The 56,993-nt window shown below is 68.6% G+C and carries 49 protein-coding genes (1 of these 49 running past the window's edge); 25 read left to right on the forward strand and 24 right to left on the reverse strand.

All coding sequences use genetic code 11. The annotated features are described in order from the left end of the window. Positions 1–308 precede the first annotated feature (308 nt). The 4 genes from D9R12_RS10615 to D9R12_RS10630 form a co-directional block, all read right to left on the reverse strand. Positions 309–674 carry a DUF423 domain-containing protein gene (locus D9R12_RS10615; RefSeq protein WP_122230381.1) on the reverse strand — a complete coding sequence of 122 codons (366 nt, stop codon included), beginning with the start codon at positions 672–674 and terminating at the stop codon, positions 309–311. Positions 675–797: 123 nt separating this feature from the next. After that, positions 798–2,003, reverse strand: a complete 1,206-nt coding sequence (locus D9R12_RS10620) for a polyketide cyclase (protein ID WP_014160051.1) — start codon at positions 2,001–2,003, stop codon at positions 798–800. Positions 2,004–2,376: 373 nt separating this feature from the next. Continuing rightward, positions 2,377–3,018 (reverse strand): response regulator, encoded by a 642-nt coding sequence (locus D9R12_RS10625; protein WP_014160050.1) that lies wholly within the window; start codon positions 3,016–3,018, stop codon positions 2,377–2,379. Next, positions 3,015–4,247: a sensor histidine kinase gene (locus tag D9R12_RS10630; RefSeq protein WP_122230383.1), complete on the reverse strand. Its 1,233-nt coding sequence runs from the start codon at positions 4,245–4,247 to the stop codon at positions 3,015–3,017. Before D9R12_RS10630 ends, D9R12_RS10625 begins: the two co-directional genes overlap by 4 nt. Before the next feature lie 158 nt (positions 4,248–4,405). Here D9R12_RS10630 and D9R12_RS10635 point away from each other — a divergent pair, with 158 nt between their 5' ends. The 7 genes from D9R12_RS10635 to D9R12_RS10665 all read left to right on the forward strand — a co-directional run bounded on the left by D9R12_RS10635 (position 4,406) and on the right by D9R12_RS10665 (position 10,359). Continuing rightward, a complete protein-coding gene (locus D9R12_RS10635) occupies positions 4,406–5,002 on the forward strand; it encodes a GNAT family N-acetyltransferase (protein ID WP_014160048.1) in 597 nt (198 codons plus the stop codon). Then, positions 4,999–5,751 carry a septum site-determining protein MinC gene (gene minC, locus D9R12_RS10640; protein WP_014160047.1) on the forward strand — a complete coding sequence of 251 codons (753 nt, stop codon included), beginning with the start codon at positions 4,999–5,001 and terminating at the stop codon, positions 5,749–5,751. The genes D9R12_RS10635 and minC overlap by 4 nt, the downstream gene beginning before the upstream one ends. Positions 5,752–5,841: 90 nt before the next feature. After that, positions 5,842–6,651: a septum site-determining protein MinD gene (gene minD / locus D9R12_RS10645; protein WP_014160046.1), complete on the forward strand. Its 810-nt coding sequence runs from the start codon at positions 5,842–5,844 to the stop codon at positions 6,649–6,651. 2 nt (positions 6,652–6,653) lie between these two features. Beyond that, positions 6,654–6,908 (forward strand): cell division topological specificity factor MinE, encoded by a 255-nt coding sequence (gene minE / locus D9R12_RS10650; RefSeq protein WP_122230385.1) that lies wholly within the window; start codon positions 6,654–6,656, stop codon positions 6,906–6,908. 56 nt (positions 6,909–6,964) lie between these two features. Continuing rightward, complete coding sequence (locus tag D9R12_RS10655) at positions 6,965–7,489, forward strand: hypothetical protein (RefSeq protein WP_014160044.1); 525 nt, start codon at positions 6,965–6,967, stop codon at positions 7,487–7,489. A 44-nt stretch (positions 7,490–7,533) separates the two neighbouring features. Then, positions 7,534–8,202: a YrbL family protein gene (locus tag D9R12_RS10660; RefSeq protein ID WP_122230387.1), complete on the forward strand. Its 669-nt coding sequence runs from the start codon at positions 7,534–7,536 to the stop codon at positions 8,200–8,202. 75 nt (positions 8,203–8,277) lie between these two features. Then, complete coding sequence (locus D9R12_RS10665) at positions 8,278–10,359, forward strand: M2 family metallopeptidase (protein ID WP_122230389.1); 2,082 nt, start codon at positions 8,278–8,280, stop codon at positions 10,357–10,359. A gap of 125 nt (positions 10,360–10,484) precedes the next feature. On the opposite strand, the gene D9R12_RS10670 is transcribed toward D9R12_RS10665, so the two are convergent. Then, on the reverse strand, positions 10,485–11,498 hold the full coding sequence (locus D9R12_RS10670; RefSeq protein ID WP_122230391.1) for an LLM class flavin-dependent oxidoreductase: 1,014 nt from the start codon (positions 11,496–11,498) through the stop codon (positions 10,485–10,487). A gap of 214 nt (positions 11,499–11,712) precedes the next feature. Here D9R12_RS10670 and D9R12_RS10675 point away from each other — a divergent pair, with 214 nt between their 5' ends. Further along, positions 11,713–12,789, forward strand: a complete 1,077-nt coding sequence (locus D9R12_RS10675; protein WP_170159233.1) for a GGDEF domain-containing protein — start codon at positions 11,713–11,715, stop codon at positions 12,787–12,789. Positions 12,790–12,794: 5 nt separating this feature from the next. On the opposite strand, the gene D9R12_RS10680 is transcribed toward D9R12_RS10675, so the two are convergent. Next, the gene (locus tag D9R12_RS10680) at positions 12,795–13,535 is read right to left on the reverse strand and encodes a sulfurtransferase (protein WP_122230395.1); all 741 of its coding nucleotides are present in this window, start codon (positions 13,533–13,535) and stop codon (positions 12,795–12,797) included. 168 nt (positions 13,536–13,703) lie between these two features. Between D9R12_RS10680 and D9R12_RS10685 the strand changes: the two genes are divergently transcribed. Further along, positions 13,704–14,195, forward strand: a complete 492-nt coding sequence (locus D9R12_RS10685) for an SRPBCC family protein (protein WP_083833593.1) — start codon at positions 13,704–13,706, stop codon at positions 14,193–14,195. A 28-nt stretch (positions 14,196–14,223) separates the two neighbouring features. On the opposite strand, the gene D9R12_RS10690 is transcribed toward D9R12_RS10685, so the two are convergent. Then, entirely contained in the window at positions 14,224–14,589 is a 366-nt protein-coding gene (locus tag D9R12_RS10690) for a DUF6164 family protein (protein ID WP_122230396.1), read from the reverse strand. 74 nt (positions 14,590–14,663) lie between these two features. Between D9R12_RS10690 and D9R12_RS10695 the strand changes: the two genes are divergently transcribed. Then, entirely contained in the window at positions 14,664–15,101 is a 438-nt protein-coding gene (locus D9R12_RS10695) for an FKBP-type peptidyl-prolyl cis-trans isomerase (RefSeq protein WP_014160036.1), read from the forward strand. 257 nt (positions 15,102–15,358) lie between these two features. Next, on the forward strand, positions 15,359–16,600 hold the full coding sequence (locus D9R12_RS10700; RefSeq protein ID WP_122230399.1) for a TIGR03862 family flavoprotein: 1,242 nt from the start codon (positions 15,359–15,361) through the stop codon (positions 16,598–16,600). Between the two features lie 280 nt (positions 16,601–16,880). Here the strand turns inward: D9R12_RS10700 and D9R12_RS10705 are convergent, their stop codons facing one another. Together D9R12_RS10705 and D9R12_RS15590 are read right to left on the reverse strand one after the other, a co-directional pair. Next, complete coding sequence (locus D9R12_RS10705; RefSeq protein ID WP_122230401.1) at positions 16,881–17,495, reverse strand: HD domain-containing protein; 615 nt, start codon at positions 17,493–17,495, stop codon at positions 16,881–16,883. Positions 17,496–17,631: 136 nt separating this feature from the next. Further along, positions 17,632–18,369 (reverse strand): hypothetical protein, encoded by a 738-nt coding sequence (locus D9R12_RS15590; RefSeq protein ID WP_147475077.1) that lies wholly within the window; start codon positions 18,367–18,369, stop codon positions 17,632–17,634. Positions 18,370–18,411: 42 nt separating this feature from the next. Here D9R12_RS15590 and D9R12_RS15595 point away from each other — a divergent pair, with 42 nt between their 5' ends. Further along, the gene (locus D9R12_RS15595; protein ID WP_147475078.1) at positions 18,412–19,197 is read left to right on the forward strand and encodes a hypothetical protein; all 786 of its coding nucleotides are present in this window, start codon (positions 18,412–18,414) and stop codon (positions 19,195–19,197) included. A 9-nt stretch (positions 19,198–19,206) separates the two neighbouring features. Here the strand turns inward: D9R12_RS15595 and D9R12_RS15805 are convergent, their stop codons facing one another. From D9R12_RS15805 to thrA, 4 genes are all read right to left on the reverse strand, one after another. Next, positions 19,207–19,371: a hypothetical protein gene (locus D9R12_RS15805; RefSeq protein WP_170159232.1), complete on the reverse strand. Its 165-nt coding sequence runs from the start codon at positions 19,369–19,371 to the stop codon at positions 19,207–19,209. A 206-nt stretch (positions 19,372–19,577) separates the two neighbouring features. Further along, the gene (gene thrC, locus D9R12_RS10715; protein WP_122230405.1) at positions 19,578–20,876 is read right to left on the reverse strand and encodes a threonine synthase; all 1,299 of its coding nucleotides are present in this window, start codon (positions 20,874–20,876) and stop codon (positions 19,578–19,580) included. 180 nt (positions 20,877–21,056) lie between these two features. Beyond that, positions 21,057–21,977, reverse strand: a complete 921-nt coding sequence (locus tag D9R12_RS10720; protein WP_122230407.1) for a homoserine kinase — start codon at positions 21,975–21,977, stop codon at positions 21,057–21,059. After that, a complete protein-coding gene (gene thrA / locus D9R12_RS10725) occupies positions 21,974–24,457 on the reverse strand; it encodes a bifunctional aspartate kinase/homoserine dehydrogenase I (RefSeq protein ID WP_122230409.1) in 2,484 nt (827 codons plus the stop codon). Before thrA ends, D9R12_RS10720 begins: the two co-directional genes overlap by 4 nt. A gap of 576 nt (positions 24,458–25,033) precedes the next feature. Between thrA and D9R12_RS10730 the strand changes: the two genes are divergently transcribed. The 4 genes from D9R12_RS10730 to D9R12_RS10745 all read left to right on the forward strand — a co-directional run bounded on the left by D9R12_RS10730 (position 25,034) and on the right by D9R12_RS10745 (position 28,587). Then, entirely contained in the window at positions 25,034–25,708 is a 675-nt protein-coding gene (locus D9R12_RS10730; RefSeq protein WP_122230633.1) for a DUF502 domain-containing protein, read from the forward strand. Then, a complete protein-coding gene (locus D9R12_RS10735; protein ID WP_122230411.1) occupies positions 25,705–26,484 on the forward strand; it encodes a queuosine precursor transporter in 780 nt (259 codons plus the stop codon). Before D9R12_RS10730 ends, D9R12_RS10735 begins: the two co-directional genes overlap by 4 nt. Positions 26,485–26,570: 86 nt before the next feature. Further along, a complete protein-coding gene (locus D9R12_RS10740; RefSeq protein ID WP_122230413.1) occupies positions 26,571–27,338 on the forward strand; it encodes a murein L,D-transpeptidase catalytic domain family protein in 768 nt (255 codons plus the stop codon). 196 nt (positions 27,339–27,534) lie between these two features. Next, complete coding sequence (locus D9R12_RS10745) at positions 27,535–28,587, forward strand: L,D-transpeptidase (RefSeq protein WP_122230415.1); 1,053 nt, start codon at positions 27,535–27,537, stop codon at positions 28,585–28,587. A 48-nt stretch (positions 28,588–28,635) separates the two neighbouring features. Here the strand turns inward: D9R12_RS10745 and D9R12_RS10750 are convergent, their stop codons facing one another. Continuing rightward, entirely contained in the window at positions 28,636–30,234 is a 1,599-nt protein-coding gene (locus D9R12_RS10750) for a phytoene desaturase family protein (RefSeq protein WP_122230417.1), read from the reverse strand. A gap of 166 nt (positions 30,235–30,400) precedes the next feature. Between D9R12_RS10750 and D9R12_RS10755 the strand changes: the two genes are divergently transcribed. The 3 genes from D9R12_RS10755 to D9R12_RS10765 all read left to right on the forward strand — a co-directional run bounded on the left by D9R12_RS10755 (position 30,401) and on the right by D9R12_RS10765 (position 36,457). Further along, on the forward strand, positions 30,401–32,014 hold the full coding sequence (locus tag D9R12_RS10755) for a CHASE2 domain-containing protein (RefSeq protein ID WP_170159234.1): 1,614 nt from the start codon (positions 30,401–30,403) through the stop codon (positions 32,012–32,014). Positions 32,015–32,147: 133 nt separating this feature from the next. Continuing rightward, complete coding sequence (locus D9R12_RS10760) at positions 32,148–34,256, forward strand: M13 family metallopeptidase (RefSeq protein ID WP_122230421.1); 2,109 nt, start codon at positions 32,148–32,150, stop codon at positions 34,254–34,256. A gap of 176 nt (positions 34,257–34,432) precedes the next feature. Then, complete coding sequence (locus D9R12_RS10765) at positions 34,433–36,457, forward strand: M13 family metallopeptidase (RefSeq protein WP_122230423.1); 2,025 nt, start codon at positions 34,433–34,435, stop codon at positions 36,455–36,457. Positions 36,458–36,628: 171 nt separating this feature from the next. Here D9R12_RS10765 and D9R12_RS10770 read toward each other — a convergent pair whose 3' ends face one another. Continuing rightward, positions 36,629–37,321 carry a rhomboid family intramembrane serine protease gene (locus D9R12_RS10770; protein WP_122230425.1) on the reverse strand — a complete coding sequence of 231 codons (693 nt, stop codon included), beginning with the start codon at positions 37,319–37,321 and terminating at the stop codon, positions 36,629–36,631. Positions 37,322–38,066: 745 nt separating this feature from the next. On the opposite strand from D9R12_RS10770, the gene D9R12_RS10780 reads away from it, so the two are divergent. Genes D9R12_RS10780 through D9R12_RS10790 form a run of 3 tightly spaced genes read left to right on the forward strand, consistent with a single transcriptional unit; the run spans position 38,067 to position 42,777 of the window. After that, on the forward strand, positions 38,067–39,989 hold the full coding sequence (locus D9R12_RS10780; protein WP_014160015.1) for a PrkA family serine protein kinase: 1,923 nt from the start codon (positions 38,067–38,069) through the stop codon (positions 39,987–39,989). A 32-nt stretch (positions 39,990–40,021) separates the two neighbouring features. Continuing rightward, positions 40,022–41,245: a YeaH/YhbH family protein gene (locus tag D9R12_RS10785; protein WP_122230635.1), complete on the forward strand. Its 1,224-nt coding sequence runs from the start codon at positions 40,022–40,024 to the stop codon at positions 41,243–41,245. Beyond that, a complete protein-coding gene (locus tag D9R12_RS10790; protein WP_122230427.1) occupies positions 41,242–42,777 on the forward strand; it encodes a SpoVR family protein in 1,536 nt (511 codons plus the stop codon). The genes D9R12_RS10785 and D9R12_RS10790 overlap by 4 nt, the downstream gene beginning before the upstream one ends. Positions 42,778–43,023: 246 nt before the next feature. On the opposite strand, the gene D9R12_RS10795 is transcribed toward D9R12_RS10790, so the two are convergent. Genes D9R12_RS10795 through D9R12_RS10805 form a run of 3 tightly spaced genes read right to left on the reverse strand, consistent with a single transcriptional unit; the run spans position 43,024 to position 45,475 of the window. Further along, the gene (locus tag D9R12_RS10795) at positions 43,024–43,371 is read right to left on the reverse strand and encodes an MGMT family protein (protein ID WP_014160012.1); all 348 of its coding nucleotides are present in this window, start codon (positions 43,369–43,371) and stop codon (positions 43,024–43,026) included. A gap of 47 nt (positions 43,372–43,418) precedes the next feature. Further along, positions 43,419–44,843, reverse strand: coding sequence for an XVIPCD domain-containing protein (locus D9R12_RS10800; protein WP_244671810.1), 1,425 nt, complete (start codon positions 44,841–44,843; stop codon positions 43,419–43,421). Then, positions 44,840–45,475 (reverse strand): hypothetical protein, encoded by a 636-nt coding sequence (locus tag D9R12_RS10805; RefSeq protein WP_122230431.1) that lies wholly within the window; start codon positions 45,473–45,475, stop codon positions 44,840–44,842. The genes D9R12_RS10800 and D9R12_RS10805 overlap by 4 nt, the downstream gene beginning before the upstream one ends. Positions 45,476–46,099: 624 nt before the next feature. Here D9R12_RS10805 and D9R12_RS10810 point away from each other — a divergent pair. Next, entirely contained in the window at positions 46,100–47,416 is a 1,317-nt protein-coding gene (locus tag D9R12_RS10810; RefSeq protein WP_014160009.1) for a hemolysin family protein, read from the forward strand. Then, entirely contained in the window at positions 47,397–48,041 is a 645-nt protein-coding gene (locus D9R12_RS10815) for an exopolysaccharide biosynthesis protein (RefSeq protein WP_043290410.1), read from the forward strand. Before D9R12_RS10810 ends, D9R12_RS10815 begins: the two co-directional genes overlap by 20 nt. 142 nt (positions 48,042–48,183) lie before the next feature. Here the strand turns inward: D9R12_RS10815 and D9R12_RS10820 are convergent, their stop codons facing one another. The 3 genes from D9R12_RS10820 to D9R12_RS10830 form a co-directional block, all read right to left on the reverse strand. Further along, the gene (locus D9R12_RS10820; RefSeq protein ID WP_122230433.1) at positions 48,184–50,304 is read right to left on the reverse strand and encodes a putative bifunctional diguanylate cyclase/phosphodiesterase; all 2,121 of its coding nucleotides are present in this window, start codon (positions 50,302–50,304) and stop codon (positions 48,184–48,186) included. Further along, the gene (locus D9R12_RS10825) at positions 50,301–51,230 is read right to left on the reverse strand and encodes a phosphate/phosphite/phosphonate ABC transporter substrate-binding protein (protein WP_425479096.1); all 930 of its coding nucleotides are present in this window, start codon (positions 51,228–51,230) and stop codon (positions 50,301–50,303) included. Before D9R12_RS10825 ends, D9R12_RS10820 begins: the two co-directional genes overlap by 4 nt. A 64-nt stretch (positions 51,231–51,294) precedes the next feature. Further along, complete coding sequence (locus D9R12_RS10830; RefSeq protein ID WP_210538820.1) at positions 51,295–52,059, reverse strand: RNA methyltransferase; 765 nt, start codon at positions 52,057–52,059, stop codon at positions 51,295–51,297. A 136-nt stretch (positions 52,060–52,195) separates the two neighbouring features. On the opposite strand from D9R12_RS10830, the gene D9R12_RS10835 reads away from it, so the two are divergent. After that, positions 52,196–53,032, forward strand: coding sequence for an inositol monophosphatase family protein (locus D9R12_RS10835; protein WP_122230435.1), 837 nt, complete (start codon positions 52,196–52,198; stop codon positions 53,030–53,032). Between the two features lie 129 nt (positions 53,033–53,161). Here D9R12_RS10835 and murD read toward each other — a convergent pair whose 3' ends face one another. The 3 genes in view from murD to D9R12_RS10855 are tightly spaced (each overlapping or abutting the next) and all read right to left on the reverse strand, a layout consistent with a single transcriptional unit that may run on beyond the window. Next, a complete protein-coding gene (gene murD / locus D9R12_RS10840; protein ID WP_122230437.1) occupies positions 53,162–54,550 on the reverse strand; it encodes a UDP-N-acetylmuramoyl-L-alanine--D-glutamate ligase in 1,389 nt (462 codons plus the stop codon). After that, positions 54,531–56,021 carry a MurL-like N-terminal domain-containing gene (locus tag D9R12_RS10845; protein ID WP_014160002.1) on the reverse strand — a complete coding sequence of 497 codons (1,491 nt, stop codon included), beginning with the start codon at positions 56,019–56,021 and terminating at the stop codon, positions 54,531–54,533. The genes murD and D9R12_RS10845 overlap by 20 nt, the downstream gene beginning before the upstream one ends. Further along, on the reverse strand, positions 56,014–56,993 hold the 3' portion of the coding sequence (locus D9R12_RS10855; RefSeq protein WP_122230439.1) for a bifunctional aspartate kinase/diaminopimelate decarboxylase. The gene runs 1,618 nt beyond the window's last position; the window shows 980 of its 2,598 coding nt (coding positions 1,619–2,598); its start codon lies off the right edge, out of view; the stop codon is at positions 56,014–56,016. The genes D9R12_RS10845 and D9R12_RS10855 overlap by 8 nt, the downstream gene beginning before the upstream one ends.

The following is a 56,993-nucleotide window of genomic DNA, read 5'->3' on the forward strand; positions in this document are numbered from 1 at the left end:
ACTGATCGCCGCCATCGACGAGTACCTCGCGCATCACAACACCAAACCCAAGCCGTTCATCTGGACCAGAAGCGCCCGCGACATCCTGCAGAAGGTGATCCGCGCCAATCAGCGCTTAAGTTCCAAACAGAATGGAACACTACACTAGGAGCCTGTCGGACTTTGGCCGTCCGGGCTGCAAATTCGGCTGTGCGGCCCATATTTCCGTCGCTTCTTGCCCCATAGAACCACTATGCGGCGGCGAATCGCCGAAAATCTGTCCTCGCGCAGCCGAATTTTCGCCTCGACCGCCAAAGCCCGACAGACTCCTAGCGGCGCAGCGTGTCGACGGCCCAGAGCAGCCAGGCCAGCATCATCGCCACGCCCCCGGCCGGCGCCAATGCGCTGGAGGCACCGGCCAGGTGATGCAAGGCAATGCTGCCGGAGAACGCCAGCGTCCCCACCAGCAGCAGGCGCAGGGCCCATTGGCCCAGCGCACGCCGTGCGCGTGGGGCCAGCGCCGCCAGCGCGATCCCGTGACCGAAGGCGTACAGGCAGGCACTCTGCAGGGCCGCCTGGACCTTGGGATCAGGTACCCCGTGCGCGGCGTAGGCGGCCAGCCCGATCGCCACGGCGCACAGTACCGCCCCGATCGCGGCCAGCGGAGAAACAGTAGAGGTTCGGCGCTCGATCATGCACAGGTGCCTGCTCTGGAGGCCCGGCGCTTCGCGGGGGGCCTGGAACGAAAACGCCGCGCCTTCGACGGTGCGAAGGCGCGGCGCGGATGATCAACTGCGCGTCGCGTTGCGCGTGGCCGGTCAGTACTTGATGGCCCAGTAGAGGGTGTAGGTGGCGCTTGCGTCGGTGAATGGCTTGTCCACGCCACTGTTCCAGGTTTCATACGGACGGTCCTGCATCGCGTGGCCATTGGTCATCGCCCAGGCACGCAGGCCGTTGCGAGCCGCTTCCAGCTCGGACATGTAGCCGGTGTACCTGGCGGTGGCGGCCTGCTGGGGCTCGGTGCGCTGGTAGGTAACCGGGGTGCCGGCGACCTTGACCTGCAGTTCGGGCGCATCGGTGGCCGTGGCCTGCTCCGGTGCCGGCGCAGGTTCGGCTGCAGTGGCGGCCTTGTCACCGGTCTTGCTGGCCTCATCCGCCCCGGCGGCCCCGGTCTTGGGACCGCTGCCCTTCTTGCGCACCGGCTGGGCCAGATCGAAGGTGTAGGTCTGCGAAGCCAGCTCGGTGGTGATCAGACGGAACGGACCGGCCGGCTCCAGGTCGTTGGACTCCATCACCCGCTTGATCCACTCCTGGTTGGACAGGATCGACTTCTTGATCGCATCGTTGCTGCGCTCGACACTGCCGGCGCTGACCACCAGCAGGTTCTCAGCAGGCACCTGGGCGATCTTCAGGTCGGTCAGCTTGCTGCCTTCGACGCGGTAGTCGAAGTTGGGGATGGTGGCCAGGTTGGTGCTCAGCTTGGCCAGGCTGGCGTCCAGCGAGTCGCCGATCTGGCTCTTGATGTACATGCCCAGGAAGCGGCCGTAGATGTTCCAGCCGTAGTCCACGTCATAGGTCTGGGTGATGCGCACGTTGCGGCCGCCCTTGCCGGTCGGGGTCAGGGTGATGACGCTGACCTTGTTGCGGCCCGGGGCGCCGTCGCTGATGGCATAGGTCACCTCGGCCTTGCCGCCGCCGGCCGGCGGGGCCTGACTGTCGGTGATTTCCCAGCTGCCCTTCTCCCAGGCGGCGACCACCGGCGAGGTGAACTCGACCCTGGCACCCTTGCCCACGTTGCCCTCGGCGCCGCCGGAATAGCGCAACAGGGCCGGGTCACCCGGCAGCATCAGGCTCCAGTCCTTGAGGCGGCGCACGTTGTTCACCGTGTCGTACACGATGGTCATCTTGCGGTTGCTCTCCACGCTTCCTTCGAGATGGCGATGCGACGGCAGGACCACACCGATGACCAGGAACAGCGCCAGGACCAGCGCCAGGGCGATCAAAATCTCGAGAAAACGGGACATTCAGCGGTCTCCGGGGCCGGTGACAGGCCATGGTTAAGGGCAGGCAAGTGTCCAATCGTAGCAGGCTTGGAACGGCGCGGTCAGCCAAAAACTGCGCTTGAATCATTGCGTTGGGGTGATAAAACGAAGTCTTAACAGACCAGCACGAAACAAGTCCTCTCCTGCCCTGCCAAGCCGGCATCCTCGCCAGCTTGACGCCTGGTCATGACCGGAAAATGCCGCGCCAAGCGGCCTGCACCGATGCGGTCCCGGGACGCGCCCCACGTGCCGCCATGGCCCGCAACCTGGCGCCGCGGAGCGGGGGCGGAAACAGCGACTGCCGCCCGGCCGCGCCGGCCGGTTCCAGCGCCCCGGCTGGCGGCTGCGCCCGGGGTCAGACGAGCTGCAGCTCGAAGGCCTTGAGCACCGCGCGGGTGCGGTCGCGCACGCCCAGCTTGGACAGGATGTTGGACACGTGGTTCTTGATCGTGCCCTCGGCCACGCCAAGGGAGTTTGCGATTTCCTTGTTCGAGAAGCCCGAGGCCATCAGCCGCAGGATCTCGGTCTCGCGGTCGGTCAGCGGATCGGGACGGTCCAGGCTGAAGAACTCGTTGCGCATGTGCTCCAGCCCCGACAACAGGCGCTGGGTCACCGCCGGCTGAACCAGCGAGCCGCCATCGGCCACCGCACGGATCGCACCGACCAGTTGCTCCAGCGACACATCCTTGAGCAGGTAGCCCCTGGCGCCGGCCTTGAGCCCGGCCAGCACCAGCTGGTCGTCGTCGAAGGTGGTCAGGATGATGCTGGGCGGCAGCTGCTGCAGCCGGGCCAGGGCCTGCAAGGCCTCCAGGCCGGACATCACCGGCATGCGCATGTCCATCAGCACCACATCCGGCTTGAGCTGCGGGATCAGCTCCACGGCCTGGCGGCCATCGGCCGCCTCGCCCACCACCTCGATGCCATCGTCCAGCGCCAGCAGCGAGCGGATGCCCTGGCGTACCAGGTTCTGGTCGTCGACCAGGCAGACGCGGATCATGCGGTGTCTCCAGAAGAAGTCGTGAGTTCGGCCGGGATCGCCGGCGCAGGCAACAGCGGATCGTCGCTGGCCGCCGGCAGGCGCAGGCTCAGGCCGAAGCCGGTGCCCTGGCCGGTGTCCAGCTGCAGCTGGCCGCCGTACTGGCGCAGACGCTCGCGCATGCCACGCAGGCCGTTGCCGGCGACCAGCTCGCCCACGCCGCGGCCGTCATCGCGGGCTTCCATCAACAGATCGGCCCCCTCGCGGCGGCAACTGATCCACAGGTTGTGCGCACCGGCATGGCGCACGGCATTGGTGATGATTTCCTGGGCGCAGCGCAACAGCACGTGGGCGCGCTCGGGATCCTCCAGGGTCAGCGGCTCATGCAGGTCCAGGTGGATGTCCAGCGAGGGGACGTGTTCGGCCAGCGGCCACAGCGCGGCGGCCAGGTCGATCGAGCCGGATTCGCGCAGCTGGCTGACCGCCTCGCGCACGTCGGTCAGCAGCAGCCGGGCCAGGGTATGGGCCTGGCGGACGTGCTCCCGGGCGCGACCTTCGCTGATGTGACCGGCCACTTCCAGGTTCAGGCTCAGCGCGGTCAGGTGATGGCCCAGCAAATCGTGCAGTTCGCGCGAGATGCGGGTGCGCTCGTTGACCCGCGCGCTTTCGGTCAGCAGCACCCGGGTGGCCCGCAGTTCGGCGTTCAGACGGCGCTGTTCCTCGCGGGCCTGAGCCTGCTGGCGGGCCACGTAGGCGGTGACCAGCACGAACGCGGCAAAGCCCACGTAGAAGGACGACTGGAACACCGACTCCCACAGATTGAAATCCTCGCGGGCCATGAACGAGGGCACCAGCGGCACGTGGGCGAACATCAGCCACAGCACCGCCCAGCGCAGCTCCAGCATCCACGGCAGCACCCCCGCCACCACCACCAGCAGCAGTGCGCCCAGGCCGGTCTGGGTGTAGAAGCCGACCGCCACCGCCGCCGAGATCATCACCAGCAGCAGCGCCACGCTGCCCGGGCTGGGATGCTGCGGCGGGCGTTCGTGCAGGGTGCGGGTGGCCAGCCAGTAGCACAGGCCGAAGGCCAGATAGCCGCCCAGCGCCATCGGCAGGTTCAGTCCCTGGCCCTGCGTTCCGCGCGAAGGCGGCAGGAACCAGACGTTCAGAATGATGGGAATGCCCACCATCGCCCAGGTGTAAAGCCCGGCGGCGCGCAACAGGCGGGTATGGGCGATGGGTCCGAACATGCCTGCATCTTACGTGCCGCGGCCACCGCGCGACCTGAGTCCGAAGTCATGCCCGCAACGCGCCCGGGACGCGACCGGCCGCCCGCAGCTGGGGCCGCCCATGCGATAATCGGCCCGGTTCCGGCGCTGCCGGGGCGCAGTATCATGGAGCAAGCCCGATGTCGATCGTCATCCGCGATGTGCGCGAGCACGAGCTGGATTCCGTCCTGGCCCTGAACAACAACGCAGGCCTTGCGATCCTGCCGCTGGACAGCGCACGCGTGCACGATTTCTTTGAACGTGCCGAGTATTTCCGCGTCGCCGAGCGTGATGGCAACCTGGCCGGGTTCCTGGTCGGTTTCGGCTCCGGCGCCGGCCACGACAGCAGCAACTACGCCTGGTTCCAGGAGCGTTACCCCGATTTTTTCTATATCGACCGCATCGTGGTGGCCAGCCGCCGCCGCGGCGGCGGCGTGGGCCGTGCGTTCTACGCCGACGTGCAGAGCTACGCCGAGCTGCGCTACCCGCAGCTGGCCTGCGAGGTGTTCCTGGACCATGGCGCCGATCCGGCCCTGCTGTTCCATGGCAGCTTCGACTTCCGCGAGGTCGGCCAGCACGTCATGCCCGGTGTGCAGGTCCGCGCCAGCATGCTGATGAAGGAGCTGTGCAGCTATCCGTGGGTGCTGGAAACCTACCGCGGCCAGCTGCCCGACACGGCCTGGACCCGCCCGCGCCGGTTCACCCCTGCCAGCGCCAAGCGGTCCACCGGCACATGAGCACGCCTTCCCCTGCCAGCAGCTACGAGCAGGCTGGCGAACTCAAGATCGGCCAGGTCGGCGTGGCCAACCTGCGCGTGCGCACGCTGGACGTGGAGGCGCTGGTGGGCGAGATGCGCGCGCGGGTCGAGCGCGCGCCCAGGCTGTTCGGGCGGGCCGCGGTCATCATCGATTTCGGCGGGCTGATGCAGACGCCCGAGCTGGCCACCGCGCGCGCGCTGCTGGAAGGCTTGCGCGCGGCCGGCGTGCTGCCGGTCGCGCTGGCCTACGGCACCTCCGAGATCCAGGCCCTGGCCGAACAGCTCGGCCTGCCGCTGCTGGCCAAGTTCCGCGCCCAGTACGAGCGCGGCGAACCGGCCGCTGCCCCGCCGCCGGCCCCGGTGCCGGTCGCCGCACCCGAACCGGCCAAGGCCACCGTGCAGCCGGGTCTGGTCCACAAGACCGCCGTGCGCTCGGGCCAGCAGCTCTACGCCGAACAGCGCGACCTGACCGTGCTGACCGCGGTGGGTGCCGGTGCGGAAGTGATCTCCGACGGCTCCATCCACATCTACGGCGCGCTGCGCGGGCGTGCGCTGGCCGGCGCCCAGGGCAACCAGGACGCCCGCATCTTCTGCAGCGCCTTCCATGCCGAACTGGTCGCCGTGGCCGGGCACTACAAGGTGCTCGACGACGTCCCGCGCGCGCTGCACGGCAAGGCCGTGCAGGTGTGGCTGGAAGACGGGCAACTGAACATCGCCGCGCAGGACTAGGCGCGCGGCATTGGCGGCCCGGCGTTTGCCGAGGCGCTCCACGCAACATGGCAAGGCTCCACCGCACACCACTTCCCCAGGAGAACACCATTGGCTGAGATCATCGTCGTCACGTCCGGCAAGGGCGGCGTAGGCAAGACCACCACCAGCGCCAGCATCGCCTGCGGCCTGGCCCGGCGCGGCAAGAAGGTGGCCGTCATCGACTTCGACGTCGGCCTGCGCAACCTGGACCTGATCATGGGCTGCGAGCGCCGGGTGGTATACGACTTCATCAACGTCACCCAGGGTGAGGCCACGCTCAGGCAGGCCCTGATCAAGGACAAGCGCTTCGACACGCTGTTCGTGCTGGCCGCCTCGCAGACCCGCGACAAGGACGCGCTGAGCAAGGAAGGGGTGGAGAAGGTGCTCAACGACCTGGACGCGGACGGCTTCGACTTCATCGTCTGCGACTCGCCGGCCGGCATCGAGAAGGGCGCGTTCCTGGCCATGTACTACGCCGACAAGGCGATCGTGGTGGTCAACCCGGAAGTGTCCTCGGTGCGCGATTCGGACCGCATCCTGGGCCTGCTCGATTCCAAGACCCGCCGCGCCGAGCAAGGCAAGACGCTCATGCCCAACCTGCTGCTGACCCGCTACAACCCGGCACGGGTGGAAACCGGCGAGATGCTCTCGGTCAAGGACGTGGAGGAAGTGCTGGGCCTGAAGACCATCGGCATCATCCCCGAGTCCGGCGACGTGCTCAACGCCTCCAACAAGGGCGAACCGGTGATCCTGGACCTGGAATCGCCGGCCGGCCAGGCCTACGACGATGCGGTCGCGCGGCTGCTGGGCGAAGACCGTCCGATGCGCTTTACTTCGGTTGAAAAGAAAGGCTTCTTCAGCAAGCTCTTCGGGGGTTGAGCATGGGCATGTTCGATTTCCTCAAGGCCAAGAAGAACACCGCCGAGACCGCCAAGAACCGCCTGCAGATCATCATCGCGCAGGAACGCAACCAGCGTGGCGCACCGGATTACCTGCCGCTGCTGCAGCGCGAGCTGCTGGAGGTGATCAAGAAGTACGTCAACGTCGACGCCGAGGCGGTCAAGGTCGACCTGCTCAAGGAAGGTGACCACGACGTGCTGGACATCTCGGTGGCCCTGCCCGACGGCAAGGCCTGACCACCGGCGCGGGGCCGCGCGCCTGCGCCCATCCGCGTCTCGCCCATCCGCCCGCCATGTCCAGCCAGACCACCCTTGCCTTGGATGATTCCACCCCGCCGGCGCCGGGCAGCGATGCCGCAGCGCTGACCGTGCTGCGGGTGCGCGAGCTCGAATTCGCGACCCTGGCCGCGCTGCTGGCGCGCTTCGGACTGGTGCTGCATCGGGTGCCCGATGGGGTGCCGATCCCGGGCAGCTTCTGGGGCGATCCGGAAGCGGGCGTGATCGCGCACAACGTCTACGTGCGCGGCGACACGCCGCTGCACTCGATGCTGCACGAGGCCTGCCACCTGATCGTGCTCACGCCCGAGGCGCGCGCACTGGTGCACACCGATGCGACCGATTCGGACATCGAGGAAGACGCCACCTGCTACCTGCAGGTGGTGCTGGCCGACGCGTTGCCGGGCGTGGGCCGGGCGCGGCTGATGGCCGACATGGACGCCTGGGGCTACTCGTTCCGCATGGGCTCCACCCAGGCCTGGATGACGCACGATGCCGATGACGCACGCGCCTGGCTGGCCCAGCGCGGCCTGCCGCATTGATCCGGCGGCGGGCTTCACACTGACACCGGCGTGAGGGGACGCGCATGAGCACCCAATCCGGCCCACGCCCCGGCGATGCCTGGCAGCACATGACCGTGATCGGCCGCGGCGCCAACCGCGTGTGCGTGATCGATCGCCGCGACACCCGGCAGTGCCTGAAGTTCATGCTGCCGGCCGGCCAGCGCAGCCGGGTGGGCCTGCGCCAGCGGCTGCAGCGCTGGCGGGCCGCGCGCAAGCCGCAGCACGACGAAAACCACGCCGAACTGCGCGCCTGGCTGCAGCTGTCCGCACGCCTGCCGGCCAGCGAGCTGCAGGCGCACATGGCCACGGTGCTGGGCATCCTCCCCACCGCCTATGGCCCGGCACTGTGCTGCGAGCGGATCACCCTTGCCGATGGCACGCCCGCACCCAGCCTGTATGCGCTGCTGTTCGAGCAGCCGCAATATCCGGCGCAGGTGCTGTGCGCGGCAGTGGATGCTTTCGAAGACTGGCTGCTGCGCCATCGCATCGCGCTGTTCGACCTCAATGCCGGCAACCTGCTGGTGCTGCCCAGTGATGCCGGCGTGCGCCTGGTGTGCGTGGATGCCAAGTCGATCGTGGCCGGCAAGGAGCTGGTGCCGCTGGCGCGCTGGTTCAACACCCTGGCCCGGCGCAAGATCCGACGCAGGGCCCAGCGCCTGCGCGAACGCATCCGCGCCGCCCTGCCCGCCTGACCCATTGGACAGCGCCCTTGCGGCGCGCCGGGCGCTTCTCTAGCCTGCGGGCAGCACCCTGCCAGGAACCCATTCGTGAAGCCACGCCACCTCGTGTTTGCCACCGCCGCGTGCCTGTCGCTGGCGGGCCTGTCCGGCTGCGGTTCGGACCAACCAGCCACGCCGGATGGCGTACCACCGGCACCGAAGGGCGAGACCGCCGAGGAATTCGTCGAGCGCATCAATACCGGACTGCGCGCCCAGTCGCCCGAGCTCAATGCGGCGCAGTGGCTCTCGTCCACCTACATCAACGATGACAGCCAGCGGGTGGCGTCCAGGGCCAACGAACGCGCGCTGACCCAGCTCAATGCCTGGATCACCCAGTCGCGGCGTTTCGAGGGCAAACAGATGCCGCCGCAGACCGCACGTGCGATCCAATTGCTCAGGCTGATGACCGCCATGCCCGCGCCGCAGGATCCGCAGAAGCTGGCCGAACTCACCCGCATCGCCACCCAGATGGAAGGCATGTATGGCGCCGGTACGTACTGTACCGGCGAAGGTCAGGCACGCAGCTGCCGTCAACTGGGCGCGCTGGAAAGCGTGCTGGCCAGCAGCCGCGACTACGACGCCCAGCTCGACGCCTGGCAGGGTTGGCATTCGATCGCCCCGCCCATGCGCGAGCGCTACACGCGCTTTGTCGCCCTGGTCAACGAAGGCGCGCAGGACATGGGCTTTGCCGATGCCGGCGAGCTGTGGCGCAGTGGCTACGACATGGCCCCGGGCGAAGTGGCCGCCGAGACCAATCGCCTGTGGAGCCAGGTCAAGCCACTCTACGAGCAGTTGCATTGCTACGCGCGCGGCAAGCTGGAAGCGCACTACGGCATGCGCGGCCAGGTCGATGGCGGGCTGCTGCCGGCGCATCTGCTGGGCAACATGTGGCAGCAGGACTGGAGCAACCTGTGGGACCTGCTGCAGCCCTACCCCGAGGCGGGCAGTCTGGACATCACCGGCGCGCTGCAGGCGCTGGACGATGCGCAGTACGAAAAGACGCTCAAGACGGCCGCACTTGCGCCGGAGGATCCGTTCGAGGGCGCGCGCGATGCCGCCTACACCGCACAGCTGCAGGCGCTTGGCCACGACCCCGACGATGCCGAACGCACGCGCCTGAACCGCCTCGCCTACGACCAGGCCATCGCCCGCGTCGCCGACCTGCGCCGCGCCGCCGCCCTGGCCGGCGCCAAGGCCATGGCCGCCCGCGCACAGGACTTCTACACCTCGCTGGGCATGCCGTCGCTGCCGAAGAGCTACTGGCAGAAGTCCCAGTTCATCAAGCCGCGTGACCGCGAGGTGGTCTGCCATGCCAGTGCCTGGGACATGGACATGACCGGCGACGTGCGCACCAAGATGTGCATCGAACCGGATGAGGAAAGCTTCACCACGCTCTACCACGAACTGGGCCACCTCTATTACGACCTGGCCTACAACAGCCAGCCGCCGGTGTTCCAGGGCGGGGCCAACGACGGCTTCCACGAAGCCATCGGCGACACCATCGTGCTGGCGATGACGCCCAGGTACCTGGCGTCCATCGGCCTGGTCAAGGACGCGCCGACCGGCGAACAGGCGCTGGTCAACGCCCAGATGCGCATGGCCCTGTCCAAGGTCGCCTTCCTGCCGTTCGGGCTGATGATCGACCGCTGGCGCTGGGGCGTGTTCGACGGCTCGATCACGCCGGAGCACTACAACAGCGCCTGGTGGCAGCTGAAGGCGCAGTACCAGGGCGTGGCCCCGGCAACACCACGCGGCGAGGAATACTTCGACGCCGGCGCCAAGTACCACGTGCCGGGCAATACGCCCTACACGCGCTACTTCATGGCCCACATCCTGCAGTTCCAGTTCTACAAGGCGCTGTGCGACGCCTCCGGCCATACCGGTCCACTCAACCAGTGCAGCTTCTATGGCAACAAGCGCGCCGGCCAGAAGTTCTGGGCGATGCTGCAGAAAGGTTCCAGCCAACCCTGGCCGGACACGCTCAAGGGCCTCACCGGCAGCGACAGGATGGACGCCGCGCCGATGCTCGAATACTTCCAGCCGCTTGAGGCGTGGCTCAAGCAGCAGAACGAAGGCAAGCGCTGCGGCTGGAGCGCGCCGGCTGCCAGCCAGCGTTCGCCGCGGCCCTGACCTCGGCTTGCCCGACCTCGGCTTGGCCGGCGCCGGTCACCCCGGCGCCGGCAGCGACAGCCAGCTTCAATGGGATCGGCCGCGCCCGGCCAGCGCGTTGACCACGGCCGCTGGCATGGCCCGGGTCAGGCCGCAGCGGCCTGGGCCATGGCCTCGGCAGCGATGCGGTAGGACTTCACCCGCGCGGCGTGCTCGTAGATGTTGGCCGCGATCATGATCTCGTTGGGGCGATGACGTTCGATGAAGGCCGCCAGGCCGGCGCGCACGGTCTGCGGGGAACCGACCACGCTGCAGGCCAGCGCGTTCTGCACGCCCGGTTTTTCGTGCGGCTGCCAGAAGTTCTCGATGTCCTCGATCGGCGGCGGAAGCAGCCCCGGGCGCCCCCGGCGCAGGTTGACGAAGCTCTGCTGGACGCTGGTGAACAGGCGCTGGGCCTGCGCATCGGTGTCGGCGGCGATCACGTTCAGCGCCAGGATCGCGTACGGCTGCTGCAGACGGCGCGAGGGCCGGAAATCGCGGTGGTACACCATCAGCGCCTGATCCATCGCGTCGGGCGCGAAGTGCGAAGCAAAGGAAAACGGCAGACCCAGCTGCGCGGCCAGGGTGGCGCTGAACAGGCTGGAGCCCAGCAGCCAGACCGGCACCTCCAGGCCCGCCCCGGGCACGGCCTGGACCAGCTGGCCGGGCTGGACCGGGTCGAAATAGTGCAGAAGTTCGGCCACATCGGCTGGAAACCGGTCGGCGCCGTCGAAATAGCGGCGCAGCGCGCGTGCGGTGGCCTGGTCTGTGCCCGGCGCCCGGCCCAATCCCAGGTCGATGCGGCCCGGATACAGGGTGGCCAGCGTGCCGAACTGCTCGGCCACCTGCAGCGGTGCATGGTTGGGCAGCATCACCCCGCCCGAACCGACCCGGATGGTCGAGGTGCCACCGGCCACATACCCGATCAGGACCGCGGTGGCGGCGCTGGCGATGCCGGGCATGTTGTGGTGTTCGGCCAGCCAGTAGCGCGTGTAGCCCAGGTGTTCGGCGTTGCGCGCCAGGTCCAGGGTGTTGGCGAAGGCCTGGGCCGGCGTGCTGCCTTCGCAGACAGGCGCCAGGTCCAGCACGGAATAGGGGATCTGTGGGATCGATGTGTTCATGGTCTGGACATGGGGGCTGGCGAGGCGGCTTCCAGCCCCATCAGCGCGATGCTGTTTTCAGCCCAGCAGCACACCCCCGGCGCCGTCGCTGCCCATGGGCCGGACGGGCGCACCCGATGAACCGGCACGCAGCCGACGGTGGCCAGCGGCGGGTTCACCGCCCGTCACCTGCCTTTTGGCTATGGTGGGCGCGTCGAATCAGGGGCGACAGGGAATGGGGTGGTTGAACGGCCGGGTCGATGACCTGGCACTGGAACAGCGCAAGGAGCTCATCGCCCAGCAGCGCGCGCAATCGCGGCGCTACCTGGTGATCCTGTTCCTGGCCATGCCGTTGCTGTTGCTGATCGGCGCGATCGGCGAGCTGCTGCGCGACGCGCCATACGCTTGGCGGCTGTTGCCCTGGCGCATCGCGCTGGCATTGGCCAGCGCCGGGCTGGCGGCCGCGATCCGCCGCGGTCGGGTCAGCGATGGTGTCTCGGCCGGGCTGGCGGTGCTGGGCATCGGCCTGATCAGTGTCGGCCTGGTCCTGGACACCCGGGCCGGACCTGCGCACCTGGGCCTGGTCCAGGTGGTGGTGATGCTGCTGGCGATGATGGTCCTGCCACTGACCATCCGTGTACGCAGCACGATCGGCATGGTCGCAGTGCTGGTCCTGCCGCTGCTGTGCCTGCTGGCCTGGCGGCAGCAGACGCCGGCGGCATGGTGGAGCGCGCTGGCCATGGTCGCGCTGGGCGTGGCGGCCGGGCTGCTCCTGCGCCGCGAGCGCCTGCAGATCGCGCTGGAGCTGTTCCAACTGCGCCGCCAGCTGGAGCTGCGCGCAGACCTGGACATGCTGACCGGACTGTTCAACCGGGAGGGCTGGTTCCGCAGCGCGCGCGAGGTCTTCACCCTGACCCGCAATGCGCGCAGGCCGTTGTCGCTGGCCTACCTGGACCTGGACCACTTCAAGCAGATCAACGACGACTTCGGCCATGCCGCCGGCGATGTGGCCCTGGCCGCGGTTGCCGACACGATGCGCCGGCACAGCCGCCGCCAGGACGTGCTCGGGCGCCTGGGCGGCGAGGAATTCGTGCTGCTGATGCCCGGGGTCAACGAACAGGCGGCCGTGCAGCTGGTCCAGGCCCTGTGCGAAGCGGTGCGCAGGGTGCCGGCACCGCGCACGATCACCTTCAGCGCTGGCGTCTGCCAGGTGCGGATCACCGAAACCCTGGAGGCGGCGATGCGTCGGGCCGACCAGGCCCTGCTGCAGGCCAAGCGCGAGGGCCGCGGCCGGGTGCTGCGCGCCCGCTGAAGGGGTCAGTCCTGCGCCGCGACCGGCGACAGGTCGGGCCGCAGCGCCACGCGCTGGTCGAACACGAAGCAGGCGCCATCGTAATGACGCCCGCCCACCTGCTCGAAATAACCCAGGATCCCGCCTTCCAGCTGCAGCACGTTGGCCATGCCGGTGTCGCCCATCCACAGCGCGGCTTTCTCGCAGCGCACCCCGCCGGTGCAGAAGCTGACAACGGTCGCGCCGGCCAGCGCGGGGCGATGTGGCGCCAGGGCGTCCGGAAGCTGGGTGAAATCGGTGATCGGCAGGGTCAGCGCACCGACGAAGCTGCCGTGGCCGACTTCCTCCTGGTTGCGGGTGTCCAGCAGGACCACCGGCCTGCCTGCGTCGTCGCAGCCCTGGTCCAGCCAGCGCGCCAGGTCGTGCGGCGACACCGCCGGGGCGCGCCCGCGCCCGAGCGGGGCGGTGCCGGCGTGGCCGAAGGTGATGATCTCCGGCTTGACCTTGGCCTTGAGCCGGGCGAAGGGCACCGTGGCGCTGTGGCTTTGCTTGGCCTTGAGCGTGGCAAAGCGCGGATCGGCCCGAAGCTGGTCCAGGAACCCGCGCAGCGCCGTCGGTGCGCCGGCCAGGAACAGGTTCAGCCCTTCCGGTGCCACCAGGAGCGTGCCGCGCAGGCCGGCGGCGGCCGCGCGCGCATGCAGCGCATCGGCCAAGGCGCGCGGGTCGTCGATGGCGACGAAATGGTAGGCGGCAATGTTCAGGACCATGCCGCGCATTCTAGCCACCCGCTAGCCACCCGACCCGGCGCGGGCCGGCCCCGGCGCGGGACCTGACGCTCACCGCGCCAAACAACGCAGTTGCGCCGCCGCGCGCATCTGGGCAGCCTGTGCATCCCCTTGCCTTCTTCGCCGGCGGCCACCCCGCAGGCCGCCGCCATGACCGAGACCGCCGCGCCACCGCAGATCGTCCTGACCCGCCACTACGCGGCCACTCCCGAGCGCATGTTCGACGCCTGGCTGACCCCGCACACGCTGGGCATGTGGATGTTCGGCCAGGTCGCCGACGAGCGCGTGCTGGGGCTGGATATCGACCCGCGCGTGGGCGGGCGCTTTTCGCTGCGGGTGGAACGCGGCGGCAGGGTCATCCACCACGTGGGCCGGTTCCTGCGGCTGGTGCGCCCGGAGTTGCTGGAGTTCACCTGGGGGATGGCCGACGACGGCGAAGACCCGCTGAGCGTGGTGCGGCTGGAGCTGACCGCAGCCGGCGACTATTGCCGGCTCAACCTGACCCACACCCTGGACCCGCGCTGGGCCGCCTCCCTGGAGCGCACCCGGCAGGGCTGGAACACGCTGCTGGACGCGCTGGGCGAACTTTTCCCCGACTTCCGCGGCAGGCGCCCGGGCGCCGCACACCCGGGCGCAGGATGAGCGCCGGCCAGCAGGCGCCGCGGCCCGGTCAACGCAGCAGCCACCACGGCAGCGCCAGGGTCACCACCACGATCACCACGATCGCCACCAGCACCCCGACCACGTACAGCGGCCGCGCGCGCAGCTGGCTGGCGAAGCTCTCCGCCTTGCCGTCCCGGCGCGCCTGTTGCGCCGCCGCCCGCGCCGTGGCACCACGGCCAGCCTGGTACTGGACCATCAGCGCCCTGGCCCGTGGCAGCTGCGCATCGTCTTCCAGCCAGATGCCACCGTGGCTGATGCCCCAGCTGCTGGGCATGGTCTCGTAGAAGGCCAGCTGTTCGCGCCTGAGCCAGGCGCGGATCTCCTCGGCCTCATCGTCGGGGACATTGCGCAGGTTGAGCAGGAGCTTGGCCATGGAGCACAGGATAGCCGCCCGCGCCCGCCGGCCCTGCTACCGTGTCGCGCTTGACCTGGATAGAGGAGCGCGCGATGCGCCTGTGGACCCCCCTTGTGCTGGCGCTTGCGCTGGCCGCCTGCACCCCGGCCAAGCCGCCGGCCGAACTGCACGGCAGCGTGGCCAAGCTGCAGATCAACGACATCGCCCCCGGCACCGGCGTGGTCGCCACCACCGGCAGCGCCGTCACCGTGCACTACACCGGCTGGATCTATGACGACACCAGGCCGGACAGGCGCGGCGAGAAGTTCGACAGCTCGGTCGAGCGCGGCGAACCGTTCACCTTTGCGCTGGGCGGCGGCCGCGTCATCAAGGGCTGGGACCAGGGCGTGGCCGGGATGAAGGTCGGCGGCAAGCGCACCTTGCTGATTCCGGCCGAGATGGGCTACGGCGATGCCGGCGCCGGTGGCGTGATCCCGCCGGGCGCCTCGCTGGTGTTCGACGTCGAACTGCTGGATGTCAAGGCACCTTGAGGCGCAGCGCCGTGCCTGGGATCGTCAAAACGATCAAACACAGCGAGCGAACGAAGGAGATTGTCATTGCCGCGAAAGCGGAAACCCAGTGCCTTGGCACATTCAAGTTCAAGGCACCGGATCCCCGCCTTCGCGGGGATGACGACTGCTGGCAGCAGGCCGGCGTCAGGATTTCAGAGCCGAGATCAAACCGTCCTTGACGATGGCCACCGCGATGCCCGCCATCGGTCATGCGCGCGCGGCTCCATAATGCTGCGATGTCCGCAACACCTACACCCGGCCCCACCCTGGCCATCGTCGGCGGTGGCCCGGCCGGCCTGATGGCCGCCGAAACCGCCCGCGCCGCCGGCCTGTCCGTCGATCTGTACGAGGCCAAGGGCTCGGTCGGGCGCAAGTTCCTGATCGCCGGCAAGGGCGGCATGAACCTGACCCATGCCGAGCCGCGCCCGGGCTTCGATGCGCGCTATCGCGAACGTGCAGGTGAAGTGGGCGCGTGGCTGGACGACTTCGACGCCGGCGCCGTGCGCGCCTGGGCTGCGGGCCTGGGCGTGCAGACCTTCGTCGGCAGCTCGGGGCGGGTGTTCCCGACCGACCTGAAGGCCGCGCCGCTGCTGCGCGGCTGGGTGCGCCGGCTCAAGGACCAGGGCGTGCGCTTCCACGTGCAGCATCGCTGGACCGGCTGGGACCAGGACGGCGCGCTGCGCCTGGAGACGCCCGATGGCCCGCGCAGGGTCAGTGCCGATGCCACCGTGCTGGCGCTGGGCGGAGCGAGCTGGCCGCAGCTGGGCTCCGATGGCGCCTGGCAACCCTGGCTGGCCGCGCGCGGGGTGGCGGTGGCGCCGTTGAAACCGGCCAACTGCGGCTTCGACATCGCCTTCAGCGCGCACATGACCAGACACGCCGGCGCGCCGCTCAAGCCGGTGGTCGCACACTGGCGCGATGCAGGCGGCCAGGCCCATGCGCAGCAGGGCGAATGCGTGCTGACCGAGACCGGAATCGAAGGCAGCCTGATCTACGCCATCGCCCCGGACCTGCGCGCGGCGATCGAGCGCGATGGCCATGCACTGCTGGAACTGGACCTGGCCCCGGGCCGCGACCTGCAGCGCCTGGTGAGCGAGCTGTCGCGTCCGCGCAGGGGCCGCTCGGTCGGCGAGCACCTGCGCCGCGCGAGCGCGATCGAAGGGGCCAAGGCAGCGCTGGTGTTCGAGGCCACCGATGCCGCGGCGCGGCATGATCCTGCGCGGCTGGCGGCGGCCATCCATCGCCTTGCGCTGCTGCTGCAACGGCCAAGGCCGCTGGCCGAAACCATCAGCAGCGCCGGAGGCGTGCGGCTGGAGACGCTGGATGGGGCATTGATGTTGAAGCTGGTGCCGGGCGTGTTCTGCGCCGGCGAGATGCTCGACTGGGAAGCGCCGACCGGCGGCTACCTGCTCACCGCCTGTCTTGCCAGCGGCCGCCGCGCCGCGAAGGGCGCGACGGCCTGGCTGCAGGGCCTGTAAAACAAGCGTTTCAAGGCCGGATTGGTCGTCCGCACGGGCCGGAAGGAAGTTCGACTTCAACCCCGGCGGGAGCGGACGTGGGCGCATCATGGGGATCAAACTGTTCAATCCCGGTGACACGGTCGGGTCGGGTGAATGACAGCATTCAGGCGCACCACGCCAGGCCCTGCAATCACAGGGAAAATCGGTGACAGACCATTGGAAGGAACGTGGGGACCAAGCGCGATCATGCTGCCGCGCAGCAACAGGCCGCCGTTGGGCACCCTGCTCCGGGGCGTGTTCAAAACCGCCAGAAACCGCGCGTGACCCGGCGCAGGTTCGCGCGTGCGGCCGCATCCAGCCGCGCATGGAAGAAGTCGCTGAGATAGATGCGTTCGCGCGCCAGCAGCCCCTTGAGAAACCGGCGCCGCTTGCGCCGGAAGATCCAGCCCGGCGCCACCGGCCGGTATTCGCGCGCGATGCCCGCATCGTAGGCGTCGAACACCGCCGGCACCGCCGCCAGGATCGCCATGTCGCAATCCAGGAACAGCGCGGCCTCTTCATCCACCTCCTGGCGGCCGATCGCCCCGTGGCGCGCGGTCAGTTCGATCAGCTGCACCACCCGATCGATGTCGATGCCTTCGTCGGGCAGCCAGCGGCCGATCTCCTGGCGGGCCAGCTGCGCCGAACGGGCCTCGTTGTCGCCGCGCCCGGCCTGATGGATCGCGTCGTGGTACAGCACCGCCAGCTGCACCTCGCGCGGCTGGCGCCAGCCTGGCCCTTGCGCCACTTCGCGGTAATGGCGCAGCACTTCGGCCACGTGGTCGAGGGTGTGATAGGCCCGCGGCGGCGTTGCGTAGGCCGCCTCCAGCGCATCGCGCTGGCCGTCGGGAAGCGCGAAATCGTCGGCGTGCATGGGCGGTTCCTGGTCCGGCGGCCAGCCTACACCGCGGCGGCCGGCCCGCGCCGCGAGCGCGTTTAGCTGAGCTTGTGCGTTGTAACCGTTTCCGTGCGAAAAGTGTGGGAAACAGGGGATTTGAGGGCGTCTGCTCTCATCCGGGATTCATTGGCGCCTGCAATAAATGCACACCTTCCACCAGGCCGGTACACCACCGGGGCACATGACGATGTACAGCTTCCACCCCCTCGTCCCACGCGTACTGGCGATGGCGATCTGCGCCTCGATGCTGCTGGCCAGCGTGACGCCGCTGCGGGCCCAGGACAAGCCCGAGGGCCGTGGCGCGATGATGCGCGAGCGCATCGAACAGTCGCGCCAGAAGCAGGAAAACGCCCGCGACCAGCCGCAGGAGCAACGCCCGCAGCGCGATGACCAGCGCGCGCAGGCCGGGCAACGTGCCCAGCAGCAGCGTGCCGAACAGCAGCAACACGATCGCCAGGACCAACGGCGTGCCCAGGCGCAACAGCGCGCCGAACAGCAACGCCAGCAGGCCGGGCAACGCAATGCGCAGCGCGAGGACGCCATCCGCGTCCAACGGGAACAGCGCCAGCAGCAGCAGGACAACCAGGACGGACAGCGCGCCCAGGCGCGGCAGCAGGCCGAACAGATGCGCCAGCAGTCCGAACTGCGCGACCAGCAGCGCGGCGACCAGCTGCGCGGAATGCGCCAACGCAACGCGCAGCAGCAGGCCCAGCGCCAGCAGGCCGCCGCGCAGCACCAGCGTCGAGGGGACGACCCGCGCGAGGCCTTGCTCCAGCAGCGGCGCGACCAGCAACAGCAGCGCGACGACCACCGCGCGCAGGCCCAACGCCAGCAGCAACTGGCCGAGCAACGGCGGGGTCGCCGGCAGGAGGACGGCCGCGCCGCCTCCCGCGTGCGTGAACTGCAGGCCCGCAGCGACAACGACGCATTGCGCCAGCGCCCGCAGCAGCGGCGCGAGATCTCCAGGATGCAGGACCAGGACCGACGCAACCAAGGCGCGCTGCCATCGGGCACCGGCGATCGAGGCGATCGCGACCGGGATGGGGATGGGCGCCGCAACCACGATCTGACCCGGCTCGACCGCGACCAGCAGCAGCGCCGCATCCGTGAAGAGCGCCACCGCGCCGAGGAGTATCGCCGCGGCGAAGACCAGCGTCATCGCCTGGCCCAACAGCGCGGGCGCGAACTGGAACGCCAGCGCCGCCACGCCCAGCACCGCTACCAGCAGGACTATGCCCGCCGTCTCCATGCGCAGCAGGACCGCTGGCAATCGCGCGGCTACGACCACCAACGTGATCCCTACTACTACACGCCGGCCAGCTATCGCTACGGCTGGGGTGGCGCGTATTACCAGACCAACCGCTACGGCGCCGACCTGCTGCGCCAGGCGGTCAATTACGGCTACAACGAAGGCTTCCAGGCCGGTCGCGCCGATCGCCAGGACGGCTGGAGTTTCAGCGTTGACACGCCCTACGCCTACCAGGACGCCAACTATGGCTACTACGGCTATTACCTCGGCCAGGACACCTACAACCACTACTTTCGCGAAGGGTTCCGCCGTGGTTATGAAGACGGCTATTACAGCCGTTATCGCTACGGCACCGCCAGTAACGGCAGCCACGTCATGCTGGCGGCCGTGCTCGGCACGATCCTGGGCCTGAGCCTGCTGGACAACTGAGCCGGGCATTCAGGCCGGCGCGCCCTCGCCTGTGGGCCGGGCGTGTTCGGTCGCCGCGCGCGCCGGATCGGACCCGGCATCGATGATGCGCACGTCCTGCGCGATGGCCAGCGCGATGTGCTCCTCGGCCAGCGCCTTGAGCAGGCCGAAGAACAGGTCGTGACCAGCGCCCACGGGCCCACCACCAGGATGCCCAGGTAGCGCATCACCGCGGCGACCGAACAAGGCCGACCGCAGCCTGGCGAACAAGCCAACATTGCGGGGCACGACGGATGGACGACCCTGCACGCAGGGTCTTGCACAGGCGGCGATGAAATCAGGCCCGTGCCGGGCTCGCCAAGGCGCCAGCCGGCGACAGGTTTGCCGCCGGCCAAGCCGGATCAGCCGGCCGGCGTGGCCAGGATGTGCTGGACCAGGGCCTGGTAGTCCGGCCGGATCGGATCGGCATGCGCCGGGCGCTGCAGCAGCGCGTTCAGCGCCGGCGGCACGGGCACCGCGCCCACCAGCGGCTCGACCACGCTTTCGAACTTGGCCGGGTGGGCGGTGGCCGCCACCGCCCAGTCGCCCTCCACGCCCTGGTTGCGCAGGTCTTCCAGGACCTTGACTGCGGTAGCCGTGTGCGGGCAGAACACCTCGCCAAAGTGCCGGTAGCGGCGCGCGATCAGCAGGCCGATTGCATCGTCGTCGACGCTGGCCGCGGTGAAGGCCGCACGCAGCGCCGCATCATCGCCGTGGTAGAGCCAGCGCAGGCGCTCGAAGTTGCTCGGCGCGCCCACGTCCATGGCATTGGCGATCGTGGCCACGCTGGGTTGCGGTAGGTAGTCCTTGCCGGCGAAGTAATCCGGCAGCACCCGGTTGGCGTTGGTGGCCAGCACGATCCGGCCGATCGGCACGCCCAGCGCGCGCGCCAGGATCGCGGCCATCGCATTGCCCAGGTTGCCGGTGGGAATGACGAAGTTCAGCGCCTGGCCGGTCTGCGCGCGGTGGCACAGTGCGGCGTGCGCGTAGTAGCTCATCTGCGGCAGCAGGCGGCCCAGGCTGATGCTGTTGGCCGAACTCAGCGGCGCCCGCGCCTGCAGTGACGCATCGGACAGCGCGCGCTTGACCAGCGCCTGGCAGTCATCGAACGAGCCGGCCACGCGCAAGGCGGTGATGTTGTCGCCGAAGCAGCCCAGCTGGTGCGCCTGGCGCGGCGACACCCGGCCGTCCGGATACAGCACCACCACGCGCAGGTTCGGCTGCCGGTGGAAGGCCGCCGCCACCGCCGCGCCGGTATCGCCGGAGGTCGCCACCAGGATCGTCAGCGGCCTGGCATCGGCGCCGCGCAGGCGGGTCAGGCACTGCGCCAGAAAGCGCGCACCGAAATCCTTGAACGCCGCGGTGGGTCCGTGGAACAGCTCCAGCACCTGGTCACCGGGCGTGGCCAGCGGCAACAGCGGCGCGGGAAAGTCGAACGCGCTTTCGCAGATCGCCGCGAGCTGGCTCTCCAGCCGGTCGCCTGCAAAGAACGGCTGCAGCAGCGTGGCGGCGGTCTGCGCCAGGCTATGGCCGGGCTGCAGTTCGCGCGCGTCCGGCATGGCCTGCGGCACGTACAGGCCGCCATCGGGCGCAAGGCCAGCGGCGATGGCATCGCTCAGGGAGACGGCGGGCGAAGCGTTGCGGGTGGAGATGAAGTTCATGGACAGATTCCAAAGTGACTCGGTGAGGCCAGGCCATCTCGCAGCGCAATGCGCCCGACTCGGCCGGTTGAAAAACGCACTTGGTGGGAGCCGCTACAGCGGCGAATGGTGCTTTTGCGGGCTCAAGGCCTGCAGCGGCCGAGCCCCGTTCGCCGCTGAAGCGGCTCCCACAAGCGCAGATCACAGCACCTGCGCGCCCGGCGCGGCGATCCGCGAGACCCAGGCCTGCGACTGCAAGCCTGCCGCCTTGAACGCGGCTTGCACCGCAGGGGCGGCCGCTTCGGCGCAGGCGCGCTGCTCGAACCAGCCGAAGATGCTCGGACCGGCGCCGGAAATGCTGGCGCCCATCGCCCCGCCGGCCAGCATGGCCGCCTTGGCCGCCTCGAAGCCCACGATCAGCGGCGCCCGGCGCGGTTCGACCAGCACGTCCTTCAGGCCGGCACGGACCAGCGCGGCATCGCCGGCATGGCAACCGGCCAGTACCAGCGCCAGGTTGGCGCTCTGGGCGACGAACTCGTTCAGCGCATAGGTGCCGGCCAGCGCGGCACGGGCACGGCGGGTTTCCAGAATCGCCTCCGGATGCACCAGCAGGCTGTGCCAGGCATGCGGCACCGGCACGCTGACCAAGTGCTCGGCGGTGGCCAGCACCAGGCCGCCCAGCAGCATCGGCCCCAGGTTGTCGCCGTGCTTGCCGCCGCTGGCGACCGCTTCGCCGACCAGCGCGAACGGATACAGCGCCTGGCGCGACAGCGGCGCCTCCAGCAGCGCATTGGCCGCCACCAGCGCGGCCACGCAGGAGGCCGCCGAGCCGCCCATGCCCGAGCCCAGCGGTATTCCCTTGTCGATCTCGACCTCGAAGCCGAACGGCAGCGCGAGTGCTTGGCGCATGGCGATCAGCGCCGCGCCGGCGGTATTGGACGGCGCATCCAGCGGCAGGTCGACCGTGGTGCCGCCGATCGCGGCAATGCGCACCGTCGGCGCGTCGATGCGGCGCACGGTGACCGTGTCGCCCGGCCCTTCGATCACGTGGCCCAGGATGTCGAAACCGACGCCGACGTTGCCGACCGAGGCCGGCGCGAACGCACGTGCCTGATCCTTCACAGGCGCGCCCCCTGCCCGGCCGCCACCCGCAGCAGGTCGGCGAACACGCCGGCCGCGGTGACTTCCGGGCCGGCGCCCGGGCCCTGCACGATCAGCGGATTGGCGCAATAGCGGCGCGTGTTGAACTGCACGATGTTGTCGGTCAGGCGCAGCCTGGCGAAGGCGTGGTCGGCCGGCAGTTCCACCAGGCCGACGCTGGCGCCGCCTTCGTGCAGGCGCCCGACATAGCGCAGCACGTTGCCCGAGGCGCGCGCATCGGACAGGCGCTTGGCGAACACCGCGTCCACTTGCCCCAGGCGCGCCATGAAGTCCTCCACGCTGGCCTGGCGCAGGCCCTCGGGCACCAGGCTTTCCACCTGCACCTCTTCCAGCGAGAGGGTCCTGCCGATCTCGCGCGCCAGGATCACCAGCTTGCGGGCCACGTCGGTGCCGGACAGGTCCTCGCGCGGATCGGGCTCGGTGTAGCCCATTGCGCGGGCCTGGGCGACCAGTTCGGAGAACGGCACGCTGCCGTCGAACTTGTTGAACAGCCAGGCCAGGGTGCCGGAGAAGATGCCCTCGATGCTGGTCACCACATCGCCGGTATCGACCAGGTCGCGCAGCGTGTTGATCACCGGCAGGCCGGCGCCGACAGTGGCTTCGTAGCGAAAACGCGCGCCACTGGCGGCAGCGGCCTCGGTGATGGCCTGGTAGCGCGCCAGCGGGCCGGCGCCTGCCTGCTTGTTCGGCGTGACCACGTGGATGCCCGCAGCCAGCCACTGCGCATAGCGGTCGGCCACGGCCGGGCTGGCCGAGCAGTCCACGATCACCGTGTGCGGCAGATGCGAGGCCAGCAGGTGTTCGGTGAAGCGGTCCAGGTCCAGCGCCTGGCTGGCCTGTTCGAAGGGCACCTTCCAGTCGCCCTCGATGCTGCGCTCGGCCAGCAGCATGCGCCGGGACGAGGCGATCGCGCGCAGGCGCAGGTCCACGTTGGCCTTGGCCAGCAGTTGCGGCTGGGCGGCACGTAGCTGCTCCAGCAGCGCGCGGCCGACGTTGCCCGGCCCGATCACGCCCACCGCGAAGGTCTGCGGCGACAGCCAGAAACCGGCATGCGCCGCGCGCAGCGCCTTGGTCGCGTCGCTGCTGGCAATGGCCACCGAGATGTTGCGCTCGGACGAGCCCTGGGCGATGGCCAGGATGTTGACCCGCGCCCGGCCCAGCGATTCGAACAGGCGCGCGGCCACGCCCGGCATGCCGGCCATGCCGTCGCCGACCGCGGCCAGCACGCTCACCCCGTCGGTGAGCTGCACGCGCTGGATCTGGGCGATGGACAGCTCGTGGGCAAAGGCGGTCAGCAGCGCAGCGCGCCCACGCACCGCATCGGCGGACTTGACCACGCAGCAGATCGAATGCTCGGACGAACCCTGCGAGATCATCACCACCGACACGCGCGCATCGCGCAGCGCAGCGAACACCCGCTCGGCCGTGCCCGGCACGCCGATCAGGCCGGTGCCTTCCAGGTTGAGCACGGCCAGGTCCGGCGACAGGGTCAGGCCCTTGACCGGGCCGGCGGTGTCCCTGCGCGCGGTGATGCGCGTGCCCGGATGGTCGGGCTGGAAGGTGTTGCGGATGATGATCGGCAGGCCGCGCTCGATCGCCGGCGACATGGTCTGCGGATGCACGACCTTGGCGCCGAAGTAGGCCAGCTCGCAGGCTTCGTCGTAGCTGAGCGATTCCAGCTGCACCGCTTCGGGCACCACCCGCGGATCGGCCGAGAGCACGCCATCGACGTCGGTCCAGATGTGCAGTTCCACCGCGTCGAACAAGGCGGCAAAGATCGCACCGGAGTAATCGCTGCCATTGCGGCCCAGGGTGGTGATGCGGTTGCCGCGATCGCGGGCGACGAAGCCGGTGACCACCACCCGCCTGGCCGGGTTGGCCGCGCGCCACTGGCGCAGGCGCTGGGCGCTGAGCTCCCAGTCCACGTCCACGCCCAGATCGTTGCGGTCCACCACCAGCACCTCGCGCGCATCCAGCACCGCGCAATCCTCGCCGCGGCTGCGCAGGTGATCGCCGAGCAGCCTGGCCGAATACACCTCGCCCAGGCCCTGCACGCGCTCGAGCACCTCGCGCGGCAGTTCGCCGATCACCGACAGCGCCTGCAACACCTCGGCCAGCATGTCGAACTGGGCATCCAGCCATTCCACGGTCGGGCCCGAATGCTCGCCCAGCAGGGCCACGGCCGCGCCGCGATGGCGGGCGCGCAGTTCGTGCCAGCGCTCGCGCCAGTCCTCCAGGTTGCCGGCCGCGCGCCCGGCCAGGTCGATCAGCGCATCGGTGACCCCCTTCATCGCCGAGACCACGGTGATCTGTTGGTCTTCCTCGCGCGCCAGCAGCAGGTCGGCCACGTGGCGATAGCGGGTGGCATCGGCCACGGAGGTGCCGCCGAACTTGTGGGCGACGGTTTTCAGCGGTTGGGCGTGTGCTGCAGGCGACGACATGGGGACCTCAGGGTTGGGAGGGCCTCGCGCGCATCAGGATGTGGGGGCTCCCGCATCCTGATCCGGGTGCGGGGCGGTGGTTGCGAAAAACTTACGCTTGCACGGCCGACCACACCCGAAGACCCCGGGTGGTGATAATGGTCGTGGTGCCGGGCACGCCCAGGCCAGGGCCCGCGATGGACGCGGTGCAGGCGGCGAAGGGGGAGGCCAGGTGCGACATGGGCGGCTAATGAAACCCAAGCGGGGTGCGCTGTCAAGCGATGGTGGAACAATACATCCTTCAAGCTGCCGATCGTTTCAGGAGCAACATCAACACCGGTCATACAACGCCCCATGCCTGCATCGCCGAGCGTCTTCATTCGGCCCGGATATGTCCGGATTCCCGACCTGACCGGTCAGCCTCTCAGCGTGCGCGAGCTGCGGCAGGGTCACCGGCGCCAATCCAGCGCCTGTGGCGGATGGTTCGCCTGGCACTTCACCAGGACCGGGCGCAGGCCTGCCGAGAAGATCATCGTCGGCACCGACCCACTGGACCGCGGCCGCGGACGTTGCGGCACCACCGCTACAATGCGCGTCATGTCCAACCCCGCCACGCCGCACCCTTCCCTGCAGGGCCTGTTCCTGACCGGCCTGCTCACCCTGTTGCCGATCTGGCTGACCTGGGTGGTGGTCAAGTTCGTCTTCGTGCTGCTGTCCGATGTCAGCAAGCCCCTGGTCGAACCGATCTCGCGGCAGATCGCGCAGGATTTCCCGGGTGCGGCGCCGTGGTTCACCGGCGTGTGGATCCAGAACGTGATTGCGCTGGTTGCCACCCTGCTGGTGATCGTGCTGGTGGGCTTCCTGACCCGGCGCGTGGTCGGGCAGACCCTGCTGCGCTGGTTCGAATCGCTGATTCGCCGGGTGCCGCTGGCCAGCACCATCTATACCAGCGCGCGCCAGTTGCTGGACATCCTGCAGACCAAGCCGGGCAGCACCCAGCGCGTGGTCCTGATCGACTTCCCGCACCGGGACATGAAGTCGGTCGGGCTGGTCACCCGGGTAATGCGCGAACAGGACACCGGGCGCGAGCTGGCCGCCGTGTACGTGCCGACCACGCCCAACCCGACCTCCGGCTACCTGGAAATCGTCCCGGTGGAACTGCTGACGCCGACCGACTGGAGCGTGGACCAGGCGATGAGCTTCATCATCTCCGGCGGCGCGGTGGCGCCGGACGCGATGCCGTTCACCCGCAGCGGCGATCGCCGCGCATGAGCGTGGGGTCGCGCACCCTGGACGACCGCGCGGTGCGGCTGTTCATCGCCCTGGCGGCGTTTCTGTGCGTCAACGCGGTGCTGGCCGAATTCATCGGGGTCAAGATCTTTGCCCTGGAAGACACCCTGGGCATCGCGCCGCTGCAGTGGAACCTGTTTGGCGAGAATGGCTCGCTGAGCTTCACCGTCGGCACGCTGCTGTGGCCATTCGTGTTCGTGCTGACCGACACCATCAACGAGTTCTTCGGCCGTCGCGGCGTGCGCTTCATCTCGTGGGTGGCCGTGGCCCTGATCGTGTACGGGTTCCTGTTCGCGTTCCTGGCGATCAAGACCGCGCCGGCCGGCTGGTGGGTGGGCGCAGCCGCCAGCCAGGGCGTGCCTGACTACCAGGCCGCGTTCGCGGCGATCTTCGGCCAGGGCATGTGGTCCATCGGTGGCTCGATCGTGGCGTTCCTGTTGGGCCAGCTGATCGACGTGTCGGTGTTCCACCGCATCCGCAATGTCACCGGCGAAAAATACGTCTGGCTGCGCGCCACCGGGTCGACCGCCGTGTCCCAGCTGGTGGACAGTTTCGTGGTGATCTACATCGCCTTCGTGCTCGGCCCGCAGCACTGGTCCACGCCGCGGTTCCTGGCGATCAGCACGGTCAACTACGGCTACAAGATGCTGGCGGCGGTGGCGATGATCCCGCTGCTGTACCTGATGCGCCACGCGATCCGCACCTACCTGGGCCGCGCGCGCGAACAACAACTGCGGGCCGAAGCGGCGGCAGATTGAGGCCGGGGAACCATGTCCGATTCAACTGCCTGATTCATAAAGGGATGGGCGACACGCCCTAGAATCGCGCCATGAAGCCTCTCCTGATGTTCGCGCTGGCCGCCCTGGCCAGCACCCCGGTCGCGGCGCGCTCGCCGCAAGTCAGTGCCGCCCCGGACATCGGCCGCAAGCCGGCCCCGGACAGGCCTGCCGGCCGAAGCGGTGGCACTTCGCCCGATGGCCTGCCTGACCTGTCGCAGCTGGCGCCCGATGCCGATCCGCAGGTGCTGGCGCTGGGCCTGTCGGCGATGCAATGCGCGCAGGCCCACGGCACCGGGGTTGATGCGCGGCGGCTGGCGGTGATCGACTACAGCCGTTCCTCGCTGACCCCGCGGTTGTGGGTGTTCGACCTGGCCCAGCGCAAGCTGCTCTACAAGGAGCTGGTCGCCCACGGCCAGGGCTCGGGGGGCGATGTGCCCGACCGCTTTTCCAACGAGGACGGCACCCACGCCTCCAGCCTGGGCCTGTTCTATACGCGCGACACCTACCAGGGCAAGAATGGGTATTCGCTGCGCATGCAGGGCCTGGAGCGTGGCTTCAACGATGCCGCGATGCGCCGCGCCATCGTCATGCACGGCGCACCCTACGTGAACGCCGACAGCGGCAGGAAGATGGGCCGGCTGGGCCGCAGCTGGGGCTGCCCGGCGCTGCGCGCGGCCATGGCCAGGCCGATCATCGAGGTGATGAAGGACGGCCAGTTCGTGTTTTCATATTCGCCGCAGCAGGCCTGGCTGACCCGCTCCTCGCTGGCCCAGTGCGCGATGGCGCGCCTGCACGGGCGCCCGGACCCGGGCAAGGCCCTTGCCACGCGCTGAGGATCACCCCATCAAGGCCGCGGCGCTGAAGCTTGAGGTTGGGATGGGTGCCCGGCACTGCCCCCTCCCTTTCGCATCGCGAAGGGGAGGGAGGGGGCCAGAAGCAGGCAAGGGCCGTGGCGCGAGGGCGAGGGGGCTTCGGCGCACTTGGGACTCGGCCTGCCTTGTACCGACCCGTCCTGGCCATGGAGGCCCGATGCGCCATCGCTTCGCCTTGCTGCTGTCCACGCTGCTGCTGTGCCTGGTGCCGCAGGCCCTGGCGGCAGTGCCGTTCTGGGGCGACAGGCAGTCCAGCCCGGTTGACACGCCCCCTGCCATGCTCAAGCCCGGCCAATGGGTCTGGGCTGGCAGCAGCACCGGAAACGCCGGGCCGATGGCGGTGATCGTCAGCCTGACCGAACAGCGCGCCTACGTGTACCGCAACGGCATCCTCATGGCCTGGACCACGATCAGCAGCGGCAAGGCCGGCTACGAGACGCCCACCGGGGTGTTCACCATCCTGCAGAAGGACAAGGACCACCGTTCCAACCTGTACAACAACGCGGCCATGCCCTACCAGCAGCGGCTGACCTGGGGCGGCGTGGCGCTGCATGCCGGCGGCCTGCCCGGCTATCCCGAATCGCACGGTTGCGTGCACCTGCCCAGTGCGTTTGCGGAAAAACTGTTCGCGGCCTCCAACCTGGGCATGACCGTGGTGGTGTCCGAGGAAGGCAAGACGCCGCCGGCGCTGGTCCATCCCGGCGCACTCAGTCCGATCGATCCAACCACCGGCAAGGACCTGGACATCCCGCTGCTGGAAGACGGCCGCGCCTGGCGCTGGGAACCGGAGCGGGCGCCGGACGGCCCGGTCTCCATCGTGCTCAGCCGCAGCGACCGGATCCTGTTCGTCTACCGCAATGGCATCGAGATCGGCCGCACCCGGATCGCCCTGAACAGTCCGACCCCGCGTACCGGCACCCATGCCTACATCGTCGCGGCCGGCAATGACCCGCCCGCGACCGGCGCAGTCGACGCTGGCCAACACATGCGGTCCTGGATTGCCATCGGCGTGCCCGGGCGCGAGGACGAGGCCGGCGCGCCGTTGCCGGCCGAGGAAGCCAACCAGGTGGTGGTCCCCGATGACTTCAAGGCACTGGTGCTGCCGCTGGTCCAGCCCGGCACGGTGCTGGTGGCCACCGACGCCAGCGTGCTGCCGCAGACCACCGGCGCTCACCTGCAGGTGATCGACTCCGATCCGCCGGAGCAATAACCGGCGGCTCGGGAATCTGGATAGACCACCCTCGCCGGCTGCGCGCCCTTATCGCAAATCCGAAATGACCACCTGTGCGGCATTGTGGCCTGGCGCGCCGGTCACCCCACCACCGGGATGGGTGCCCGAGCCACACAGGTAAAGGCCCGGGATCGCCCCGCGATAGCCCGCCTGGCCCAGCGCCGGGCGCGCGCTGAACAACTGGTTGAGCGAGAGCGCGCCGTGGAAGATGTCGCCGCCGACCAGGCCGAAATCGCGCTCCAGGTCCAGTGGACTGTTGATCTGCCGGCCCAGCACCGATGCAGCAAAACCCGGGGCGTAGCGCTCGACCGTGGCGATCATCAGGTCGGCCACGTGCTCGCGGTGATCGTCCCAGCTGCGGCCGTTGGGCAGTTCCGGCGCGACGTGCTGGCAGAACAGGCTGGCGACGTGTTTGCCGGCCGGCGCGAGCGAATCGTCCAGGGTCGAGGGAATCAGCAGCTCGACGATCGGCGCGCGCGACCAGCCGTGTGCCCTGGCATCCAGGTAGGCGCGATCCATGTAATCCAGCGACGGCGCCAGGATGATGCCGGCGGTGAGGTGGTCGCCCTCGCCCGGCAGCGCGGTGAACGAGGGCAGCCGGTCCAGCGCCACGTTCATGCGGAAGGTGCCCGAGCCGCAGCGCCAGTGCGCCATGCGTTCGGCAGTGGCCGGCGGCACGTGTTCGGCGCGCAGCAGGCGCTGGTAGAGCAGCTTGGGATTGACGTTGGCGACCACGCTGCGCGCGCGCAGGATTTCGCCGGTATGCAGGCGCACGCCGACCGCGCGGCCGCCTTCGACCAGCACCTGATCCACGCCGGCATCGGTGCGGATCGTGGCGCCGGCCGCGCGCGCGGAGGCAGCCATCGCCTGGGTGATCGCCCCCATGCCGCCGATCGCGTGGCCCCAGGCGCCCTTGACCCCGTCGACCTCGCCGAACACGTGGTGCAGCAGCACGTAGGCGCTGCCCGGCGTGTACGGACTGGCGTAGTTTCCGACCACGCCGTCGAAGCCGAACAGCGCCTTGATCGGCGCGCTCTCGAACCAGCGGTCCAGGTACTCGGCCGCGGAGATGGTGAACAGGTCCAGCAGCTCCTGGCGCAGGGTCTGGTCCAGGGCCAGCAGCCGGCGGCCGAGCCCGGCGCCGCGCAGCAGCTCGGGCAGGGCCTTCCACCAGCCGTCGCTGGTGATGTTCGGCGGCGGCTGCAGGGCCAGCGCGCGCAGCACCTCGGCGATGGCTTCAAGGCGTGCCTGGTAGGCGGGCAAGGCCTGTGCATCGCGGGTGGAGAACCTGGCCACCTGCGCGGCGGTCTGGCCGGCGCCGGTCAGCAGGTAGCGGCCATCGGGCAGCGGCAGGAAGTTGTCGCGCCGGCGCTGGACGATGCGCAGGCCATGGCCGCGCAGGTCCAGCTCGTCGATCACCCTGGGCTGCAGCAGCGAGACGGTGTAGGAGGCGACCGAATTGCGGAAGCCAGGATGGAATTGTTCGGTCACCGCCGCGCCGCCGACCACGCTGCGCCGTTCCAGCACGGTGACCTTCAGGCCCGCCCGGGCCAGGTAGGCCGCGCACACCAGGCCGTTGTGGCCGCCGCCGATCAGCAGCGCATCGCAGGGGGAATGGACCGTCATTTTTCGTAGAATCCGTGACCACTTGTACAGTCTGTCGCTGGCGTGCATCCCACCGCGCCGATCAGGGGAAGGACCGCAATGGACCACCACAGGGGTGCCGGCCAACACCGAGCGCGCAGGTTAGCGTGAACAGGCCCCCGGCATGCTTGGGCCACCCGTTTGCCCGATGCGCCCGCTGACCCGGTCGTCGCGGCGCACGCATGGGCAGGTGCGCGCCCGGGTGCTGGCTGCGCTGGGCGCGGTGGCGCTGCTGGTGCTGCTGACCCTGTCGGAGGTGACCCTGCCGCTGGACCAGGCGCTGTTCGACCTGGCCGCGCGCAACGGCCGGCAGCAAGGTAACCACCAGGTCGTGGTGGTGGCCATCGACCCGGACAGCATCGCCCGGCTGGGCCCGTGGCCCTGGCCGCGGCACCAACTGGCGCAGCTGGTCGATCGCCTGTCCGCGGCCGGCACCCGCGCCATCGGCCTGCACCTGCTGCTGGCCCAGCCCAGCCTGTACGACCCGCGCGGCGATGCGCTGCTGGCCCAGGCGATGGTCCGCGACGGCGCGGTGGTCATGCCGGTGGTGGCCGAACCGGCCTCGCCCAACGCACCAGCCACCGCCATCCTGCCCGCGCCCGAGCTGATGGCCGCCGCCGCGGGGCTGGGCCATACCGAGGTGATCACCGACCAGAACGGCATGGGCCGGCGCCTGGCCCTGCACGCCGGCCTGGGTCGTCCGGACTGGCCGGCCTTTGCCCTGGCGCTGAAGGACCTGGCCCAGGCCAGTACACCGCCGCCGCAACCGCGGGCGCTGTTCGAAGGCCCATCGCCAACACCGCAGGACTGGGTCCGCGCCGATACCGTGCTGGTGCCCGATTCCGGCAGTGCCGGCGATATCGCCCGTGTTTCGGCCGCCTCGGTGCTGGCTGGCGCCCTCGGCCCGGAGGCCTTCGCCGGGCGCATCGCGATCATCGGCCGCACCGACCTGGGGCCGGACCAGCGCCTGTCCCTGCCCGGGGCGCCGGGCAGCCTGGCGCGGGTCGAATTCCAGGCCCACGCCCTGGCGCGCCTGCTCGAAGGGAGCGCGGTGTGGCCGATGCCGGTCGGGCCGCAGCTGCTGCTGTCGACGGTCCTGGTGACCCTGCCGCTGCTGCTGCTCGGCCTGCCCGGCCTGCGCGGGCTGTGGTTCCCGATGACGCTGGTCCTGGTGCTGCTGATGTCCTGGACGCTGCTGCGGGCCGGGGTGTGGTTCCCGCCGACGCCGGCGCTGCTGGTGCTGGGGCTCGGCCTGGCAGCGGGCGCGCGCTCGGCCTGGCAACGCGCGCGCCGGCGCGGCCTGACCGATCCGGAAACCGGGGTGGCCAACCGGCTGTGCTTCGAAAACCGCCTGGAAAGCGAGACCCGGCGCGCCCGGCGCGAAGGCCGACCGCTGTCGCTGCTGCTGATCGAAGCGCGCAGCACCTCCTCGCACTCGCCCGGCAGCGTCGGCGACCTCGCTGCGGCGCTGGCCTCGGGGCTGCGCCTGCGCGCGCAGGCGCCGCAGGACCTGATCGCGCGCCTGGATGCCTCACGCTTCGCCGCACTGCTGCCGGGCACGGCCCTGCACGTGGCCGCCGCCCTGGCCACCGCACTGATGGTCGACCTGGAAGGCCGCCCGGGTCGTCCCGGCCCGGCCACCGCCGGCCGGGCGCTGCGCATGGGCCTGGCCAGCCTGCAGCCCGAAGACGCCCGCGGCGCAGACCTGCTGCTGCGCGCCACCCGCGACCTGGTCACCGTGCGCGATCCCATCGCGCGTTGAGCGCTCCTGCGCCGGCGCGCGGCGTCCATGACCTTCGACACCGGCCCCGCGCACCGCCGCCACGCTACAGTCCTGCGGTTGTCCCGGCCCTGCGGGACGCGCCTGTCGTCGCGGCATATCCAACGGAGTCCACGTGAGCACGCCCAAGACCAAGATCCTGCTGCTGTCCCTGTCCATCGCCGCCGCGCTGGCCGCCTGCAAGAAACCCGACGCGCCCACCGCGGCTGCGCCTGCCCCGGCCGCCGACACCGCCGCGCCCAAGGCGCTGCGCGTGGACCAGTCCAGGCTGCCCCCCTTCAGCGGCTTCCAGATCGGCGATCTGGACCCAGCCGTCAACGTCTGCAGCGACCTCAACGCCTATGCCAACGCCCGCTGGCTCAAGGCCAATCCGGTGCCGGGCGACCGCACCAGCTGGGGCAGCTTCGAGGTGCTGAGCGAGCGCTCGGAAGCCATCCAGCGACAGCTGGCCGAACAGGCTGCCGCCGACACCGCCGCCACCGGCGTGGAAAAGATCGTCGGCGACTTCTGGGCCACCGGCATGGATGAGGCCAGGATCGAGCAGCAGGGCCTGGCCCCGATCAAGGACGAGCTGGCTGCCATCGATGGCCTCGGCGACCAGGCCAAGATCACCGACTACCTGCGCACCCGCGCGGCCAAGGGCCAGAACACGCTGTTCGGCTTCGGTGCCAGCCCGGACTTCAACAATTCGGACATGAACATCGCCTATGCCTTCCAGGGCGGGCTGGGCCTGCCCGATCCGGAGTACTACACCGGCGCCGAGAACAAGCCCAAGCTGGACGCCTATCAGGCGCACATCGCCAAGACGCTGGAGCTGGCCGGCGTGGCCGCCGATGCCGCCGCCGCCCAGGCCCGCGACGTGATCGCCTTCGAAACGCGCCTGGCCAAGGTCTCCAAGACCAGCACCGAGCTGTCGCGCAAGGTCGAACTGGCCTACAACCCGGTGTCGCTGGAACAGGCCGACCAGTTGACCCCCAACTGGTCCTGGAGCGAGTTCTTCAAGTCCCAGGGCGTGGCCGCGCCGCAGATGTTCTCGCTGGCCATCCCGGCCTTCCACCATGAAGTGTCCAAGATGCTGGCCGACACCGCGCCGGCGGCCTGGCAGGCGTACCTGCGCTTCCACACCATCGACAGCGCCAGTCCGTACCTGAGCAAGCCGTTCGTGGATGAGAACTTCGCCTTCTGGAACCAGACCCTGCGCGGCCAGAAGGAGCTCCGTCCGCGCTGGAAGCGCGTGCTGGCCACCCTCAACCGCCAGGCCGGCGAGACCCTGGGCCAGCTGTACGTCAAGACCACCTTCCCGCCCGAGGCCAAGGCGCAGATGGGAGCCCTGGTGGGCAACCTGCGCACCGCGCTCAAGGCGCGCATCGAGCAGCTGGACTGGATGAGCCCGCAGACCAAACAGAAGGCCCTGGCCAAGTGGGAGACCTTCACTCCCAAGATCGGCTATCCGGACAAGTGGCGTGAGTGGAGCGGGCTGAACACCGGCCGCGACAGCTACCTGGGCAACGTGCTGGCCGCCCAGCAGTTCAACTACAGGTTCGACCTGTCCAAGATCGGCAAGCCGGTGGACCGCACCGAATGGGGCATGACCCCGCAGACCATCAATGCCTACTACAACCCGCAGCAGAACGAGATCGTGTTCCCGGCCGCGATCCTGCAGCCGCCGTTCTTCGATCCCAAGGCCGATCCGGCCATGAACTACGGCGGCATCGGCGCGGTGATCGGCCACGAAATGACCCACGGCTACGACGACCAGGGTGCCAAGTTCGGCTCGAAGGGCAACTTCGAGAACTGGTGGACCCAGGCCGACGAGCAGGGCTTCAAGTCGCGCACCGGCAAGCTGGTGGAGCAGTTCAACGGCTACACCACCGCCGACGGCGGCCAGGTCAGGGGTGACCTCACCCTGGGCGAGAACATCGCCGATCTGGGCGGCCTGAACACCGCCTACGACGCAATGAAGGTGGCCGAGCAGGGCAAGCCCGATCCCAAGGTCGACGGCCTGACCCAGGACCAGCGCTTCTTCCTCAACTGGGCCACGGTGTGGCGCCGCAACTTCACCCCGGAAGAACTGGCCGTGCGCCTGAAGACCGATCCGCACGCCCCGGCCAACTTCCGCGCCATCGGCGCTCCGTCCAACATGCCGGCCTTCGCCCAGGCGTTCGACTGCAAGCCCGGCGATGCGATGGTGCGCACCGGCGAGCAGCAGGTGGTGATCTGGTAGGCGCCACCAAGGCGATGGTTCTGAGGCGGCGTGGCGGGTCCGGCACGCCGCTTTTTTCTTTGATCCTGTTTCCCGCCCCGCGCGGCTTTCCCGGGCTGCCCGGGCGCTGGGCGACAGGCGGGCGCGGACCGGTGGCTTGCTAGAATCGGCCCTTCCACCGCCGGATATCACCCCAGATGACGCAGCTGCGCCACGCCCGTACCCCCACCCTGCTTGCCCTGGCGCTGCTTGTCGCGCTGGGCAGCGGCGATGCCCTGGCCGCCACCAAGAAGAAAAAAGCCGCGGCCAAGGCGCCGGCCGTCAGCACCGAGTGCAATGACTTCTACGCCGCCGCCAATGCCGACTGGCTCAAGGCCAACCCGCTGCCGGCCGGTGTCGGGGCGATCTCCGCGCTGGGCAACCTGCGCCAGTACAGCCTGGAGCAGCAGAAGGCGCTGTTGGACGGCGCCATGCAGGCGCCGCAGGGCAACGTGCAGAAGCTGCTCGGCGACTTCTGGGCCAGCGGCCTGGACGAGGCGGCGGTGGAGGCCGATGGCGCCAGGCCGATCGCCCCGCTTTTGAGCCGCATCGACGGCATCAAGAAGTCCAAGGACATCCCGGCCGCGATCGCCGCCCTGCACCAGGTCGGCATCCCGGTGGCGTTCAACTTCAGCCCGGACGTGGACCTGCAGGCGCTGGACCGCCACATCGGCTACCTCATGCAGGGCGGCCTGGGCCTGCCCGATCCGGCTTATTACACCCGCACCGATGCCGAGACCCGCGAGCTGCTGGGCCGCTACCGGGCCTACGTCAAGCAGATCCTGGCCCTGACCGGCACCCCGGCCGACCAGCTCGATGCGCAGTCGGCCCAGGTGCTCGACCTGGAAACGCGCCTGGCCAGCGCTTCACGCCCGCTGGACCAGCTGGCCAGCCCGTTCAACAACTACAAGCCGCTGCCGATCAAGGACCTGAAGAAGCAGTACCGCAACCTGCAGCTGGATGCCTTCCTGGAGGCGCAGGGGGTGAAGGACGACACCGTGTCGCTGGCCGACCCGGCGCTGTTCGGCCAGATCGACGCGCTGGTCAAGCAGCTCTCGCCGGAACAATGGAAGGCCTACCTGCGCTGGCGCGTGGGCGATGCGATGGCACCGTACCTGGCCAGGTCCTGGCGCGAGGCCGCGTACAACTTCCACGGTCGCGTGCTGGAAGGCAAGCAGTCGCCGGACCCGCGCTGGGTCCAGGTGCTGGACGCGATCAACACCGCTGCCGGTCCGATGCTGGGCCGCGAATACACCGCCCGCTACCTGCCCAAGGACAGCCGCGACAAGGCCGAAGTCATCGCCGCCAGCGTGCGCGACGCCCTGGGTCGCGCGCTGGAACGCAATGGGTGGATGAGCACCCAGGCCAAGGCCGAAGCCAAGGCCAAGCTGGCCAGGCTGGAGATCGAGATCGGCGCGCCCAGGCGCGACCTGGACTACACCGTGCAGCCGATGGGCCGCGGCAGCTTCGGCGGCAACATGCTGATCGCCAGCACCTGGCGGCATCGCGAGGAGATGAAGCGGATCGGTCGCGGCAACGCCGAGCGCCGCTGGAACGTGCTGCCGCAGCAGCCGGCGCTGGCCTATGACCTGGCCCAGAACCGGCTGATCGTCACCGCCGCGGTGCTGCAGCCGCCGGTGTTCGATGTCAGCCGCGACGTGGCGGCGCTGTATGGCAGCTTCGGCGCGCTGGTCGGCCATGAGCTGACCCGCGGCTTCGATGCCAAGGGCCGCATGATCGATGCCGCCGGCCAGCTGCGTGACTGGTGGACGCCTGCCGATGCCAGCGCCTGGAACGCGCTGGGCGCGCGGGTGACCGGCCAGTACAACGGCTATGCCTATCCGGGCCTGACCGCGACCCAGCTCAACGGTGTCCTGACCCGCGACGAAAACCTGGCCGACCTGTCCGGCGTGGAGCTGGCCTGGGATGCCTACCTGAACACACAGGCCGCACCCAATCCCGGCGCCAAGCAGACCTTCTTCCGCAGCTGGTCGCAGCTGTGGGCCCAGCAGGTGGACCCGCAGGAGGCCAGCGTGCGCGTGGCCACCGACCTGCGTGCACCTGGCCCGGTCCGCAGCAACGCACCCCTGCAGAATCAGCCCGAATTCAGCGCCAGCTTCCAGTGCAAGCCCGGCAACCCGATGGTGCGCCCGGAAGCGGAGCGGATCGGCATCTGGCGCTGACTCCCGGAATCGGCGTGTGTGTGTGTGTAGGCGCACCGCAGGGGCGCGATGGGGCTTGCCCGGTAAAGCCTGTCGCGCCCTAAGGTGCACTCCTACGGGGATGATCGGTGTTGTTGTGCGGTGGGGTGTGGGTTCTTCGGTAAAGCCCCATCGCGCCCCTGCGGTGCGCTCCTACACCACCCGGAAGGTGGCCGTGCTGCGGCGCCTGCCATTGCCGCCGCCACGTCCACCACGCCCACTGCCGCGCCCGAACGGCGGCTGCCCGCGCCAGTAGCGGATCAGCAGCCAGCCAAACAGCATCCCGCCCAGATGCACGAAGTGGGCCACCCCCGGCTGGCGCCCGGTATAGGCGAAGAACAGCTCCATGGCCCCGTAGATGATCACCAGGGTCCTGGCCTTGATCTCCATGGGGATGGGAAACACGATCATGCGCTGGTCCGGGAACAGCATCCCGTAACCCAGCAGCAGCGCGAACACCGCGCCGGAGGCACCGAGCACCGGAATGGGGAACTGACCCTGCGCCAGCAGCAAGGTCCCCACGATCACCTGCAGCACGTTGGCACCGACCAGGCTCACCAGGTAGTAAGTGGTGAACCGACGCGCGCCCCACACCGCCTCCAACGGCGAGCCGAACATCCACAGCGCCAGCATGTTGAAGAAGATGTGGCCGAAGGTGGCGTGCATGAAGCCGGCGCTGACCAGCTGCCAGGGCAGGAAACCGGCGCCGGGCAGCACCTGTCCCGCCCCGACCGGCCACAGCAGCAGCCGCGCCATCAGCGCATCGGGCAGCACCATCTGCAGCAGGAACATGGCCACGTTGGCGATCAACAAGGCCTGGGTGGCCGGCTGCAATCGGGGAAACATCGGAGGGCGACCTCATGGGTAGGAAACCGGCTGCATGATACGTGCGAACGACTGAGCGGCCGCGCAAGCCCGCCTTGCCGCCCGCTACGATGCGATGGGAAGCGGCGGGAGGATGGCCGCGATGCGGATGTTGCCGGGCCGGTTCAGGCCGGTCCCCAGACCTGTTCGTCAACCGATGCGGCCGCGTTCAGCCCGACCACCCGCCCCTTGACCACGCGCACGCCTTCGGCGCGCAGTCAGCATCGACAGCGACGAGAGCCTGGACCAGAGACCTCAACTGAGACAGCGGGCGGCCGCCGCGGCTGCGGGCGGCGGTTGCGCGCGCGACCGCGCCGCATCAGTTCAGCTGGCAGTGCGCAAGCAGCCGTAGATTGGACCGTACCGGGCCGTACCAAGCCCAAGAGAGGATGCTGGCGGACTTGAGCGCGGCGGCCAACTGTGATGCCATGGACTCGCCGCGCGGGAGAACCTTCGGCATCGGCAGAACTCAAAGCGTTGGCGCGCGCTGCGTCACGCAGGCGACACATCGCGTCAAGCCGATGACAGCGGCAGCACGACACAGCGTCGCTGCCGCGGCTACCACTTGCGGTCCTCAGGCGATTATGACAAGACTCGACTGCCAGTGCACTCAGAACACCGTGCGCCTGTCGATGGTTGAAGAAGGGCCCGCGTCTTGCGAGTCATGCTTGGCGGTCGGCTACCGACTTGACCGGTCAGCGCCGACCAGAACCGACGAGGTGAGCTGATGGAGATCTTCGAGAAGTTCCGCGACAACTTCCTCAAGGCGCGCGACGAGGAGATGTCGCTGCAGGATTATCTGATGTTGTGCAAGCGTGACCCGCTTGCCTACGCATCGCCGGCAGAGCGGATGCTGGCCGCGATCGGTGAGCCGGAGATCATCGATACGCGCAACGACGCGCGTCTATCCCGCATCTTCTCCAACCGGATGATCCGGCGCTATCCGGCGTTCCGTGAGTTCTACGGGATGGAGGACGTGATTGCCCAGATCGTGTCCTTCTTCCGGCACGCTGCACAGGGCCTGGAAGAACGCAAGCAGGTGCTGTACCTGTTGGGCCCGGTCGGCGGCGGCAAGTCGTCCATCGCCGAGCGACTGAAGGTGCTGATGGAGAGCTATCCGATCTACGCGCTGAAAGGCTCGCCGATCAACGAATCGCCGCTGGGGCTGTTCACGCCCGACCGCGACGGCGAGATGCTCGAGCGCGAATTCGGCATCCCGAGGCGAGTGCTCACGGGCATCGCCTCGCCCTGGGCCATCAAGCGCCTGTCGGAGTACGAGGGCGACATCACGCAATTCAAGGTGGTGCGTGTACAGCCGTCGGTGCTGCGCCAGGTGGCGATCACCAAGACCGAGCCGGGCGACGAGAACAATCAGGACATCTCGACCCTGGTAGGCAAGGTCGACATTCGCAAGCTGGAGCACTTCGGCCAGGACGATCCGGACGCCTACTCCTATTCCGGTGGCCTGTGCCTGGCCAACCAGGGCCTGCTCGAGTTCGTCGAGATGTTCAAGGCGCCGATCAAGATGCTGCACCCGCTGCTGACCGCCACGCAGGAAGGCAATTTCAAGGGCACCGAAGGCTTTTCGGCGATCCCGTTCCAGGGCGTCATCATGGCCCATTCGAACGAAAGCGAATGGCAGAGCTTCCGCAACAACAAGAACAACGAGGCGTTTCTCGACCGGGTCTACATCGTCAAGGTCCCGTACTGCCTGCAGGTCTCCGAAGAGGTCAAGATCTATCGCAAGCTGCTGCAGCACAGCGCGCTGTCCAAAGCCCCGTGCGCGCCGGGCACGCTGGAGATGATGGCGCAGTTCTCGGTGCTGACGCGTCTGAAGGAGCCGGAGAATTCGAGCATCTATTCGAAGATGCGCGTCTATGACGGCGAGAGCCTGAAGGACACCGATCCGGCCGCGAAGTCCTATCAGGAGTACCGCGACTACGCCGGTGTCGATGAGGGCATGACCGGCGTCTCCACGCGCTTCGCGTTCAAGGTGCTGTCGGCGGTGTTCAACTATGATCAGGTCGAGGTCGCGGCCAATCCGGTGCATCTAATGTACGTGCTCGAGCAGCGCATCCTGCGCGAACAGCTGCCCGAGGAGACGCAGCGCCGCTACCTGGAATACATCAAGGGTTGGCTGGCGCCGCGCTACGCGGAGTTCATCGGCAAGGAGATCCAGACCGCCTACCTGGAGTCGTACTCCGAATACGGACAGAACATCTTCGACCGCTACGTGACCTTCGCCGACTACTGGATCCAGAACGAGGACTACCGCGACGCCGAAACCGGCGAGAGCCTCGATCGCGCCGCGCTCAACAGCGAGCTCGAAAAGATCGAAAAGCCGGCCGGCATCGCCAATCCGAAGGATTTCCGCAACGAGATCGTCAACTTCGTGCTGCGCGCACGCGCCCAGCACAACGGCCACAACCCGCGCTGGACCTCCTACGAGAAATTGCGCCATGTGATCGAGAAGAAGATGTTCTCGTCGACCGAGGAACTGCTGCCGGTGATCTCGTTCAATGCCAAGGCCTCGGTCGAGGATCAGAGAAAGCACGAGAACTTCGTCGGCCGCATGGTCTCGAAGGGTTACACCGAAAAGCAGGTGCGCTTGCTGTCCGAGTGGTATCTGCGCGTGCGCAAGTCGGCCTGAGCACCGGCTGGCGCGAGGAGCGAGGTACCTTGATGATCATTGATCGCCGGCTGAACGACCGCAACAAAAGTGCAGTCAATCGGCAGCGCTTCATTCGACGGTACAAGGATCAGATCCGCAAGTCGGTGTCGGATCTGGTCTCGAAGCGTTCCGTCACCGACATGGACCGGGGCGGGGAGGTCAACATCCCCGCCCGCGACATCTCCGAGCCGCAGTTTCACCACGGCGAAGGCGGCGACCGCGAGATCGTGCACCCGGGCAACCACAGCTTCCAGACCGGTGATCGCATCAAGCGGCCCGACGGCGGCGGGGGGGAAGGCAGCGGCGGTGAGGGCGACGAAGGTCAGGGCAGCGACTCGCAGGACAGCTTCGTGTTCACGCTGTCGCGGGACGAGTTCATGAGCCTGTTCTTCGACGACCTGGAGCTGCCGCGTCTTGCGCGCACCATGCTCGGCGACATCCGCGAGGCCAAATGGGTGCGGGCCGGCTACATGCCGCGCGGCGTGCCGACCAACCTGTCGGTGGTGCGCTCCTTGAAGAATGCGATGGCCCGGCGCATGGCGCTCGCTCGCCCGATCGAGCGCCAGATCGCCGCGCTGGAGGCGGAACAAGCACCGCCCGAGACGATCGAGGCGCTCAAGCAGCGCCGGGCCAGCATTCCGTTTCTGGACGACATCGACCTGCGCTACCGGCGCCGCGAGCGCGTTCCCCAGCCAATCTCACGGGCGGTGATGTTCTGCCTGATGGACGTCTCGGCGTCGATGTCCGAGCAGAAAAAAGACCTCGCCAAGCGCTTCTTCACGCTGCTGTACCTGTTCCTGACGCGCAAGTACGAAACGGTGGAGCTGGTGTTCATCCGCCACACCGAAGATGCGCAGGAGGTCGAGGAGGATGCGTTCTTCCATGACACGCAAAGCGGCGGCACGGTGGTGCTGTCGGCGCTCAAGCTGATGCACGAAATCGTCGTCGAGCGCTACCCGTCCGATCAGTGGAACATCTACGGCGCGCAGGTATCGGATGGCGACGCATTCGGCGCCGACCCCGAGAAGAGCCGCGCCTGGCTGGAGGAGCAACTGCTGCCGGTGGTGCGTTACTTTGCCTACGTGGAGGTACCCGACAACATCGCACGCGTCAGTCCGCTCGCGCATGCGTATCGCCGCATCGATGCGCCGCACATGGCCATGGCATCCGTCGCTGGGCGCCACGAGATCTACCCCGTTCTGCGCGAACTCTTCCGCCGGGAGACGACCGCATGAGCAAGCAGGCCGCCGGTGCGGCGACCGGTCCGATCTCGACCGGCGCGGACTGGACCTTCGAGCTGATCCAGCGCTACGACGAGGAGATCCGCAAGATCGCCGTCGATGAGTATGGCCTGGACTGCTTCCCGAACCAGATCGAGGTGATCGCCTCCGAGCAGATGCTCGATGCCTACGCGAGCCTGGGCCTGCCGATTTCCTACCCGCACTGGTCGTACGGCAAGGAATTCATCCGCAACGAGCAGAACTACCGCAGCGGCGCGCAGGGCCTGGCCTACGAGCTGGTGATCAACTCCGATCCCTGCATCGCCTACCTGATGGAGGAGAACAGCATGGCGATGCAGGCGCTGGTGATCGCGCACGCCTGCTACGGCCACAACTCGTTCTTCAAGGGCAATTACCTGTTCCGCCAGTGGACCGACCCCGACGCGATCGTCGACTACATGGTCTTCGCGCGCCAGTACGTGATGAAGTGCGAGGAGCGCTACGGTTATTCAGCGGTGGAAGATACGCTCGACTCCTGCCACGCGCTGCGCCACTACGGCGTGGACCGCTATCGTCATCCTGCGCCACTGTCGACCGAGGAGGAACGCATCCGGCAGCTGGCGCGCGAGGAGTTCGAGTGGAAGCAGTTTGCCGAGATCTGGCGCACGGTGCCGACACGCGGCGGGGACGACGGCGCGCCCTTCGGGCGGCAGGCGATCTACCCCCCCGAGCCGCAGGAGAACCTGCTGTACTTCATCGAGAAGCACGCGCCCAAGCTGCAGCCCTGGCAGCGCGAGCTGGTGCGCATCGTGCGCAAGACGTCGCAGTACTTCTACCCGCAGGGCCTCACGAAGGTCATGAACGAGGGCTGGTCGACGTTCTGGCACTACACCATCCTAAACCGCCTGTTCGACAAGCGGCTGGTCGACGACGGCTTCATGCTCGAGTGGCTCTCCTCGCACACCAACGTCGTCTCGCAGCGCGGCTACGACCAGCGTGGCTACGGCGGCATCAATCCCTACGCGCTGGGCTTTGCGATGTTCTCGGATATCCGCCGCATCTGCGAGAGCCCGACGGACGAGGACCGCGAATGGTTCCCGGACATCGCCGGCAGCGACTGGCGCAAGACGCTGGACTTCGCGATGCGCAACTACAAGGACGAGTCGTTCATCGCGCAATATCTGTCGCCGCGGCTGATGCGTGAGTTCCACCTCTTTGCGATCGACGACTTCGAGGACAGCGAAGTGCTGACAGTCGACGCCATCCACAACGAGCAGGGCTACCAGCGCCTGCGCCGGCTGCTCGCCAACCAGTACAACCGCGATGTGCAGCTGCCTGACATCCAGATCGTGCGCTACGACATCAACGGCGACCGCTCGCTGACCCTGCAGCACCGCCAATATCGCGGTCGGCCGCTCGCCGTCGATGGCGCCGAGGTGCTCAAGCACGTTGCCCAGCTGTGGGGCTTCACCGTGCGGCTGGAGACGGTGGACGCGGACGGCCAGTTGGTCGACGAGCACGAGGTCCGCCCCGGGTCGCTCGGCTGACCTGGTACCGTCGCCAGGAGATGGCGGAACTTGGTGAAAGTGATGGATTCAAGTGCAGGGCAAGGCTTGCAACGCCGCCCAGGGCTTGAAGAGGCGCTTTCACGTTTCGATATCTTCGGGTTGCGGTGTTGGCTCGCGGATACGTGCTGACGACCGAGCGAGCACGCAAGTCCACCTTCGCCGCCCGTTAGGATGCGCTAGCAAGCGGCGGGAGGATGGCCCGCGATGGGGACGTTGCCGGGCCGCTCAGGCCGGTCCCCAAATTTGTTCGTCAACCGATGCGGTGGCCTTCAGCCCGACCACCCGTCCCTTGACCACGCGCACGCCTTCGGCGCGCAGCCGCTGGCCCTGTTCGCGGTAGCTGCTGGAGCCTGCTGGAAAGGCAATGGACCCATCCGAGCGCAGGATGCGGTACCAGGGAAGGTCCGGCGCACCGTATTTGCGCAGCACCTGCGCCACCAACCGCGCCCGGCCCGGCATGCCGGCACGGCGGGCAATCTCGCCGTAGCCGGCGACATGCCCCGCGGACACCGCGCGGATCTCCTTGAGGATGGCGGCGGCGCGGGCTGCGGGAGTGTCCAGATCCGGGAACATGTCTTGGTCTCGCAAGGGGGCGTGCGCGGTATCGCCCGCCCTCCCATTCAGCGGGAAAGTGCAGGCCCGCTCGGTTCCGGCTGCGGCATCTGCTGTACCTGGACTGCGCTCAGGGCTTGCTGCCGGCTCAGTTGCTCCACCTTCCCGAGCGATTCGGTCACCGGGGATTGCAATGCGGCGGAAAGTTCGACGTCGGTCCGCAGCTGGGCCGGGTCGCCCAGTGCGCCCTGTACCGCGAACACTCGCGCCTGCTCCCCCGTTCCCAGCAGCACATGGTCCGCATGGGTGATTCCAGCCTGTTTGCACTGGAGCAACAACCCTGCAGCGACACGGCTGCCCGATCCGTCGGCCGAGCCGTCCCGGGCACCATCGAAACCCAGCTCCGCAATGCCATCGAGCAGCTGCCGGTGCAACGTCCCATCGGCCGGACGCACCCCGCCGGCCGGCACTGCCAGGGGTGTGCGCCAGTGCTCCGGTCCGAGCGCCTCGCTGCGCTCCATCACCTCACGGACCGCGGCCTGCTGATCGCCCCAACTGCGCGCCTCGCGCCGCGCAGGCTCGCCCGGCTCCAGGGTGCCCTGCAGGTCGCGTATCGCCGTACGCATCACGTCCGGCAAGAGCCCGCCCTGGCCCAGGGTGGTCAGCTCTCCCCGCATGTGCAGCACGTCGGAGCGGTACTTGGCGATCATCGGCGCGTATTCGACCGCCCGCGCACGGGCACGCGGATCGTCCAGCACCGACAGGTCCGGCCGTCCCTGGCCATCGATGTCCAGGAAGTTGTCCTTGTGGTGCGAGTCCAGCCGCGCAATGGCCGGCACCAGCGGATTGCGCGCGTCCAGCAGGCCCGGCGCGTTGTCGTAGCCCCCGAGGTGGCGCAGCGTTTCGATCTCGCGCTCGCTGGCGTAGTAGCGCACCTGCCCGTAGTGCCCACTGGCCGCACTCACCACATCGGCCGCCATGACGTGGTTGACGAAGCGGTCGCCGCCCTCGGGGATCCGCATCTCCAGGCTCACCGCCCCATAGGGATTGAACGCCTCGCCGTACAGCCCGAAGTGGTGCGCGGCCACTTGGGCCAGCGCGCCACCGAGGGAGTGGCCGGTGACGGTGACTTGGGGGACAGGAACATATCCACCTTCATTCTTCTTCGCATAGTCGAGTGCAAGCTTAGTAAGTGCAATTGCAGCGTCAGCTTGCGCGTTGACCCGCCCGAACACCATGCCGCCATCGGCCAGCCCACCGTCCTGCAATGGCTGGCGGTCGAACTCGGTTCCGCGATGCGCCACCACGATGTCACCGGTATCGGCACGCTGGTAGATCGTGCCCTGGTAGCCATTGGCCCGGTCCACGTGCTCGAGCACCTTGTAGGTGACGCCATGGCGGACAATATTCTCGTAGCGGCCATCGGCGCCGCGCACCGGGTCCATGTAGGAATCCGCCATCAAGTCGGCATATCGCTGACTGCTTAGACTCATGGCTCAATCTTCCTTGAAGTGAGAGTAAGTGTGAAAAGATCGCCGTCCTTGAGTTGCTTACTCATTTTATTGCGATCCACTTGTCCAAAAGCCCGCATATTTGGGATATCCGAATCGATAGGATAGAACCGCTTCTGCAGGTACGTGCTAACCCTTCCGCCTGAAGAAAGTTCTTCTCCCGATAACCCCGCAATAAACTCCGTCTCCCCGTCAGCCCCCGTCGCCTTCAGCCGCACGTGCATGCCGGTGGACTCCCAGTGGCACACGCCACGGCCGTAATAATCCGCATCCAGCATCCGGTCGGTGTAGACCGTGGCGACATACTCGGTTTCCGATACCTTGGCGAACTGCACCGGCAGCGATCGCCGCTTCGGCGCCAACTGATCGCCGTTGAAATTGTTGTCGCGCGGCAGCAGGCAGGTCTCGCCCTGGATTTCATAGGTCGCATAGGCCTCCAATGAGGCGAACGGCCCCGGCGCATCGGCGATGGCCAGCGTCACCCGGTAGCCCTGCCGCGGGTGCGGGTTCTCCTTGTAGCGCTTGATGAGTTCGGCCGGGTCAGGCGCGGTGTTCATCGAACACCCCCACAGCAGCGGGAACAGGCACAGGCTGAAGAAGGACCGCTTCCACATTGCATCGCTACCTCCATGGCGCCGGACCAGGAGCACTCTAGCAGTCTGTCGGACTTTGGTCGGCCGGGCTGCGAATCCGCCTGTGCGGTCCATCTTTCCGCCGCTTCTTGGCCCATAGCACCACTATGGGCCGGCGAACCGTCGAAAATCTGACCTCGCACAGCCAAATTCTCGCCTCGACCACCAAAGCCCGACAGGCTGCTAGGCCGTGATTTCCATGCCTGTCAAAACGCCTAACGCTATTCCCTTGCCATGCACCATGCACTCGCGACTTTCACACCGTCGATGCTCCGGAACGGCTGGCCGGAGCCGAGGCAGGTCTGCCGGAAAAAGCACGCCGGGCCGCTCCTGCCACCGGACACCAGGGGTCCGGAAAATGCCTGTCTCCGCACCCGCCTCCCGCAACGGGTTGCCCCCCGGCATCCGCCGCAGCCGCGGCGCACAGGTGCGGTCCTGGCCGGCTCCGGTCGGCCAGCGCGGCCAGTCACCTGCGCTTTGCTAGACTGCCCGCCGCGCCCCTTCAAGGGCGCACCCTATGGAAGACGATCCCACGCCCCCGACCGTCCCGCGCGCGGCCAGCCGCTGGACACATGCCGCCCTTTCACCTGATCGGGAGGGCGCATCGTGCTCGAACTGCTGATCGTCGGTTTCCTGATCGTGCTCAACGCCTTCTTCGCCCTGTCGGAGATGTCGCTGATGACCTCACGCAAGCTGCGCCTGAAGCAGATGGCCATCGAAAGCCGCGGCGCGCGCGTGGCCCTGTCGCTGGCAGAGCACCCGGACAACCTGCTGTCCACCGTGCAGATCGGCATCAACCTGATCGGCATCCTGGGCGGGGTGTTTGGCGGCGATGCGATCGGCGCCATCATCGCCGGCTTGCTGACCGGCTGGTTCCCGGGCATCGAGCCCTACGCCGGCAAGATCGGCGTGGCAGTGGCGGTGACCCTGATCACCATCGGCTATGTGATCTTCGGCGAGCTCATCCCCAAGCGCCTGGCCCTGACCAACCCGGAAAAGATCGCCACGATGGTCGCCCGTCCGGTCCACTGGCTGCTGCGCGCGGCGCGCCCGATCGTGTTCGTGCTCGGTGCCATCAACCGCGCGGTGTTGCGCCTGCTGGGGATCAAGGATGACGCGCGCCATGCGGTGACAGAAGAAGAAATCCGCATGCTGGTGAGCGAAAGCCACGAGCAGGGCGTGATCGACGACGACGAACGCAACATGGTCAACCGGGTGCTGCGCCTGGGCGACCGCACCGCCGACAGCCTGATGACCCCGCGCAAGCGCATCGTCTGGCTGGACGTGGCTGCCGCGTACGAGGAAAACCTGGAGACCATGCGCAGATCGCAGTATTCGCGCTTCCCGGTCTATCGCGGCAACGATCAGGACGTGGTCGGCATCCTCGAGGTGAAATCCCTGCTGGGGCGTATCGCCGACCATTCGCCGGAGCTGTTCACCGAACTGCGCGAGCCGCTGTTCGTGTCCGAGTCCACCCATGCGATGAAGCTGCTGGAGATCCTGCGCGAGGAGCAGCAGTCGCTGGCCCTGGTGGTGGACGAGTACGGCGAGATCCAGGGCATGGTCACCCTGAGCGACCTGATGAATGCGGTGGTGGGCCGCCATCACCAGCTCACCGAGAACCCCGACCCGAATGCGCTGGTGGTCACCCGCGACGACGGCTCGCTGCTGATCGACGGCTCGCTGTCCAACGACGACCTGCGCGAGGTCCTGGGCGGGGTCGCGCTGCCGGACGAGCACGCGCATGACTACAACACCGCCGCAGGCATGGTGATCGAGCACTTTGGCCGCATCCCGCACGTGGGCGAACACTTCGACTGGGCCGGCTGGCGCATCGAGGTGGTGGACCTGGACGGTGCGCGGGTGGACAAGCTGCTGCTACAGAAGTTGAGCGGCGAGGACGATGACGAGATCGTCGGCTGATCCAAACGAACCGGGCCAACCAGCGCAAAGCACCCGCAGCCTGCTCGAGGACATGGCGCGCGGCGATCCGGCCGAGCGCCTGCGCCTGGTGGACATCCTGGCCGACCTGCAGCAGGGCGCGTTCGGGATGTTGCTGTTCATCGGCACCCTGCCCTCCTTCATCCCGATCCCGGGGCTGGCCGGCGGCATCAGCGGGCCGCTGGTGATGCTGGTCGGCGCGCAGTTGCTGCTGGGTCTGCGCGAACCATGGCTGCCACAGTTCATCGCCATCCGCGGGCCGGCCCGGCATTCGGTGGTGCGCTTCGGCGAGGTGATCGCCAGGCCCCTGCGCTGGCTGGAAAGAATGGTGCGCCCGCGCTGGCCGGCGATGCTGGACAGCCGCCCGGCCAGCGCCTTCACCGGTCTGCTGCTGTTGCTGCTTGGCCTGCTGCTGTTACTGCCGATCCCGTTCACCAACTACCTGTTCGGCCTGTTGCTGCTGATCTACGTGTTCGCCCTGCTCGAACGCGACGGCATGCTGCTGCTGGGCGCCTGGATCCTGGGCCTTGTCGCGATCGTCGGCTTTGGGGTGTCGCTGAAGGAACTGGCGCAGGTGGCGCTGGACTGGATCGGCAGGCTGTTGTGAGTAGGGCGGGTCTTGACCCGCCGTGGTCGCACCGCAATCGCGATCCAGGCCGTACCGCGGTGGCGGGTCAAGACCCGCCCTACGTGCTCGATCCATGCATGCGTGTGTGGGGATGCATGGCAATGGCGGGTCAAGACCCGCCCTACGCCAGCAGCTGGATGAACTCGTCTTCGTTGAGCGGATAGCCCAGCCAGAAGCCCTGGGCCAGGTCGCAGCCGCGCTCGCGCAGCAGGTCGAACTGGCCCTGCTTCTCCACGCCCTCGGCCACCACCGAGATCCCCAGCGAATGGGCCATGGCGATGATCGCGGTGGTCAGCGCCAGGTCGTCCGGGTTGCGCTGCAGGTCGGCCACGAAGCTGCGGTCGATCTTGACCCCGTCCACCGGCACACGGCGCAGATGACTCAGTCCGGAGAACCCGGTGCCAAAGTCATCCAGCCACACTTTCACCCCGGCGCGGTGCAGCTTGGCCAGCATGGTGCTGGCGTGCGCCTCATCGCCGATCACGGCGGTTTCGGTCAGCTCCAGGTGCAGGCGCCCGGCCGACAGCCCGGTGTCGCGCAGGGTCTGGGTGACCAGCTCGGGCAGGTCGCCGCTGCGCAACTGGCGCGGGGAGACATTGACCGAAACGAACAGCGTGTCGGTGCCATCGCCGCCGTGGTGCCAGCGCGCGGCGGCGGCGCAGGCCGCGCGCAAAACGCGCGCGCCGATCTGTTCGATCAGGCCGCTCTGCTCGGCCACCTCGATGAACACCACCGGCGAGATCGCCCCCATCTCCGGATGCTGCCAGCGCAGCAGCGCCTCGGCGCCGACGATGCAGTTGTCGGCCAGGCGATAGATGGGCTGGTAGACCAGGGACATCTCGTCGCGGTCCCAGGCCCCGCGCAGCGCCGCTTCCAGGCGCACGCGGCGTTCCACCGCCTGGTCCATCGCCCGACTGTAGAAACGGAAGCAGTTCTTGCCGGCCATCTTGGCCTGGTACATGGCCACATCGCCGTTCTTCATCAATGCGCTGGCGCTGGCGGCATCTTCCGGGAACAGGGTGATGCCCACCGAGGTGCCCAGGAACACCTGGCGCCCCTGCACGGTCAACGGCTGGCCCAGCAGCTGGACCATCTCCTGGGCCAGGCACGTGGCCGCGGCGCGCACGTCGCCACCCTGGATCATGATCACGAACTCGTCGCCGCCAAAGCGCGCCAACACTGCATCGTCACCGCCCAGGCGCTGGACCGCGTCGCGGATGCGCGAGGCGAAGTGCAGCAGGACCTCGTCGCCGGCCTCGTGGCCCAGCGAATCGTTGACCCGCTTGAAGTCGTCGATATCGGCAAACAGCAGCGCCAGCTGTCCGCCGCTGCCGCGCGGCAGGAGCCGATGGTCCAGGCTTTCGCGAAACGCCAGGCGGTTGGTCAGCCCGGTCAACGCGTCGGTGTAGGCCATGCGGCGCACGTCGCGGTCGTGGCGCGAGATGCTCTCGCTCATCTCCGAGAACGCGCGCACCAGCTCGCCCACCTCGTCCCGACGCTGGCTGATCGGCCGCGGCACGTCGTAGTCGCCCACGCCGATGGCGCGCGCCGACTGGGCCAACGCGCGGATCGGCCGGACCAAGGTGCGCTGGGCGTACCAGGCCATGCCCAGGAACACGCACAGCAGCCCGCCCAGCAGGGCGGCGATCCAGCCCAGGTGGCGGCGCGCCAGCGCATCCAGGCGCCCGCGCAGCAGGCCGGCGGCGCGTTCTTCGCTGGCCTTGGCCTCGTCCAGCGAATACCCGATCCGCACGCCACCCAGACGGGCCTGGCCCAGTTCCACACCCTGCGAGACCTCGATGGTCTCGTCGGTCCACTGGGTCAGGCGCCCGGTGCTGGCCAGCGCGCGGGCGGCCAGCGGGTCGTGCATGGGCTGGCCGTAGGAGGCCATGTCCCAGGAACCGTCGTTGACCATGTTGCCGGCAGCGTCGAATACCAGCACGTAGGCCACGTCCGGCTGGCGGCGGGCCTCGCGCACCAGCGTGCCGATCGCATCCAGGTCCGAGTAGTACATCGGGTTGGCCAGCGCGTCGGCCAGTTGCTGGGCCATGGCCGCGCCGCGCCGGGTCAGGCCTTCGGCGGCCATCGCCTCCACCGCCTGGCGGCCAAGCAGGTCCACCTCGGCCTGCATGGCGCGCTGGCGCTGCAGCAGCACGCCCATCAGGGCCAGCACCATGGCCAGGGTCAGGCCCAGGGCCAGGGCCAGCTGCGCCTGCAGGCCGAAGCGCGTGCGCGGGCTCATTCGATCTGCTCGCGCACGCGCGCGGCGGCGTCGCGGACCCGGTCCAGCCCCTGCAGCGCCGCGCTGTCCAGCGGCAGGAACCGGGTGGTGCCGAAGAACCGCTTCATCGCCACCGCCGCGGCCGGGTCCTGCGCCGCATCCAGCAGCACCTGGCGCAAGCGTGCGCGGACCCGGGGGTCCAGGCCGGGACGGACCATTTCCAACGCACGCGGAAAGTCAGGCGACTGCGCCAGCACGCGCATGTTGGCGCGGAACGCCGCGGGCACGCGCTGCGGATCCTGCCAGTCCAGGTTGCTGAGCGCGCCGGCATCGACCATGCCCTTGTCCACCCAGGCGGCGATGTTGAGTTCGGACCGGGCGAACACGTAGCCCACCGAGGTTGCATCGGGCCGGTCCTGCGGCGAGAGCAGGATCTCCATCGGCAGGCCGGCATCGATCAGCATCGCCGCCGGCATCAGGTAGGCGCTGGTCGAACCCACCCCCTGCAGCGCCACCGACTTGCCGCGCAGGTCGGCCAGCGAGGTGATGCCCGAATCGGCGCGGGTGAACAGGAGCGTGTGGTAGGCGCTGGTGCCGCCGCGCTCGGTCAGCAGCAGCGGCTGGGCGCCGGAACGGCGTTGCAGCTCGGTGCCGGTGCCGGCGGTCTCGGTGACCCAGTCCACCCGGCTGCGGCGCAGGTAGCTGCTCATCTGGCGCGCATCGCGCGCCATCAGGATCCGGCCACCGGTGATGCCCACCTCGGTCATGTGCGCCACCACGTAGTCCAGCAGCGGCTTGAGCTGGGCGTAGTGCGCCTTGGGGTCGTCGCTGATGCGGCCCAGCACCAGCACGTGCGGGTCGTCCTCGCCCGGCACCGGGGCGGCGGACAGCGGGAGCGCCAGGGACGCCAGGACCAGCAGCAGGACACGGACAAACCAGGGGCGCAAACGGGGGAACCGGCAAACGGGACGAGGCAGCCTAGCCGAAATCTTCACGCCCCGACAATGATGTTCACCCTTCCGGCTGGGCCAGGCGGGCCATGCGCTGACAGTCGGCCAGAATCCCGCGCAGCAGCCGCACTTCCTTTTCGTCCAGATCGGTGCGCAGGTACAGCCGGCGCAGCTTGCGCATCGCCGATTCCGGCGCGCGGCCCTTGTGGAAGTCGATCTGTTCCAGCGTCTGCGCCAACTGGGCGAAGAAGCCTTCCAGCTGGGCGTGGGTGGCCGGGGCCGGGCGTGGTTCGGCCGGGTCTTCCACTGGCGCTGCGGCGTCCTGCAGCGCCAGACGGGTCTCGTAGGCCAGCACCTGCACCGCCGCGGCCAGGTTGAGCGAGCTGTAGTCCGGATTGGCGTCGATGTGCACCGCCGCGTGGCACAGCTGCAGTTCCTCGTTGGTCAGGCCGGTGCGTTCGCGGCCGAACAGCAGCGCCACCGGGCCTGCGCCGGCGGCCTGGGCCAGGCGTGCGGCGGCCTGGCGCGGGCTGTGTTCCTCCAGCGCCACCCGGCGGCTGCGCGCGGTGCAGCCCAGCACCAGCCGGCAGTCGGCCACGGCGGTGGCGACATCGGGGGCGACGACCGCCTGCGCGAGCAGGTCGTCGGCGCCGGCGGCGCGACGATAGGCCTCTTCGTGCGGGAATTTCTCCGGCTGGACCAGGACCAGCCGGGTCAGGCCCATGGTCTTGAGCGCGCGCGCGGCCGCACCGATGTTGCCCGGATGCTGGGTGCCCACCAGCACGAAGCGGATGTGGGCGGCGAAAGTGATGGCGTGGGAATCCATGCGTGGAATTCTAGGGCAGCGTCGCCCCTGCGCGCCGGAGCCGAATGGGTGGCAATGATAGAATTTGCGGTCCGGCCCAGCGCCGATGCTCCTTCCACGTGTTTCGCACGTTCGCCCTGCCCGAGGTCGTTTTCGCATGCTCAATCCCGTCGTCACCGTCATGACCAAGGCCGCGCGCATCGGGGGCAATGTCCTGCTTCGCAGCATCAACAAGCTCGACGCGCTGCACGTGGTCCAGAAGGAGCGCATGGATTACGCCAGCGAAGTGGATGCCGACGCCGAGAAGGCGGTCATCAAGGAACTGCGCCGGGCCTATCCCGAGTACGGCATCGTCGGCGAGGAAGGCGGCATCGTGCCCGGCAAGAACGGCCGCTACCACTGGGTCATCGATCCGCTGGACGGCACCAGCAACTACCTGCACGGCTTCGGCCACTACTGCGTGTCCATCGCCCTGGTGGACAACGGCGAACCGACCGACGCGGTGATCTTCGACCCGCTGCGCAACGAGCTGTTCACCGCCAGCCGCGGCGCCGGCGCCCAACTCAACGAACGCAAGATCCGCGTCTCCGAACGCAAGGAACTGGCCGGCGCAATGATCCACACCGGCTTCCCGCCGCGCGAGCGCGCCCGGGTCGGCGCGCACCTGGAATGCGTGCGCGAACTGCTCAACCACGCCGAGGACATCCGCCGCACCGGCTCGGCCGCGCTGGACCTGGCCTACGTGGCCTGCGGCCGCGCCGACGCCTACTTCGAGGCTGGGGTGAAGGACTGGGACGTCGCCGCCGGCGTGCTGCTGGTGCGCGAGGCCGGCGGCAAGGTCAGCGACTTCAAGGGCGCCAGCACCGGCCGCATGGACGGGGTCGGCCCGGAAACCCGCCAACTGATCGCTGGCAACCTGCGGGTGGCCGACGCGCTGCAGAAGGTGGTCGCCTCGTCCGGATACGCGGCCGCATTCAACGCCTTCGCCAGCTGATCGCGGCGCTTCGTCCTGATGCATCAGGCCCCGGTTGTCGGGGCTTTGTTGTCTTTGGGCGAATCGATCGCCGCGGCTGCGTGATTGGCTGCAGACAGGAGCCGACGCAAAGCAGCGCGGACAAAAAATTCAGGCCACGCCCAACCCGGGAATCGCCACGATCGCCTCCGGATCAAACCCCGCGATCCGCGCGAACTCCTTGCCGCGTTCCACGTAGTCGCGGTACATGCCAAAGCTCGGCGCGCCTGGCGAGAGCAGCACCACGCCTTGCCCCCCGAGCATGGCTTCGGCCTGCTGCATCGCCGAGGCCAGATCCGGCGCGGATGAAAGCGCAAACCCACCCTGCCCCGCCACCTCTTGCAGCAACGCATGGATGCGCGGCCCGTTGGCGCCCATCGTCACGATCCCCAGCGGCGCCTGCATGCGCATGGCCTGCGCGAAGTCGTGCCAGTCCAGGCCGCGGTCATGGCCACCGACCAGCAGCGCGATGCGCTGGCCGGAAAAGCACTCCAATGCCGCCAGCGTGGCGTGCGGGGTGGTGCTGATCGAGTCGTTGACGTAGCTGATGCCATTGCGCGTGCCGAGGGTCTGCAGGCGATTGGGCAACGGCTGGAAGGTCAGCGCCGCCGGGGCCAGCGCGCTGGCCTCGATGCCGAGCGCCTCGATCGCCGCCAGCGCCGCGCACAGGTTGCCGCGGTTGTGCCGGCCTGGCAGCGGTACCGCGCGCGTGTCGAACACCTCGGCATCGCCGCGATACAGGACATCGCCGCGCAGGTGCCAGCCCTGGGCGTGGTTGAACCAGACGATGCGGCTGTGCGGCAGTTCCAGTTTCGACAGCAGCGGATCGGCGGCGTTGAGCACGGCGATGCGCGGGTGCGCTCGGGTCACCAGCGCCAGCTTGTCCTGGATGTAACGCTGCTGGCTGCCGTGCCAGTCCAGGTGTTCGGGAAACAGGTTCAGCACCACCGCCACCTCCGGCGCAACGCCACCATCGGCGACCGCGCCGGTCTGGTAACTGGAAAGCTCGATTGCCCACAACTGCGGCGCTGGCTGCGGGTCCATCACTTCCAGCAGCGGCAGGCCGATGTTGCCGGCCAGCGCGGTACGATGGCCGCCGGCACGCAGCAGGTGCGCCAGCAGGGCGGTGGTGGTGCTCTTGCCCTTGGTCCCGGTCACGCACACGGTGCGCGCCTCAGGATGCTCGCCGAACCACAGCGCGGTGCCGCCCAAAAGACGCGCGCCGCGTGCCTGGGCTTGCACCGCTTCGGCCGAATACGGGCTGATGCCGGGCGACTTGATCACCACCTCGAAGCCGCCGAGCGCTTCACCGGTGATGTCGGTGCGCGCGGTGAGCAGGCCATCGCCCAGCGCCGCAGCCTGCACGGCTTCGGCCTGGCTACAGAACAGGGTCAGCGGCAGCGATGGCAGCCGGCTGCGCAGCAGCGCATGGGCGGCGCGGCCTTCGCGGCCCCAGCCCCACAGCGCGACGCGCTGGCCTTCAAGCTGCGAAATTCGCACGCAGCATGTTCCACAACGCCGGCGGTACGCGGTGCTCGCCCTCAGGCTGCAGCAACGGGCCGATCTGTAGTTCGTCCGCATCCAGCTGCGGGCCGATCTCGCGATTGAAACGCGCCACCAGCGCGTCCTCGCGCCATTCCGGGCGCTGGCCCAGGGTGGCCATCGCCGCGCGCGCCTCGCGCCCCTCGCCCACGCATTCGAACGGCTTGTGGTCCTGGTATTCCAGCAGCGCGTCGAAGCCTGCGGTCTGCGCCACGTCATCCAGCAGGTTGCGGCCGAAGATGTTCAGCAGCCGCGGCTTGGGCATGAACGGCGCCAGGGCCAGGAACACGAAATGGCACTTGGGGCACACCCCGCACCAGCGATTGACCGGACGCTCGCCCAGGATGTGGAAGTTGCGGTTGCAGCTGGAAAAATGCGCGTCGTAGTGATCGGTCCTGGCGAACTGGCGCGCCACGGCCAGCTCGGAGAACGGACGCAGCAGCGAGTAGTAGTGCAGATCCGCTGCGACATGGCGCTGCACATGGGCGCCGAACAGCGACTCGAACGCCCAGCCCTTGGACCACTGGTGGTTCACCTCACCGGTGCCGGGAATCATGCTGCCGTAGCTGGCCGAGCGTTCGTTGGAGAACACCACCTGGTCCACCCCGCGCAGCAGCGCGGCCACGACCAGGATCGCCGAATTGATCGCAGTGACCGGGATATGCCCGTTGTAGGCGCCCTGGCGGTTGAGTTCGAACAGCTCCGGGGCGATTGCCCGGCCGATGTTGAGCGTCGGCAAGCCGGTGCGCGCGGCGCAGGCGGCGATCAGCTGCGAACTGCCGATCCAGCTCACGGTCTGGGCCACACCGGCACGGCGCAGTGCCTCGATCGACACCAGCGAATCCTTGCCGCCGCCGATGGCCACCAGCGCGTGCGCTGCCAGGCCCAGAGCAGGCGCCCCTGCCCCCGCTCCCTCGCTTGCGGGGGAGCGCTCGAAGTCGCGGCTAGCGACCGAGGGGGTGAGGGGGTTACTTGCGATGATTGACTGCGAAGCGTCCCCCTCACCCTGCCCTCTCCCCCGCTCGCGGAGGCGAGGAGGCGATTCGGAACAGGGAAAACGGATGCGCCCGTGCAGGTCCAGCCCGTTGCGATAGGCGAATTCGCCCAAGCCGTGGCGGTACACGGTTTCCAGCAACGCCGCGGTTTCCGGATCGATGGGATCGCCTTCGATCACCACCTGCGGCGGCACCGCGGCCTTGTAGTAGCTCACCCCGGCGATCAGGTGCAGCAGGCGCACGGCGCGCTGCACGGCCTGCGCCCGCGCACCGTCCAGCGCCAACGGCGCGCCGGGGAAGCTCACCGTCTCGGTCAGCGCCGGGCCGTCATCGAAGGCGTACACCAGCCGCGCCACGCCGGTGGCCAGATCCAGCGAGCAATCGACGAAGCGGAACGCCTTGACCGCCTCGCGCTGGAACTTCAGATCAGACATCCAGGACCTCTTCCTTCGGCAGGCCGCGCAGGTTGTAGTGGCTGGCCATCACGTAGCCATAGGCGCCGGCATCGGCGATCAGCATGACATCGCCGGGGGCGGTGGATGCAGGCAGCGGGCGGCGGCGGCCCAGCACGTCGCTGGACTCGCAGATGGGCCCGACGATGTCGAACGGCGCATCGGCATCCAGGTCCAATCTGGACAGGTTCACCACGTCGTGCCAGGCGTCATACAGCGCCGGGCGCGCCAGGGTGTGCATGCCGGCATCCAGGCCGACCCGGGTGATGCCCTGCTTGGCCACCACCTGGGTGGCATGGCTCAGCAGCACCCCGGCTTCGGCCACCAGGTAACGGCCCGGTTCGATCGCCAGGCCAAAGCCCGGATAGGCGGCCTTGATCTCGGCCAGCCCCGCGCCCCAGGCCTCCAGGTCGAAGGGCTCATCGTCGGCGGTGTAGGGAATGGGCAGGCCGCCGCCGATGTCGATCACCTCCACCGTGCCGATGCGCTCGGCGATGCCGCCGAGCTCGTCGCAGACCTGCTTCCAGTGCTGGGCGGTGTCCACGCCGCTGCCCAGGTGGGCATGCAGGCCGGTGATGCGCACGTCGGTCGCGCTCGCCGCGGCGATGAAGTCATCGACGCGCTCGAACGGAAACCCGAACTTGGAATCCCTGCCGCCGGTGCGAACCTTGGCGTGATGGCCATCGCCGCGCCCCAGGTCCACCCGCAGCCACACGCTGCGGCCTTCGAACATGTCCGGCCACTGCTGCAGCAACTCCAGGTTGTCCACGGTCACGGTCACGCCCAGCGCGAAGGCCTGCGCGTATTCGGGATGCGGAGCGAAGCTGGGGGTGAACAGCACGCGCGACGGTGACAGATCGGGGAGCACTTCGAAGATGCGGCGCAGTTCGCCCAGCGACACGCACTCCAGGCCGAAGCCTTCTTCCACCAGTGCCTTGAGGATGGCCGGATGGG

The sequence above is a fragment of the Pseudoxanthomonas spadix genome, assembly GCF_003703395.1.
In the GTDB taxonomy this organism is placed as follows: Bacteria; Pseudomonadota; Gammaproteobacteria; order Xanthomonadales; family Xanthomonadaceae; genus Pseudoxanthomonas_A; species Pseudoxanthomonas_A spadix.

What these genes read in the sequence shown, in the direction of transcription:
- D9R12_RS10705 (WP_122230401.1), bottom strand. Translation starts at nt 17,495, where the DNA reads ATGCACGCCGACGATTTCGCGCTTCCCGACGGCCAGCGCGATGCGCTG.
- D9R12_RS10770 (WP_122230425.1), bottom strand. Translation starts at nt 37,321, where the DNA reads ATGTTTCCCCGATTGCAGCCGGCCACCCAGGCCTTGTTGATCGCCAAC.
- D9R12_RS10620 (WP_014160051.1), bottom strand. Translation starts at nt 2,003, where the DNA reads ATGTCCCGTTTTCTCGAGATTTTGATCGCCCTGGCGCTGGTCCTGGCG.
- D9R12_RS10815 (WP_043290410.1), top strand. Translation starts at nt 47,397, where the DNA reads ATGACGAGATCGTCGGCTGATCCAAACGAACCGGGCCAACCAGCGCAA.
- D9R12_RS10625 (WP_014160050.1), bottom strand. Translation starts at nt 3,018, where the DNA reads ATGATCCGCGTCTGCCTGGTCGACGACCAGAACCTGGTACGCCAGGGC.
- D9R12_RS10630 (WP_122230383.1), bottom strand. Translation starts at nt 4,247, where the DNA reads ATGTTCGGACCCATCGCCCATACCCGCCTGTTGCGCGCCGCCGGGCTT.
- D9R12_RS10835 (WP_122230435.1), top strand. Translation starts at nt 52,196, where the DNA reads ATGCTCAATCCCGTCGTCACCGTCATGACCAAGGCCGCGCGCATCGGG.
- D9R12_RS10830 (WP_210538820.1), bottom strand. Translation starts at nt 52,059, where the DNA reads ATGGATTCCCACGCCATCACTTTCGCCGCCCACATCCGCTTCGTGCTG.
- D9R12_RS10765 (WP_122230423.1), top strand. Translation starts at nt 34,433, where the DNA reads ATGACGCAGCTGCGCCACGCCCGTACCCCCACCCTGCTTGCCCTGGCG.
- D9R12_RS10700 (WP_122230399.1), top strand. Translation starts at nt 15,359, where the DNA reads ATGTCCGCAACACCTACACCCGGCCCCACCCTGGCCATCGTCGGCGGT.
- D9R12_RS10755 (WP_170159234.1), top strand. Translation starts at nt 30,401, where the DNA reads ATGCGCCCGCTGACCCGGTCGTCGCGGCGCACGCATGGGCAGGTGCGC.
- D9R12_RS10785 (WP_122230635.1), top strand. Translation starts at nt 40,022, where the DNA reads ATGATCATTGATCGCCGGCTGAACGACCGCAACAAAAGTGCAGTCAAT.
- D9R12_RS10800 (WP_244671810.1), bottom strand. Translation starts at nt 44,843, where the DNA reads ATGAGTCTAAGCAGTCAGCGATATGCCGACTTGATGGCGGATTCCTAC.
- D9R12_RS10730 (WP_122230633.1), top strand. Translation starts at nt 25,034, where the DNA reads ATGTCCAACCCCGCCACGCCGCACCCTTCCCTGCAGGGCCTGTTCCTG.
- D9R12_RS10680 (WP_122230395.1), bottom strand. Translation starts at nt 13,535, where the DNA reads ATGGTCCTGAACATTGCCGCCTACCATTTCGTCGCCATCGACGACCCG.
- D9R12_RS10735 (WP_122230411.1), top strand. Translation starts at nt 25,705, where the DNA reads ATGAGCGTGGGGTCGCGCACCCTGGACGACCGCGCGGTGCGGCTGTTC.
- D9R12_RS10845 (WP_014160002.1), bottom strand. Translation starts at nt 56,021, where the DNA reads ATGTCTGATCTGAAGTTCCAGCGCGAGGCGGTCAAGGCGTTCCGCTTC.
- minC (WP_014160047.1), top strand. Translation starts at nt 4,999, where the DNA reads ATGAGCACGCCTTCCCCTGCCAGCAGCTACGAGCAGGCTGGCGAACTC.
- D9R12_RS10690 (WP_122230396.1), bottom strand. Translation starts at nt 14,589, where the DNA reads ATGGCCAAGCTCCTGCTCAACCTGCGCAATGTCCCCGACGATGAGGCC.
- thrA (WP_122230409.1), bottom strand. Translation starts at nt 24,457, where the DNA reads ATGTCGTCGCCTGCAGCACACGCCCAACCGCTGAAAACCGTCGCCCAC.
- D9R12_RS10635 (WP_014160048.1), top strand. Translation starts at nt 4,406, where the DNA reads ATGTCGATCGTCATCCGCGATGTGCGCGAGCACGAGCTGGATTCCGTC.
- thrC (WP_122230405.1), bottom strand. Translation starts at nt 20,876, where the DNA reads ATGAACTTCATCTCCACCCGCAACGCTTCGCCCGCCGTCTCCCTGAGC.
- D9R12_RS10795 (WP_014160012.1), bottom strand. Translation starts at nt 43,371, where the DNA reads ATGTTCCCGGATCTGGACACTCCCGCAGCCCGCGCCGCCGCCATCCTC.
- D9R12_RS10740 (WP_122230413.1), top strand. Translation starts at nt 26,571, where the DNA reads ATGTTCGCGCTGGCCGCCCTGGCCAGCACCCCGGTCGCGGCGCGCTCG.
- D9R12_RS10780 (WP_014160015.1), top strand. Translation starts at nt 38,067, where the DNA reads ATGGAGATCTTCGAGAAGTTCCGCGACAACTTCCTCAAGGCGCGCGAC.
- D9R12_RS10660 (WP_122230387.1), top strand. Translation starts at nt 7,534, where the DNA reads ATGAGCACCCAATCCGGCCCACGCCCCGGCGATGCCTGGCAGCACATG.
- D9R12_RS10655 (WP_014160044.1), top strand. Translation starts at nt 6,965, where the DNA reads ATGTCCAGCCAGACCACCCTTGCCTTGGATGATTCCACCCCGCCGGCG.
- D9R12_RS10685 (WP_083833593.1), top strand. Translation starts at nt 13,704, where the DNA reads ATGACCGAGACCGCCGCGCCACCGCAGATCGTCCTGACCCGCCACTAC.
- D9R12_RS10670 (WP_122230391.1), bottom strand. Translation starts at nt 11,498, where the DNA reads ATGAACACATCGATCCCACAGATCCCCTATTCCGTGCTGGACCTGGCG.
- D9R12_RS10745 (WP_122230415.1), top strand. Translation starts at nt 27,535, where the DNA reads ATGCGCCATCGCTTCGCCTTGCTGCTGTCCACGCTGCTGCTGTGCCTG.
- D9R12_RS10820 (WP_122230433.1), bottom strand. Translation starts at nt 50,304, where the DNA reads ATGAGCCCGCGCACGCGCTTCGGCCTGCAGGCGCAGCTGGCCCTGGCC.
- minE (WP_122230385.1), top strand. Translation starts at nt 6,654, where the DNA reads ATGGGCATGTTCGATTTCCTCAAGGCCAAGAAGAACACCGCCGAGACC.
- D9R12_RS10750 (WP_122230417.1), bottom strand. Translation starts at nt 30,234, where the DNA reads ATGACGGTCCATTCCCCCTGCGATGCGCTGCTGATCGGCGGCGGCCAC.
- D9R12_RS10615 (WP_122230381.1), bottom strand. Translation starts at nt 674, where the DNA reads ATGATCGAGCGCCGAACCTCTACTGTTTCTCCGCTGGCCGCGATCGGG.
- D9R12_RS10805 (WP_122230431.1), bottom strand. Translation starts at nt 45,475, where the DNA reads ATGTGGAAGCGGTCCTTCTTCAGCCTGTGCCTGTTCCCGCTGCTGTGG.
- D9R12_RS10790 (WP_122230427.1), top strand. Translation starts at nt 41,242, where the DNA reads ATGAGCAAGCAGGCCGCCGGTGCGGCGACCGGTCCGATCTCGACCGGC.
- D9R12_RS10675 (WP_170159233.1), top strand. Translation starts at nt 11,713, where the DNA reads ATGGGGTGGTTGAACGGCCGGGTCGATGACCTGGCACTGGAACAGCGC.
- D9R12_RS10695 (WP_014160036.1), top strand. Translation starts at nt 14,664, where the DNA reads ATGCGCCTGTGGACCCCCCTTGTGCTGGCGCTTGCGCTGGCCGCCTGC.